Below are 57,671 nucleotides of genomic sequence, written 5' to 3'. Positions count from 1 at the left end.
TACCCAACCTTACCGAATCCGCAAAAACGCGATCTGCATGAAGGGTTGTTGCGAGAGCAGAACTTCTCATGCTGCTATTGCGGCGGAGAGATAGATCTTTGTAGCAGCCATATAGAGCATTTCAGGCCGCAGAAACACTACCTGCCACTTGCACTTGAATACAGCAATCTCCATGCGTCCTGTCTGCGTGACAAAAAAGCAGGCGGTGTGTTGCATTGCGGCCACTACAAGGGCAACTGGTTCGATGAAGACCTGCACATCTCTCCGACAGAGGACGATTGCGAACAGCGCTTCCGTTACTTGCTGACAGGGAAAATCCAGAGCACATCCCACACCGACCTTCCCGCCACGACGATGATCGAAAAGCTCGCACTCGATATCGCGTATCTGAGCAAAAGACGTCAGGAGGCCATCACGGGTGTGTTCGATGAGCAATTCATCTCCAGCGCAAGCGATGCGGAACTCGCTAACCTTGTAGACAGCCTGCGCTCGGGCACCGCTAATACCTCTATTGCTTTCGGCCATGTCGTTGCGCGCTATGCGGAGCAATTGCTGACGCAAGGGTAGGCCGCGCCAGCACCTTTCTCCCATTAGCGATGCACGACCCAAACAAGAAATTTATTTTCATATATTTGTTTATATTTCATTTTCGTGTAATTTATTTTCATCACGAAAACAGAGATAAAAATAATGAATACCTGTGATCGCCCTGAAACGCCCCTGCTCCACCTTATTGCGTCATCCCTGCCGAGTACCCCCGAGTCGCCTTCAGGCTGACGGCTTCAGCCGTTGGTGTTGCGCCCTCGCCTACCCACTTTGCAAGGAACCGTCGCCATGTCGCCGTCACCCGGTATTTCGCTATTGGTCTACGCCGCTGTCGCCATCATCGCCTTGATCGTGCTGATCGCGCGTTACCGCCTCAATCCGTTTATCGTCATCACGCTTGTTTCGGTCGGTCTGGCACTGGTTGCGGGAATGCCGGCCAGTGGCGTGGTCGCCTCTTATGAAGCGGGGGTTGGCAAAACGCTGGGGCATATCGCGCTGGTCGTGGCGCTGGGCACCATGCTTGGCAAAATGATGGCCGAGTCCGGTGGTGCCGAGCAGGTGGCGCGCACTTTGATTGACCGCTTTGGCGAGCGTAATGCGCACTGGGCCATGGTCTGCATTGCGTTTCTGGTGGGCTTGCCGCTGTTTTTCGAAGTGGGTTTCGTTCTGCTGGTGCCGATTGCCTTTACTGTGGCCCGGCGTGTCGGAGTGTCGATTCTTATGGTCGGCCTGCCGATGGTCGCTGGTCTGTCGGTGGTGCACGCGCTGGTGCCGCCGCACCCTGCGGCGATGCTCGCGGTGCAGGCGTATCAGGCGTCGGTAGGGCAAACCCTGTTCTACGCCATCCTGATCGGCATCCCTACGGCGATCATTGCCGGTCCGGTATATGCCAAATTCATCGTGCCGCGTATCCATCTACCGGCTGAAAACCCGTTGGCCAAGCAGTTTCTCGACCGCGAACCAAGAGCAAAACTGCCCAGTTTCGGCCTGACCATGGCGACCATTCTATTGCCGGTGGTGCTGATGCTGCTGGGTGGCTGGGCCAACCTGATCAGCACACCGGGCAGTGCGTTCAATGGCTTTTTGCTGTTCATCGGCAACTCGGTAATTGCGCTGCTGCTGGCCACCCTGCTGAGTTTCTGGACGCTGGGCATCGCTCAGGGTTTCAATCGCGACTCGATCCTGAAATTCACCAATGAGTGCCTGGCACCGACCGCCAGCATCACGTTGCTGGTCGGTGCCGGTGGCGGTTTGAACCGTATTCTGGTCGACAGCGGTGTCACCAACCAGATCGTTGGTCTGGCGCAGGACTTTCATCTCTCGCCCTTGCTGATGGGCTGGCTGTTCGCTGCACTGATGCGTGTGGCGACAGGCTCGGCGACGGTAGCAATGACCACGGCATCAGGGATCGTTGCACCAGTGGCGATGGGTCTGGGTTATCCGCACCCCGAGTTGCTGGTGCTGGCGACAGGCGCAGGCTCGGTGATCTTTTCCCACGTCAACGACGGCGGTTTCTGGCTTATCAAGGAATATTTCAACATGACCGTAGCGCAAACCTTCAAGACCTGGACGGTACTGGAGACGCTGATCTCCATCGTCGCCTTTGCTTTGACGCTGGGTCTGGCGCAGGTGCTCTAATTGGACATTCTGTACCAGATACGTGCCCGTCAGGATTCACTCAGCGCGGGAGAAGGCCGGATCGCCAGGCTGGTGCTCAGCGATATCGCCTTCGCCGCAAGTGCCAGTCTGGACGAGCTGGCCAGCCGCGCCGAGGTCAGCAGCGCGACGTTGTCACGCTTCGCCCGCAGTATTGGTTGCCGGGACCTGCGCGACTTGCGTCTGCAACTGGCCCAGGCGAGCGGCGTGGGCAGCCGATTTCTCAACCCTGAACCGGCCCCGGAGCAGTCGGCCTTTTTCACCCGGATTGTCGGCGACATAGAAGCCACTCTGCATCAGCACCTGGCCGGGTTTGATGAGTCGCGCTTTGCCGCAGCCGTAGCGTGCCTCAGCGATGCACGCATGATTCATGCGTTCGGCATGGGCGGTTGCTCCAGTCTGTGCAGCGAGGAGCTGCAAACCCGATTGGTACGTTTGGGCTACCCGGTGGCGGCCTGCCGCGACCCGGTGATGATGCGCATGATTGCGGCCACGCTTGGTCCGCAACACAGCCTTATTGTCTGCTCGCTCAGCGGGCGCACGCCGGAACTGCTCGACGCAGCAACTCTGGCGCGTAGCTATGGTGCGCGCGTGCTGGCCATTACCTTGCCCGACTCCCCTCTGGCGCAAGTGGCCGAGGTGGTGTTGCCGTTGCAAATTGCTGAGACCAATTTCATTTATAAACCCACCGCCGCGCGCTACGGCATGCTGCTGACCATTGATGTGCTGGCCACTGAACTGGCGCTGCTGAGCCCTGAAGACAATCAGGAACGGCTGCGTCGAATCAAGCTTGCACTGGATGAATACCGTGGCGGCGAAGACGGCCTGCCGCTGGGAGACTGAAGCATGATTTACGACCTGATCATTCGCGACGCGCTGGTCATCGATGGCAGCGATACGCCGGGAGTACGCGCCGATGTAGCGATTAGCGCCGGACGCATACAGCGTATCGGTAACCTGATCGATGCCACTACGCAGGAAGAGGTCAACGCTGCCGGTCGCGTGCTGGCCCCAGGTTTTATCGACGTCCACACCCATGACGACACGGTAGTGATTCGCAAGCCTGACATGCTGCCCAAGATCAGCCAGGGCGTGACCACGGTTATCGTCGGCAATTGCGGGATCAGCGCGTCACCGGTCTCGCTGCGCGCCAATCCGCCAGACCCCATGAACCTGCTGGGCGACGCGGCAGCGTTTGTCTATCCGCGCTTCGCCGACTATCGAGCAGCCGTGGATAACGCCCGGCCCGCCGTGAATGTGGCTGCTTTGATTGGTCATACGGCCCTGCGCAGCAACCACATGGATGACTTGTTTCGCAGCGCCAGCCCGGAAGAGATCGCCGCGATGCGCGAGCAGTTGCGCGACAGCCTCGAAGCCGGCGCGCTGGGTTTGTCGACCGGCCTTGCTTACGCTTCGGCCTTCTCGGCCGAGACCAGCGAAGTCAAGAATCTGGCTGAAGAGCTCAGCGCGTTCGGCGCGATTTACACCACCCACTTGCGCAGCGAATTCGAGCCGGTGCTGGAGGCGATGGCGGAGGCCTTCGACATAGGCCGCCATGCGCGCTCGCCGGTGGTGATTTCCCACATGAAATGCGCTGGCGCAGGTAACTGGGGCCGCAGCCCGCAACTGCTGACGGCCCTGGAAAAAGCTGCGCAGGACCATCCGGTCGGTTGCGATTGTTACCCTTATGCAGCCAGCTCTTCGACGCTGGACCTGAAACAGGTCACCGACGCATTCCGTATCACCATCACCTGGTCAACGCCGTACCCGGATCAGGGCGGCCGGGATCTACAGGACATTGCCGCCGACTGGGGGTTGTCATTGCAGGATACCGCACGCAAGTTGCAACCCGCGGGCGCGGTGTATTACGGCATGGATGAGGGCGACGTCGAACGAATCATGTCTCACCCGCTGTCGATGATCGGTTCCGATGGCCTTCCGGAAGATCCGTTTCCGCATCCGCGCTTATGGGGAGCATTCCCCAGAGTGCTCGGCCATTTCAGCCGCGACAAAGGGTTGTTTGCGTTGCACACCGCGGTACACAAAATGACAGGGCTCTCGGCAGCGCGCTTTGCCTTGCACGAGCGCGGCTTTATTCGCGAGGGCTATTGGGCGGATCTGGTGCTGTTCAACCCGCAAACCGTGCGTGATGTGGCGGATTTCAAAGACCCTCAGCGAGCGGCACAGGGCATTGACGGCGTCTGGGTAAACGGCCGATTGAGCTATGCCGAAGGCAAGCCGCAAGGCGAGCGACAGGGCAGGTTCCTGCCGCGCAGCGGTTCGCTGCTGGAGGGATTTGCAGGCAGGAAAGCGCCGACGTAATCGTCGGCGCTGAAAAGAGCCGATGCGCCCTGATGTATCGACGCACCGTCAGCCGGACAATTACTGGTGATACTGCGCCGACAACTCGTGTACTGCGTTGATGAACGCACCAGCATTGGCCGGGTCGACTTCAGGGGTGATGCCGTGTCCGAGGTTGAAGACGTGACCGGTGCCGCTGCCGTAGCTGGCAAGGATGCGTGCGACTTCCTGGCGGATGGCTTCCGGGCGGGCGTAAAGCACGGTCGGGTCCATGTTGCCCTGCAGCGAAACTTTGCTGCCGACACGCTGACGCGCTTCGCCGATGTCGCAGGTCCAATCCAGGCCCAGGGTGTCGGCGCCGATGTCGGCGATGCTTTCCAGCCACAGCCCGCCGCCTTTGGTGAACACGATAACCGGCACCTTGCGCCCATCGTGCTCACGAATCAGGCCGTTGACGATCTTGCGCATGTAAGCCAGCGAGAATTCCTGATAAGCCGCCGAAGACAGGCTACCGCCCCAGCTGTCGAAGATTTGCACGGCTTGGGCACCGGCCAAAATCTGACCATTTAGATACGACGTTACCGACTGCGCCAGCTTGTCGAGCAACAGGTGCATGGCTTGCGGGTTGTCATAGAGCATGGCCTTGGATTTGCGGAAGTCCTTCGAAGAGCCGCCTTCGACCATGTAGGTCGCCAGGGTCCAAGGGCTGCCGGCAAAACCGATCAGCGGCACACGGCCGTTGAGTTCGCGACGGATGGTGCTGACCGCGTCCATCACATAGCCCAGGTCTTTCTGTGCATCCGGGATGGGCAGTGCTTCGATGTCAGCCAGCGTGCTGACGGTTTTCTTGAAGCGCGGGCCTTCGCCGGTTTCGAAGTACAGGCCCAGGCCCATCGCGTCGGGAATGGTCAGGATGTCGGAGAACAAAATCGCCGCATCCAGCGGGTAGCGATCCAGCGGCTGCAGCGTGACTTCACAGGCGAACTGCGGGTTCTTGCACAAGCTCATGAAGTCCCCTGCACTGGCGCGGCTGGCGCGGTATTCAGGCAGGTAACGGCCTGCCTGGCGCATCATCCATACCGGCGTGACGTCTACGGGTTGCTTGAGCAAAGCGCGAAGGAAACGGTCGTTCTTCAGGGCAGTCATGTCGGCATCCGCAATAAAAGTGCCGGCATTTTCTCAGAGCGCGACGCAAAAGGCACGGCAAGAGCCGTGCCTTTTGTCTATAGGGGCGATTTGTTACGCAAATGCGCTATCAACGGCAGATCAGCATGATTTATTGAAGACCTTGTCAGCGGTCCTTTTTGTGAGGATTCCTGATGCTGTGGACTTTCAAAATCCCGTCTTTGGGCGGCTCGAACATCAGGCGCCAGGGACCAAGCCCTTTACCTCCACCCACACCGATAAGGTCCAGCGAATAAAGCCCGGCTTCCGATGGATGCAGTCTGCCCTTGCCTTCCAGCAGATATCTTTCAACGCTTTTCTTGACGGCAACAACAAGGTCACCCTGAATGATTTTGTCAGCCTTCTTGAAGGCGTTGCTCTCGAAGAATCCAGCAATATCCACCTTGAACCGTGTTTTTCTGCCGCTATTGATTGGCGATTCCGCGTCACTCCCCGAGTCATTGCCCGACGGTTTGACCTTGGAGTGCTTCTTGCCTCCACGTAACCCCACCGAGGCATGCACCCAGACACCTTGCTTATCAAGCTGGATCGGCAATTGATAATGCGCATCTGGACGCCGGGGATCGATCACCCTCCATGCTGCGGAGTCGGCATCGTATCTGACGGCATAGGTTTTACCTTTCTGCACTGCATAAAAGCGGCTTGGCGAACCTTCCTGAGTCTTTTCGTAAACACCTCTGTAAAATCCGTCGTCGCGAAATTTCAACCCGCCGGGCGTTTTTGCCACTGCCGTTTTCGGATCAAGGACAGAACGGCCGATGGATGTTGCCGACGATGTCTTGACCCTTCGTGCTCTGGGCAGCGTCAAGCCATCGACCAGCAACAACGCCGCCTGGACAAAATACAGCGGAGCACTCCCCTCTTCACCGACAGCCTTTGCGACGCCCTGCCAGATAGCATAAAAGCTGCGTAATGCGGCAATCGGCAGTCTGACCTTGAAAGGCGCGAAGGTGAGCACGATGTCACCAACGACTTTGGTGATTTCCCAAGCACTTTCCCAATAGGTTTCCCAGTTTGTATTGGTCTGTTCATCGACAGCAGAAATCACCCGCCCGACTTCAGCGTCATAGACCGCTTCCAGGAAACTCCCGATGCATGGCTGCAATTCAATGAACAGCGTCTCACGGGCAGCGGTCAATACATGCCTGACATCGGTTTGAGACGCCAGAGGCGCCCTGCTCACCAGATAGTCCAGCAGTCCTGGTTTGAGCAGTACCTGCCGCTGAAACTCCTCCGGGTCGCTCATTTCCCTGAAGCATATTCCGTCAGGAGCCTGCGGGGTAAAAGCCACCAGGGTGGCGACGCTGGAGCGCGACTCTGCGCCGATCATCAGTACACCGCTCAATGACACGTCATTGATGGATAACTGGCTGACCTGAATGCGATGCCCCTCCACCATTGCGCGGTCATCACTGTCAGTTGGGTGATCGAGCACGGCGGCAACCCATTTGTAGCCCCTGTTCGCCAGCTCGGGAGGAAGTCCTCCATCGCCCAGAAAGTCGCCCGCCATCTTCGCTTCGATCGCATCGAGGCGCATTTGTGCGCACATGACGCGTGCATAACGTTCACGGTGCCATTGTCCTGCAGCCGACGTGGACAGGACTGTGTTTAGATATTTTGAGTAATTTTCACCAATGTTCAAATCACTAATCAGGCCGAACAGATAACCGGCGTTGAGGAAACTGACCAGTTGCCCCTGCTCGTCAAACGCGCGACCAGTGAGTAGAAAGTTGATATTGGTGAGTGCGATGTTTTCCAGCGACAGATCTGTAAGGCTGCGCTCTTGCGTTTCGTAGTGCGGCTCCAGCTCAGAAGGGCCGACATATTCGTAATCCGGATCAATGAAGCCCGGATCAATCTCGATGCTGACGGTTTGGACGCTGATATGGTCGGGATCCACTGCAACACCGTGGTCGAGCAAGATCCGTTCTTGCAGCTTCTGACGCGCATATTTGCGTAATTGGTCGGGCTGTCCATAACCGGAAGGATTCAGCAGGTCAGGCGCCTGTGCTTCAAGCAAGGCCTGACTGTAGTCCTGCACCGCCACTTTCCAGCTTTGCTTTTCGACATCGGTCGCGTTCGCGAACCAATCAGGCAGAAACCCGATTTCGATTTCAGTCGGTTTATCGGGGTCGAACCAGCCACGATTTTCCTCGATCGCGCGCCGGGTCAGAACATCGCGCAAGCCCTGTACGTCCTGCTCGAATTGCATACCCAACGATGACCGCTCGTCAGCGTTCAATTGCGAGCTGATTGCCAGATAGAAGCTGTCAGTGCCCTGTTTGAATGAAGTTATCCCCCGTTGCCGGTGTCCTTTGCGCTGTAATTTCCGTAGTTGTCATGCAGCAGAACAATAGGGTTATCGCCAGTATCTGCCGGAGCGTAATTGCTGGCGTCGGCGTCGATGATCAGCACGTCTCGGCCCGATTCGGCCGCCAGCAATTTCCGAACGATACTGCGGGCCAGCTCATCCGTGTACGAATTGAAGCTTCGTGTTCGCGACAGGCCGTCGATAGCCAGACTGTTGCTCCACTCATCCAGCGAAATGTTCATTGCCTCGCCAAAGGCGTCCGGCATAACAAGATGGTTCAGGAAATCAGCCTCTTCCTGCTCTGTCAGTGGCATCTGCTCCAACAACTCTTCGAGACGTCCTGCCGGAACCTCGGGGCATAAGGCGCACAGCACGCTCAGGGCCGGAGAAAGCTGCGTCTGCTGACGAACCCACAGAGGCAGGAAAGGATTATGTGTACGGGTATCCGGCTGGCCCTTTGAGGTGCCTTCATCAGCCGCCACCAGCGCATCGAATAACAGCGGCCTTTGGTCATTTGCCAGCCCCGCTATTTGCCCGCGCAAGGTGACGATTCGTCCGCCATCACTATGACTGCCGGGAAAGTTGCCTCCCATTCCGACACTGGAACCTGCTGGCAACTGACTGAACACCCAGCGCAGCAACGGCTCGTCATCGGCGACCTGGACATTGTCCGGGACGATGTAAGCGTCGCCATTTTGCGTCAGGACAATGCTGTCTTGAACGACGCTTTCATCGCTACCTTTCGAAAAAACCGCGAGCACTTCATCGTTTTCGTTGTGAATTCTGATCGACAGGTCTGCTGGCCAGTCTGGCAACTGAACCAGCAAGGAGAACAGCGCGTCTTCACCGTCTTCAGGAAAAAAGTCCTTTTCTGTAAAGCGATCGACAAACTGGTCGATTATCCGGTCCGCGCGTTCTCGGGTCCGGTGTTCGCGTACGGCAACCGTGCTGGGCGTGAACCTGCCCGGCCCGAGAAGTTTCTGTTCAGTGAGTCGAGCAAGTTTGCCCATGGGTGCTGCTTTCAACATGGCTATTTCCTTATAGCAACATGGATGGAGGGAGTGCTTGTGCGGCAGTTGAACTCACGATGAAAGCGCAACAACGTGACGCTTTCCGGAAGCATTAACCGGAGGCTTGCTCAAGTGCATAAGCAAAACTGAGTAATTTGGCTTCGTCCCAGGCCGTGGAAAGGAAGTAAAACCCTCTGGGCAAGCCTTGGTCATCCAGCCCGACAGGCAGGTTTATTCCCGGATAACCCGCGATAGCGCCCGCAGATCCAAAAGCATTTGCTGACCAGTCAATGAGCGCGTCCAGTGCATTTCGTTGCAAGAGCCCATCAATCAATTGCCGATGAGATCCGCGCAACTCGGTTGCCTCGGCGAAGTAAGCCGCCTGGCTCGCAGGCTCGCCCGTGGCATCGATCAGGGTCTGCTGGTTATAGCCTTGCGGGGCAGGATTTTTGACGTTAAACGCAATCATATCCTCAAGTGTCTGTACGCTCAGACCCGTACGCGTTTGCAAGTACGCAGCAAGCTCACGCTTGAAGTCATACTGGAGCATTTCCCGCTCTGTGTAGCGATAAACAGTTGGAACGTCGACCGGAATCAATATCGCTCCGGCAGCCCGCAGATCACGCTTTATCTTCACGAATGCCGGATCATCGTCCATGAATCGACCATCTGGCATCTTGCTGGGATAACCCAGGCGTTTGCCCTGTAACGCGTTCTTTCTGAGATACCCAAGGTAGTCCACAGGATTACCGGGGACCTGGTAAGTGGCTCTATCGCGAGCGTCAGTGCCGCTCATCGCAGTCAGCATTATGGCCGCGTCGGTAACTGTTCGCGTCATTGGACCGGCCGTGTCCTGACGACTGGAGATCGGAATCACGCCAGCACGGCTGAGCAAGCCCAACGTGGGCCGCAGCCCTACGACTCCATTTGCGCTGGCAGGTTGAATGATCGAACCGTTGGTTTCTGTGCCTACTGCCAGAGGCGAAAAGCCGACGGCAACACCCACTGCTGAACCTGAACTGGAGCCACTCGTATCAGCACTCAAGTCATAAGGATTGCGCGTCTGCCCGCCCCGGCCACTCCAGCCGTTCGGTATGCCGCGCCCGCGAAAATTGGCCCACTCGCTGAGATTGGCCTTCCCGATGATGATCGCTCCGGCCTCCCGAAGCCGCTGCACCACAAAAGCATCGTACTGCGCCGGTTGCCCGACCAAAGCGGGGGAGCCGGCAGTCGTCTGCATCTTGTCGGCCGTATCGATATTGTCCTTCAGCAACACCGGGATGCCATGCAACGGCCCTCGGTGTTTTCCGTCAGAACGCTCCTGATCCAGTTGAGCGGCTATCTGCAGAGCATCGGGATTGACCTCGATGACAGCGTTAAGCTCTGGCCCCTTATTGTTCAGCGCTTCAATCCGCTGTAGAAAATCCTTCACCAGCCCGGCAGAGGTCAGGCTACCTGTGCTAAGGCGCTTCTGAAGCTGCACGCTGGATTCGAAATATACCGCCTTGTTTTCGATGATCGAAGCAAACCCCGGCCCATCGAAGAGAGCGTCTGGCTGATCGACCGCAAACGCGCTTGAAGCACTCAAGAGCGCAAGAAACAGGCAAAACCGAATGTTCATCACTTCCTTCCCTGGTAGAAACGCTCTTCCTGAGCGAGTTACACCGAGTCTAGGGAAGAAGTGGCAGGCGGGATGTCAGAGATATTGGCACAGTGCATACGAAGGGTAGACACTTGTTGTCGGGGTGTGCGTCAGCAACGACACCCCGGCAACACAGGGCTCAGACGCCCAGGTAATCCAGAATCCCTTCAGCCGCATTACGGCCTTCGAAGATAGCGGTCACCACCAGATCAGAGCCGCGCACCATGTCGCCACCGGCGAAGATCTTCGGGTTGCTGGTCTGGTGCTTGTACTGTGCTTGTTCCGGGGCCACGACACGGCCCTGGCTGTCAGTACTGATCGTGAACTGTTCGAACCAGGGCGCCGGGCTTGGGCGGAAGCCGAAGGCGATGACCACGGCTTCTGCCGGGATGATCTCTTCGGAACCCGGAATCGGCTCCGGGCTGCGACGGCCACGAGCATCAGGCTCGCCGAGACGCGTCTCGACCACCTTCACGCCTTCGACCTTGCCATCGCCCACGATGGCGATAGGCTGACGGTTGTAGAGAAACCTCACGCCTTCTTCCTTGGCGTTCTTCACTTCCTTGCGCGAGCCAGGCATGTTTTCTTCGTCGCGACGATAAGCGCACGTCACCGACTTGGCACCCTGACGGATCGAGGTGCGGTTGCAGTCCATCGCCGTGTCGCCACCGCCCAGAACCACGACACGCTTGCCTTTCATGTCGACAAAATCTTCCGGGGCCTTTTCAAAGCCCAGATTGCGGTTGACGTTGGCAATCAGGAAGTCGAGCGCATCGTGCACGCCTGGCAGGTCTTCACCGGCAAAACCGCCTTTCATGTAGGTATAGGTGCCCATGCCCATGAACACGGCATCGTATTCTTCGAGCAGTTGATCGATGGTGACGTCCTTGCCGACTTCGGTGTTGAGCCGGAACTCGATGCCCATGCCGGTGAACACTTCGCGACGATGGCTGAGCACGGATTTTTCCAGCTTGAACTCGGGGATGCCGAAGGTCAGCAGACCGCCGATTTCCGGGTTCTTGTCGAACACCACCGGCGTCACGCCGCCACGCACCAGCACGTCGGCACAGCCCAGGCCCGCAGGCCCTGCACCAATGATGGCGACGCGCTTGCCGGTCGGCACGACTCTGGACATGTCCGGACGCCAGCCCATGGCAAACGCGGTGTCGGTGATGTACTTCTCGACCGAGCCGATGGTGACCGCGCCGAAACCGTCGTTCAGCGTGCAGGCACCTTCACACAGGCGATCCTGCGGGCACACGCGGCCGCAGACTTCCGGCAGAGTGTTGGTCTGGTGAGACAACTCCGCCGCCGCGAGGATATTGCCCTCGGCGACCAGCTTGAGCCAGTTGGGAATGAAGTTGTGCACCGGGCACTTCCACTCGCAATACGGGTTGCCGCAACCCAGGCAGCGATGCGCCTGATCGGCGGACTGCTGGGGCTTGAACGGTTCGTAGATTTCCACGAACTCCTTCTTGCGTTGACGCAGCAGTTTCTTCTTCGGGTCTTTACGTCCGACGTCGATGAACTGGAAGTCGTTACTGAGACGTTCAGCCATTCTCTGGAGCCTCTTTACGGCAGCTTCAGGTTACAAGCCTGAAGCTGCAAAAATCGTGATCGCAGGCAATTCGCGCACTGCCGTTGGCTTGCGGTTTGAAGCTCACCGCTAGCAGCTGCTTTTACTGTGGATTCGCCCGAGTGCTGGAGAGCAGCGATTTCAGGTTGGCAGCCTTGGGCTTGACCAGCCAGAAACGACGCAGGTAGTCGTCCAGGTTTTCCGCAAGATTGCGGCCCCATTCGCTGTCGGTTTCAGCCACGTACTCGTTGAGAACGCTCTGCAAGTGAGTGCGATAGGCTTCCATCGACTCGCCGCTGATGCGCTGGATCTCGACCAGCTCATGGTTGACGAGGTCAACGAAGGTGTTGTCCTGGTCGAGCACGTAGGCGAAACCGCCAGTCATACCGGAACCGAAGTTGTAGCCGGTCTTGCCCAGTACGCAGACGAAACCACCGGTCATGTATTCGCAGCAGTGATCACCAGTGCCTTCCACAACGGTGTGGGCACCCGAGTTACGCACCGCGAAACGTTCGCCCGCCGTACCCGCCGCAAACAGCTTGCCGCCGGTTGCGCCGTACAGGCAGGTGTTGCCGATGATGGCGCTCTCGTTGGTCTTGAACGGGCTGCCCTTGGGCGGCACGATCACCAGCTTGCCAGCGGTCATACCCTTGCCGACGTAGTCGTTGGCATCGCCTTCCAGATACATGTTCAGGCCACCAGCGTTCCACACCCCGAAGCTCTGACCTGCAGTGCCCTTGAAGCGGAAAGTGACGGGGGCCTTGTTCATGCCCTGGTTACCGTGCAATCGGGCGATTTCACCGGAAATCCGTGCGCCAATGGAACGGTCGCAGTTGCAGATGTCCAGTTCATACTCGCCACCGCTGAGGGATTCGATGGCCGGCTTGGCCATCTCCACCATCTGCTCGGCCAGCAGGCCCTTGTCGAACGGCGGGTTGCGATCCACCAGGCTGAACTGAGGCTTGTCAGCCGGAATATGGTCGCTGCCCAGCAACGGTGTCAGGTCCAGATGCTGCTGCTTCTCGGTTTCGCCCGGCAGGATATCCAGCAGGTCGGTACGACCGATCAGCTCTTCCAGCGTGCGAACGCCCAGCTTGGCCAGCCACTCACGGGTTTCTTCTGCCACGTAGGTGAAGAAGTTGATCACCATGTCGACGGTGCCGATGTAGTGGTCCTTGCGCAGCTTTTCGTTCTGGGTCGCAACGCCGGTAGCGCAGTTGTTCAGGTGGCAGATACGCAGGTATTTGCAGCCCAGCGCGATCATCGGCGCGGTGCCGAAACCGAAGCTTTCAGCACCGAGAATGGCCGCCTTGATCACGTCCAGCCCGGTTTTCAGGCCACCGTCGGTCTGCACCCGGACCTTGCCGCGCAGGTCGTTGCCGCGCAGGGTCTGGTGAGTTTCGGCCAGCCCCAGTTCCCACGGCGCGCCAGCGTACTTGATCGAGGTCAGCGGCGATGCACCGGTGCCACCGTCATAACCGGAAATGGTGATCAGGTCGGCATAGGCCTTGGCCACGCCAGCGGCAATGGTGCCAACGCCCGCTTCTGCCACCAGCTTGACCGAAACCAGCGCCGCCGGGTTGACCTGTTTCAAGTCAAAAATCAGCTGCGACAAGTCTTCGATGGAATAGATGTCGTGGTGCGGCGGCGGCGAAATCAGCGTCACGCCCGGCACGGCATAGCGCAGCTTGGCGATCAGGCCATTGACCTTGCCGCCCGGCAGTTGCCCGCCCTCGCCCGGCTTGGCACCCTGTGCAACCTTGATCTGCAGCACATCGGCGTTGACCAGGTACTCTGGCGTTACACCAAAGCGACCCGTGGCGATCTGCTTGATCTTGGAGCTGCGGATGGTGCCGTAACGCGCCGGATCTTCGCCGCCTTCACCGGAGTTGGAGCGCGCGCCCAGACGGTTCATCGCCTCGGCCAGCGCTTCATGAGCCTCCGGCGACAAGGCACCCAGAGAAATACCGGCCGAATCGAAGCGCTTGAGGATTTCGCTCAGCGGCTCGATTTCGTCGATGTTCAGCGGCTGCTCAAGCGTCTTGACCTGCAGCAGGTCGCGAATCATCGACACCGGACGCTGGTCTACCAGCGAGGTGTATTCCTTGAACTTGCTGTAGTCGCCCTGCTGCACGGCGGCTTGCAGAGTGCTGACCACGTCCGGGTTGTAGGCATGGTATTCGCCACCAAACACGAACTTGAGCAGGCCGCCTTGCTGGATCGGCTTGCGCGTGCTCCAGGCTTCGACTGCCAGCGCTTTCTGTTCGGCTTCGATATCGACGAAACGCGCGCCTTTCAGGCGGCTTGGCACACCGCGGAAACTGGTGTCGCAAACTTCCTCGGACAGACCGATGGCTTCAAACAACTGCGCGCCACGGTAGGACGCAACGGTCGAGATACCCATCTTCGAGAGGATTTTGAGCAGACCCTTGGTGATGCCTTTGCGGTAGTTCTTGAAGACTTCGTACAGATCGCCCAGCACTTCGCCGGTACGGATCAGGTCGCCCAGCACTTCATAGGCCAGGAACGGATAGACCGCCGACGCGCCGAAGCCGATCAACACAGCGAAATGGTGCGGGTCACGCGCGGTTGCGGTTTCGACCAGGATGTTGCTGTCGCAACGCAGGCCTTGCTCGGTCAGACGGTGGTGAACCGCGCCGACTGCCAACGAAGCATGCACCGGCAGTTTGCCCGGTGCGATGTGTCGGTCGCTCAGCACGATCAGGGTACGGCCGGCACGCACGGCCTCTTCGGCCTGATCGGCAACGCTGCGCACGGCTGCTTCAAGACCCAGGCTTTCATCGTAGTTCAGGTCAATGATATGGCGCTCGAAGCCCGGACGCTCCAGGTTCATCAGCGAACGCCATTTGGCTGGCGAAATGACCGGCGAACTGAGGATTACGCGCGAGGCGTGCTCTGGCGATTCCTGGAAGATATTGCGCTCGGCCCCGAGGCAGATTTCCAGCGACATGACAATGGCTTCACGCAGCGGGTCGATCGGCGGGTTGGTGACCTGCGCGAACTGCTGGCGGAAGTAATCGTAAGGCGAACGCACACGACGCGACAGCACGGCCATCGGCGTGTCGTCACCCATCGAACCCACAGCTTCCTGACCCTGTTCACCTAGCGGGCGCAGCACCTGATCGCGTTCTTCGAACGTGACCTGATACATCTTCATGTATTGCTTGAGCTGCTCGCTGTCGTAAAAAGCCGAGCCGTGGTCGTTGTCTTCCATGGTGGCCTGAATGCGCAGGGCATTCTTGCGCAGCCATTGCTTGTACGGATGACGCGACTTGAGACGGTTGTCGATGGCGTCGGTGTCGAGGATCTGACCGGTTTCAGTGTCCACGGCAAAGATCTGCCCAGGACCGACGCGGCCCTTGGCGATAACGTCTTCAGGCTTGTAGTCCCACACGCCGATTTCCGACGCCAGGGTGATGTAGCCGTTCTTGGTCGTGACCCAGCGCGCCGGGCGCAGGCCATTGCGGTCGAGCAGGCAGACTGCATGACGACCTTCGGTCATCACGATGCCGGCTGGGCCGTCCCACGGTTCCATGTGCATGGAGTTGTATTCATAAAAGGCGCGTAGATCAGGGTCCATGGTCTCGACGTTCTGCCACGCAGGCGGAATGATCATGCGCACGCCACGGAACAGATCGATGCCGCCGGTCACCATCAGCTCAAGCATGTTGTCCATGCTCGATGAGTCCGAACCCACGCGGTTGACCAGCGGACCCAGCTCATCCAGATCCATCAGATCGTTGGTGAACTTGGTACGGCGCGCCTGTGCCCAGTTGCGGTTGCCGGTGATGGTGTTGATCTCACCGTTATGGGCAAGAAACCGGAACGGTTGCGCCAGCGGCCATTTAGGCAGGGTATTGGTGGAAAAGCGCTGGTGGAACACGCAAATGGCTGTCTGCAGACGCTCGTCGCTCAGGTCCGGGAAGAAGGCCGTAAGATCGGCCGGCATCATCAGGCCTTTATAAATGATGGTCTTGTGCGAAAAGCTGCAGATGTAATGATCGGTATCTGCGGCGTTGGACACTGACGAACGGCGGCGCGCGCTGAACAGCTTGATGGCGAATTCCTGATCGCTCAGGCCTTCGCCGCCAATGTACACCTGCTCGATTTTCGGCAGGCGCTCCAGTGCCAGACGGCCCAGGACACTGGTATCGATCGGCACCTGACGCCAGCCGACCAGTTCCAGGCCCTCGGCGAGGATCTCGCGGTTCATGTTTTCGCGTGCGGCGTCAGCCTTGGCGTCGTCCTGATTGAGGAACACCATGCCCACAGCATATTGGCGGGGCAGATCGGCACCGAAGTGCTCTTTGGCCATCGCACGCAAGAAGCCATCGGGCTTCTGAATCAACAGACCGCAACCGTCACCGGTCTTGCCGTCGGCGTTGATACCGCCACGGTGGGTCATGCAGGTCAGGGCCTGAACGGCCGTCTGCAACAGGTGATGACTGGGCTCGCCCTGCATATGAGCGATCAGGCCGAAGCCGCAGTTATCCTTGAATTCATCTGGTTGGTACAGACCTGCTTTCATAGACACTTTCTCACCAGGCTGCCTCTATGCGAGGCAAATTTCCTTTTAATTCAACCAATTACCTGTCACGCCGAACGTACGCCGGCTTCGGACAGGCAAAACGGAGGTCATTGTACACAGCGACACAAGGGCTAACAAATTTAACGACGACTGGTTGATAATCAATGTCGCAATTATGAAAGTTTTAAAACGGGTCGCTGTGCTAGTCAAAGCATTTCTTCAAGTATCTGACTGACGCGACGGGAGACTGTAAAGCGCTTGTAACGCAGACGCCGCAAGGCGCGCACCAATCAGGTGGCACGCTTTGCGGGTTAAGTCAGGCTGGCTGGGTGAAGCGGCCCGGATAAGGCCGCTGCGACTTCAGCGACTGGCACCAAGCTCTTGTTGGACGCTGGCGACAGTACGGGGCCAAGGTTTACCAGCCTGAACCTTGGCTGGCAATACCTTGATGGCTGCCAGGGCGGCAGCACGGTCAGGAAAGTTGCCGTACGTGATGACGTACAACGGCTTGCCCTGCAGGGTTTTCTTGAAATAACGGTACTCGCCACCTTGCTCTGCGATGTAGGCCTGAGCGGTCGCTTCGGAGCTGGTGCCCAGAATCTGTACCACATAATGGCCTGGCGCCTGACTGCTGTACCAATTGCTACCGGCAGCCGGTTTGGCAGCCGCTGGCGCAGGTTTTTCCGCAGGCTTGGCGGCCGGGGCCGGAGCGGGCTTGGCTGTGGCGACCTGAGCAGGCGCAGGCGCAGGTGCAGGCGTCGGTTTGGCAGCTGGGGCAGGAATAGACGAGCGTGGCGTCTGGGCGGCAGCCTGACCGGCAGGCACGCCCGCAGGCGGCGCAGTGGTGGTCACGGTCGGCGGCTGGGCAGGCGAACCTGTCGGCACCGCGTCTTCGTCGGAATCACTCGACCCGGCTGCTTCAGCCAGCGGGCCGCGCATCACCGGTTGCGAATTGCCATTCATCGGCAGCGGCATCGGCTGGGAATTGCCCGCGAACTCGATGGCCGGGCTACCGTTGTTCGATTGCTGAGCAGTTGGCTTGCCCTCGCCCAGCGGCAATTGCGCCTGAGCAGAAGCAGGGGCATTGGCAGGCGTACCCGTCTTGTCACCGCGACCCGGGATCAGCACTGCTGCTGCCACGGCCACTATGACGACGGCACCCAAGGCCAATACGTGTTTTTTCGGCATGTTGAACCCCACACTTGGACGCTTGACCGCGGAACGACTCGCGATCATCGCCTCGATCATTGAATCGCGGGCTACCTGGTTGATTGCCCCAGGCCAGCCATCGGACTGTTCATGAATATCGGTGATCTGGTCGGCAGTGAACAACGCGATTCCTTGCCCTGCACCCTCCAGACGCTGAGCCAGATACTCCCGGGTTTCCTCTTCCGTATAGGGTTGCAGCTCGATGACGTGAAAGCGTTCGCCTTCGACATCGCCCTGCAGGTCGGCACACATCTGATCGAGACGATCGAGCAGCGATGGCTCTCCGAACAGGAATACATGCGGACGCCCTTCAGGCGTTCCTGCAGCAAGACCCAGCAACGCTTCGAGCGCCGAATCGCCCAGTTGTTCCGCATCGTCAACCAGCAAGTAGACTTCCTGGCCGGTCAGCCCGAGCTGCACGACCTGCGAAAGGATCGCCTGCATTTCAGCCTGGGCAACGCTCAGCGCCTGAGCAACCTGCTGCAGCACACCCGCTGCATCGCCGGCACCGCGTGCAGAAACCACAACGCTTTGCACCGACTGCTTGTTGGTGCTTGCTACCAGCGCCTGACGCAGCAGGGTCTTGCCGCTGCCCTGCGGCCCGGTCACTGCAAGCAACAACTGGCTGTAACGCGCCAGATGATGAAGCTGACCCAGCACAGGCTTGCGCTGGGCAGGAAAGAATTTGAAGCCAGGTACCCGCGCCGCAAAGGGGTCATGACTCAACTGATAATGGCCGAGGAAGGCCTCGTCGGCATGCAAACTAGTCATGGGTTTTCCGTTAACCTCTAAGCTGATCCACCAGGGCGCGATAGTCCGCAACCAGGGTGGCCTGTAATACTTCTTTTGGATAATCGTCCGTGATAACCGCTTCACCCATCTGGCGCAACAGCACCAGACGCAAGCGACCGTCGATGACTTTCTTGTCGATCGCCATGTGTTCGAGGAAATTGTCTTCCGTCATGTCCTGTGGTGGCACCACCGGCAGCCCGGCGCGCTGAAACAGGCGGATACCGCGATCCCGTTCCTGCGTGCTGATCCAGCCCAGACGCGAGGACATTTCCAGCGCCATGACCGTACCGGCAGCTACCGCCTCGCCATGCAGCCAGACACCATAGCCCATATGCGTCTCGATGGCGTGACCGAATGTGTGACCCAGGTTCAATGTGGCGCGAACACCGGACTCACGCTCGTCGGCGCAGACCACCAGCGCCTTGGCCGCACAGGAGCGTTCGATGGCCACGGTCAGCGCCGCCTGATCCAGCCCGCGCAGCGCGTCGACGTGCTCTTCAAGCCAGGTCAGAAACGGCTCGTCGCAGATAAGGCCGTACTTGATGACCTCTGCCAGCCCGGCGGACAGTTCACGCTCGGGCAGGGTGTTGAGCGAAGTGGTATCGATCAGCACGACGCTTGGCTGATAGAAGGCCCCCACCATGTTCTTGCCCAGCGGGTGATTGATGCCGGTCTTGCCGCCCACCGAAGAGTCCACCTGGGACAGCAGCGTGGTCGGGATCTGGATGAAATTCACGCCGCGCTGATAACAGGCGGCAGCAAACCCGGCCATGTCACCAATCACACCGCCACCCAGGGCGATGACCGTGGTGCGACGATCATGACGAGCGGTCAGCAGGCCATCGAAAATGGTCTGCAGGGTTTCCCAGTTCTTGAACGCCTCACCATCGGGCAGAACAATCGGAAGAACGTTGTAACCGGCCAGGGTCTGCGTCAGACGCTCCAGATACAGCGGTGCCACTGTCGTGTTGGAAACGATAGCCACCTGACGCCCGACAATATGCGGGGTCAGGAGCTCTGGCTGATCCAGAAGGCCTTCGCCAATATGGATCGGGTAGCTACGCTCACCAAGCTCGACCTTAAGTGTCTGCATGTGTCCCCACATTGATTACCGGTTGGACGGTTTGTGCTTCAGCAGGTCATGACGCAAAGCCATGCACCGTCGCTGTTTTGCTGGTCGACGAGAATAGCGCATTTTCGCCTGCGCTTTAACGGGGAGGAAGCTCTGCAAGACGCGCCAATATCTCGAGAACCACCATTCGGGGTGGCCGCTCATCGGTTTCAATCACCAAGTCGGCGATTTCCCGATACAGCGGGTCGCGGATAGCCAGCAATTCGCTCAGCACCCGGGCCGGATCGGCGGTACGCAACAAAGGACGATTTCTGTCACGCGCGGTGCGCCCGACCTGCTGTTCTATGGAGGCATGCAGATACACCACGCGCCCACCGGCACGCAGCGCCTGACGGTTTTCACTGCGCATGACGGCACCGCCACCGGTGGCCAGAACCAGGCCATCGGCTTCGCACAGCTCGGCAATCATGGCCTGCTCGCGCTCACGGAAACCCGGCTCGCCTTCCTTGTCGAAGATCCACGGGATATTGGCGCCCGTGCGCAACTCGATTTCCTTGTCGGAATCCTTGAACGGCAGTCGCAACTCTTTGGCAAGCAAACGGCCGATGGTGCTTTTGCCAGCACCCATCGGCCCCACAAGTATTAAATTTCGCACAAAATCAACGACTCACAGAAATCGCCTGGTTGTTCATGATACGCGGAGTCAAAAATACCAACAGCTCGGATTTGGACTCGGATACCACATCGCGCCTGAAAAGCCGGCCAAGATACGGTACATCGCCAAGAAATGGCACTTTATCGACAACTTTACTTTGCGTATTTGAGAACACACCACCGATGACGATGGTTTCGCCATCGGAAATCAGCACTTTGGCGTTGACCTCGTTTTTCTTGATCGGTGGTACACCAAGCACCGCATTCAGGTAGTCCGGCTCATCCTTGGTGACCTTGACCTCCATGATGATGCGGTTATCCGGCGTGATCTGCGGCGTTACCTCAAGCGACAGCGAGGCTTCCTTGAAGCTCACCGTGGTTGCACCGCTGGAGCTGGACTCCTGATACGGAATCTCGGTGCCCTTGAGGATCTTGGCGGTTTCCTTGTCGGAAGTGACTACCTTGGGCTGGGAGACGATTTCACCGTTGCCGGTCTTCTCCATCGCGCTCAGCTCAAGGTCCAGCAACGTATTGTTGGTGACGAAGCCCAGGCCAATGCCGGAGGTTGCGCCAGATGCGCCCATATCGACAAACGGCACGTTGGAGGTCACGCTGCTGCCAGTGTTACCTGCCTCATCGCCATTATTGTCAAGGCCATAGGTTGTCCATTTTCCATTGCCACTGGTGTTGGTCGAGCCGCCCCAGCGCACACCCAGTTGCTTGTTGTAATCGACGTTGGCCTCGACGATGCGCGCCTCGATCATCACCTGACGCACCGGAATGTCCAGTTGCGACACGATGCGACGCAGTTCGTCGAGCCGGTCCTGGGTCTGATAGGCAATGATGTTGTTGGTCCGGTCGTCCACAGTGATCGAGCCACGCTCGTCGGTCTTGGACTCGGCGCTGGTCACCGACTGGAACAGCTTGGCGATATCCGCAGCCTTGGCGTAATTGACCTGCAGCAGTTCGCGACGCAGGGGCGCCAGCTCGGCGATCTGCTTGAGCGATTCAAGCTCCTGACGCTCGCGGGCAGCAATTTCATCGGCGGGCGCGACCAGCAGGACGCTGCCGACCTTGCGCTTGTCCAGGCCTTTGGTTTTCAGCACCAGGTCCAGCGCCTGATCCCATGGCACGTTTTGCAGACGCAGGGTAATACCGCCCTGAACCGTGTCGCTGGCTACCAGATTGAGGTTGGTGAAGTCGGCAATCAGTTGCAGCACCGAGCGTACGTCGATGTCCTGGAAGTTCAGCGACAGCTTTTCACCGGTGTACACCGGTTTGTCAGCGGCGCGACGGTCCAGATCCTCATTGGTCAACGGCCGCACACTAATGGTCAGCTTGTTTTCGGTCTGAAACGCCGAGTAGTCGAAGGCACCCGACGGCTCTATCAGAATACTGGCCTTGTCGCCCGTAGCCGACGCACTGACAAACTGCACCGGCGTGGCGAAGTCCTTGACGTCCAGCCGGACGCGCAGCGGTTCGGGCAGTTGGGTCTTGGCGAAGTCGACGCGGATCTTGCCACCCTGTTCCTGAATATCCGGGGCAATACTGGGGTTGCTAAGGTCTATGATCACATTGCCTTCACCCAGCTCGCCACGCTGGAAATCGACATTCCTGATGGCCTTGACACCCGCAGGGATAAACGGCTTGGCAGATGCCGGAGTGGGTGGCGGCACCACTACCCGTTGCGCGCCCATCGCGGTGGTTGGCTGAGAAGCCTGCGCAGCAGCTGCGCCCTGACCGATGACCACGTACAGGTTGTTGCCGTCGACGCGGGAGCTGTAGGGCGAAAGCGTGGTCAGGTTGATGATCACCCGCGTGCGGTCCTGGGCCTGTACCACGACCACGCTGCGTGCATTACCGTTACCCAGTTCGCGGCTTTTGGTCGCCAGCTGACTGGTCACGCCCGGCAGGTCCAGCGCAATACGCGCAGGTTGCGCAGTGGTGTAGCCGCGCGGCGCAGGCACCGGCGAGTCGAATGCCAGCTTGAGCTCGATGCGATCACCCGGCAGGGCGGCGACATCCAGGGTCTTGAGGTTGGCAGCCTGGAGAACCGGCGAAAGCATCGCGATGCATAACGACACGCCGATAATCGAGAAAATCCGGGTCATGATCAATTTCCGTTGAGCGCTACTGTGCATACTTGGCCTTGCCCACTTCATGAGCGTTCTTTGAGGGCGATAGTGCGCGGCCTTTCCAGCCAGGCCCCCTCTCCATCAGGAACAATTTCAATGACATCTACCTGCGCATCACCGATTGACACTACCCGGCCGTTGTTACGGCCCAGGTAATCTCCCACCTTGACGCGATGAACGCCTCCCGCACCGCGCAGCAGGGCGAATATCCCTGACTCGTTGCCAATCGTGCCGACCATCTCGAACGACTCGATATTGAACCCTTCCAGGAATTGCCTGACCCGGTGCTCGTCCGGTGCTACCAGCCGCGAGCCCTTCTGGCGGTTGAGCAGGTCAATCTTGACCGGCGGCTGAAAAGGACTGCGCAGCGTAGAGGCGTTGTAGGTGAACGCTTCATACGGACGAAACTTGGGCAGGGCCTCGATAGTACCGCTCGGGCGCGCTCTGGCCTGATCCATGAACGCCGACAGGTCGGCAAAATCATTGTCATTACCGCAACCGGCCAACCCTGTCATAACCACACTGACGCACAGCAATCGCGCCGCCCTCATTTCTTCAGCCCTTCATCGTTGTAGCGGTAGGTCTTGGCCAGAATGCTCATGCGCAACTTGGTCGGCACCTTCGGGTCGACCGGCTTGATCTCGAAATCGTGCAGTGTGACGATGCGCGGCAGGCTGGCGACACCGCTGACGAAGGTCGCCAGGTCGTGATAACCACCGACTACCGTGATCTGTATCGGCAGCTCGATGTAGAACTGCTGGACCGCCTCGGGCAGCAGTTTGATTTCCTCGAACTCAAGACCGCTTCCCAGTCCGGTCCGGGTTATATCCTCAAGCAAGCCAGGCACTTCGGTGTCGCTGGGCAATTGCCGCAGCAGGGCACCGAAGGTGTTTTCCATTTCTTCCATCTGCTTCTTGTAAGGCTCAAGGTTGGCAGCCTGGAAGGCCTTGTTGGAAAACTGCTCCTTAAGCGTCACCTCACTGTTCTGTGCGCTTTCCAGCTGGGTTTCCAGGTCCTGGATAAAGAAGAAATAGCCCAGTGCGAAAATCAGTACCGCGACCAGCACGCCGGCAATGGCCTTGACCGCTGCCGGCCAGGAACCCAGGTTGTTCAGGTCCAGCTCGCTCAGGTCAACCTTGCGAAGCCCTTCCAGCCATTCGGACATATTCATGGCTTGGCTCCTGAAGCGGGCGTGGTTGCAACGGGTACAGCCGCGGCAACCGGCGGCTGGGTCTGACGCACCGTCAACTGAAACACGTTGGCCTGATCCACGGCCCCCGCCGTCGTGGCCTTCACTTCGGTCAGGCTCGGCGCTTCCAGCCAGTCAGAGGCTTCAAGGTTGCGCATCAGGTCGGAAACCCGGTTGTTCGATTCGGCAGCGCCACTGATGGCAATCAGCTTGTCGGTCATTTTGACCTGCGAGAAATAAACGCCATCTGGAAGAGTGCGCGCCAGTTGATCGAATACACGCCCCGTTATCGGGCGGTTGCCTTGCAGGTCCTGAATGATCTTCATGCGCTCAAGCAACTGCTTGCGACGCGCCTTCAGGTCGCTGATCTCCTTGATGCGTATATCGAGCTGAGCGATCTGCGTCTGCACAAACGCGTTGCGCGCCATCTGATGTTCTATGGCGTTGCTGACGTAACGATCAATCAGAAACAGAATACCGACTGACACCACCAACACGCCGACCAGTGCGGTCAGGAAGCGTTTTTTACGTTCTTCGCGAAGCTCTTCGCGCCACGGTAATAAGTTGATCCGCGCCATCAGTCGAAGCTCCTCAACGCCAGACCGCACGCGATCATCAATGCGGGAGCGTCACTGGCCAGCGCACCGGCATTGACCTTGGAGCTCAGGGCCATGTCGGCAAACGGGTTGGCGACCATCGTCGGGGTGCCAATGCGTCGCTGAATCAAATGCTCCAGCCCTGAAATCGAAGCCGTGCCGCCTGCCAGCATGATGTGATCCACGGAGTTGTATTGACCGGCCGCAAAGAAGAACTGCAAAGAACGGGAGACCTGCTGCACCAACGCATCCTTGAAGGGGTCCAGCACCTCGCTGACATAGTCGTCGGGCAACCCTCCCTGCTTCTTGGCAAGCCCGGCCTCCTCCATTGAAAGCCCGTAGCGACGCTGGATTTCGTCAGTCAGTTGGCGGCCACCGAACAGTTGCTCGCGGGTATAGATAATCCGGCCATGATGCAGCACGCTGAGGGTGGTCATGGTGGCGCCGATATCGACCACCGCCACGGTAAGCTCGTCATGACCGTTACCCAGTTGCGCAGCCAGCAGCCCGAACGAGCGTTCAAGGGCGTAGGCTTCGACGTCCACCACGCGCGCGGTCAGCCCGGCCAACGCCAGTGCCGCCTCGCGCACTTCGACGTTCTCTTTGCGGCAGGCAGCCAGCAATACTTCGACGCGTTCGGGATTGCGCACCGAGTAGCCCTGCACTTCGAAATCGATGGCGACTTCTTCCAGCGGATAAGGGATGTACTGGTCAGCCTCAAGCTTGAGCTGGTTTTCCATATCGTCGTCGGAAAGACCGGCGTCCATTTCAATCGTCTTGGTGATCACGGCGGAACCGGCTACGGCGACCGCCACAATCTTGACGCTGGTCTTGGCCTTGGCGAGCACGCGAGACAGCGCCTGGCCAACCCCTTCGAGCTCGGCAATATTCTTTTCGACGACAGCGTTGGCCGGCAACGGCTCGACTGCGTAAGACTCGACCTTGTAACGAGTGCCGGAACGACTCAATTCCAGGAGTTTTACCGAGGTGGAGCTAATATCGATCCCTAGAAGGGTGTTGGCCTTCTTACTGAAGAGTTCGAACACAACCTGATTCCTATGAGTTTCCGCCACTTACGGAGTTATTTCGGGTCAACGTCACTGTCGACAGCCTTGACAGTAGCGCAAATCACGCTCGTGGACGAAAAATGCTTATAATGCCCAGCGATTTTTTCATTTAAGAAAGCTTCAAGGCGTGTTCATTTGTAAATGCCTGCGCTTAACCCATTATTTTTTCTGGAAATCCAAAAGCCTTGATACGCCTGCTGAAGTTTTTCTGGTGGTCCCTCGTCGCGGTATTCTGCTCGCTGTTGCTTGGCCTGAGTGGCGCGTTTCTCTACCTGAGCCCGACCCTGCCATCGGTTGAAGCGCTGCGAAGCATTCAACTGCAAATCCCCCTGCGCGTATTCAGCAGCGACGGCAAGCTGATTGCCGAGTTTGGCGAGATGCGCCGCACGCCGATTCGCTTCGCGGAAATTCCACCCAATTTCATCAACGCCCTGCTATCGGCCGAAGACGATAACTTCGCCAATCACTACGGCGTCGACCCGAGCAGCCTGATGCGCGCCGCCACACAACTGGTAAAAAGCGGCCATATTCAGTCAGGCGGCAGCACCATCACCATGCAGGTCGCGAAAAACTTCTTCCTGACCAGCGAAAGAAGCTTTTCACGCAAAACCACCGAGATTCTTTTGGCCTTGCAAATCGAGCGCCAACTTACCAAAGACGAGATTCTCGAGCTGTACGTCAACAAGATTTATCTGGGCAACCGCGCCTACGGAATCGAAGCGGCGGCGCAAGTCTACTATGGCAAATCGATTCGCGATGTAAGCCTTGCGCAAATGGCCATGATTGCCGGTCTGCCCAAGGCGCCGTCACGCTTCAACCCACTGGCCAACCCGACCCGCGCCAAGGAACGCCGCGACTGGATCCTCGGCCGCATGTACCGCTTGGGCAAGATTGACCAGACCGCTTACCAGACAGCCTTGAACGAACCGCTCAACGCCAGTTATCACGTGCCGACGCCGGAAGTGAATGCGCCGTACATTGCTGAAATGGCGCGCGCCGAAATGGTCGGCCGTTACGGCAGCGAGGCCTATACAGAGGGCTTCCGCGTCACTACCACGGTGCCGAGCGACCTTCAGGAACACGCCAACAAGTCCATCCAGCAGGGCCTGATCGATTACGACCAACGCCACGGCTACCGTGGCCCGGAAAGCCGCTTCCCGGGCATGACCCGCGCCAACTGGGTACAGGAACTGACCAAACAACGCATGATCAACGGCCTCGAGCCCGGCATCGTGACCCAGGTCGACAAGACCGGCTTGCGCGTTCTGACCCGCAACGGCGAGAAAGAAGAAACTGTCGACTGGGCCACCATGAAGTGGGCGCGGCCTTACCTGAATACCAACAGTCTGGGGGCGAATCCGAAGCAGCCAGGCGATGTTGCGAAGGTGGGCGACCTTGTTCGTCTGTTGCGCCAGGACGACGGTTCGCTGAAATTCAGTCAAATTCCCGTCGCGCAGAGCGCTCTGGTCTCGCTTGACCCGCAAAACGGTGCCATTCGTGCGCTGGTCGGCGGCTTCGCTTTCGAGCAGAGCAACTACAACCGGGCCATGCAGGCCAAGCGTCAGCCGGGCTCCAGCTTCAAACCGTTCATCTACAGCGCTGCGCTGGATAACGGTTACACCGCTTCCAGCCTGGTGAACGACGCACCTATCGTGTTCGTCGACGAGTACCTGGACAAGGTATGGCGTCCGAAAAATGACACCAACACCTTCCTTGGCCCGATCCGCCTGCGCGAGGCGCTGTACAAGTCTCGCAACCTGGTATCGATCCGCCTGCTCCAGGCCCTCGGCATTGACAGCACCATCGACTACATCACCCGCTTCGGCTTCTCCAAGCAGGACTTGCCGCGCAACCTGTCGCTGGCACTGGGTACGGCTACGTTGACCCCGATGGAAATCGCCACCGGCTGGGCCACATTTGCCAACGGCGGTTACAAGGTCAGTCCTTATCTGATCCAGACCATCGAGAACCGTGACGGCCAGACCCTGTTTGTCGCCAACCCGCCAAGCGTGCCGGCCAATGACGTCAATACTGCGCCGAATACGTCGACCTTTGCCGTGCATGACAGCCCGAGCGTGGTCGCAGGCCCACCAGGAACACCGGCCCAACCGCAAGCGCCCGCCGTTGCAGAGCGCATTGTGGATGGCCGCACGACCTACATTCTGAACAGCATGCTGCAGGACGTAATCAAGCGCGGCACCGGGCGTCGCGCCCTGTCGATGAACAGGCCGGATATCGCTGGCAAGACCGGTACGACCAACGACTCCAAGGATGCGTGGTTCTCCGGTTACAACGCGGACTACGTGACAACGGTCTGGAGCGGCTTCGATCAGCCTGAAAGCCTTGGCCGCCATGAATTTGGCGGTACGGTTTCCCTGCCGATCTGGATGGATTACATGAGCGCTGCGCTCAAGGACAAGCCTCCGCATCAGCAGGCCGAACCGCCAGGCATTCTCAGCCTGCGTGTAGACCCACTGAGCGGCCGCGCTGCCACGCCTAGCACGCCGAACGCGTTCTTCGAACTGTTCAAAAGCGAAGACACACCGCCAAGCGTCAACGAACTGGGCGGCAGCAGCGCACCGGGCAGCCCGTTGCCAGCGGATGAGTCAGCACCAATCGATTTGTTCTGATAGCACTGCGCAGGTAGGTGACGCAGCGCGTCACATGGACGTGAGGAACGATCATTTCAACTATCGTGCGACGCTTCGCGTCGCATGCCGCTCTGGACGCCCCGTGTCAGCTCTTGATTCAGCGGCGCAGATTTGTGACGCAGAGCGTCACCCAAGGCATTCCCACGCTGGAGCGTGAGGAACGATGATTCCAACTATCCTGTTAATCCCAACTATCGTGCGACGCTCTGCGTCGCATGCCGTTCTGGACGCTCCGCGTCCTCTTTTGACTCAGCGGTGCCGCGCAGATTTGTGACGCAGAGCGTCACCCAAGGCATTCCCACGCTGGAGCGTGAGGAACGATAATCCCAACTATCCTGTTAATCCCAACTATCGTGCGACGCTCTGCGTCGCATGCCGTTCTGGACGCTCCGCGTCCTCTTTTGATTCAGCGGCGCTGCGCAGATTTGTGACGCAGAGCGTCACCCAAGGCATGCCCACGCTGGAGTGAGGAACGATAATCCCAACTATCCCGTTAATCCCAACTATCGTGCGACGCTCCGCGTCGCATGCCGTTCTGGACGCTCCGCGTCCTCTTTTGACTCAGCGGTGCCGCGCAGACTTGTGACGCAGAGCGTCACCCAAGGCATTCCCACGCTGGAGCGTGAGGAACGATGATCCCAACTATCCTGTTAATCCCAACTATCGTGCGACGCTCTGCGTCGCATGCCGTTCTGGACGCTCCGCGTCCTCTTTTGACTCAGCGGTGCCGCGCAGATTTGTGACGCGGAGCGTCAGCCAAGGCATTCACACGCTGGAGCGTGAGGAACGATAATCTCAATTCCAGGCATAAAAAAACCCCTGCATCGCTGCAGGGGTTTTTTATTGCGTCAGGGATCAGCCCTTGAACACATCATCCACGCTGGTCAGCGGGTAGTGCTTCGGATACGGCAGGGTGGCAACACCGCTCTCGATGGCCGCCTTGGCAACTGCGTCGGCGATCAGGCCCAGCAGGCGGGTGTCCATTGGTTTCGGGATGATGTACTCACGACCGAATTCCAGTTTGATACCGCCGTAGGCATCGCTGACTTCCTGAGGAACAGGCAGTTTGGCCAGTTCGCGCAGGGCGTTGGCTGCAGCGATCTTCATTTCTTCGTTGATACGCTTGGCGCGAACGTCCAGAGCACCACGGAAGATGAACGGGAAGCCCAGAACGTTGTTGACCTGGTTCGGGTAGTCCGAACGGCCGGTCGCCATGATCACATCGCTACGGGTGGCGTGAGCCAGCTCCGGGGAGATTTCCGGGTCCGGGTTCGAGCAGGCGAACACGATCGGGTCCTTGGCCATCAGTTTGAGGTTTTCAGCGCTCAGCAGGTTAGGACCTGACAGGCCCACGAATACGTCAGCGCCATCCAGCGCGTCGGTCAGCGAGCGCTTCTCGGTCGCGTGAGCGAACACCGCCTTGTACTGGTTCAGATCGGTACGGCCGGAGTGAATAACGCCGGTACGGTCGACCATGAAGATGTTTTCGATCTTCGCGCCCATGCTCACCAGCAGCTTCATGCAGGAGATGGCTGCAGCGCCAGCGCCCAGGCAGACGATCTTCGCGGAATCGAGGGTTTTGCCGACAATTTCCAGTGCGTTGATCATACCGGCAGCAGTCACGATAGCGGTGCCGTGCTGGTCATCGTGGAAAACCGGGATGTCGCACTGTTCGATCAGCGCTTTCTCGATTTCAAAGCACTCAGGTGCCTTGATGTCTTCCAGATTGATGCCACCGAAGGTGATGGAGATACGTTTTACGGTGTCGATGAACGCCTGCGGGCTTTCGGAATCGACTTCGATATCGAAAACGTCGATACCGGCGAAACGCTTGAACAGAACCCCTTTACCTTCCATGACCGGCTTGGAGGCCAATGGGCCCAGATCGCCGAGGCCGAGAATCGCGGTGCCATCGGAAATAACTGCTACCAGGTTGCCTTTGCCGGTGTACTTGTAAGCCAGCTCGGGGTCACGGGCAATTTCACGCACGGGTTCAGCAACGCCAGGGCTGTAGGCCAGAGCCAGGTCACGAGCGGTTGCAGTCGGCTTGGTGAGTTCGACGCTCAGCTTCCCCGGACGAGGATTGGCATGGTATTCGAGCGCGGCAGTTTTCAAATCTGACATGTATTGGATTCCGCTTTTTTTACTGTGGGACAGACGGACCGCCGAGGATACGCAAGATGCATAGTCCTAACAAGACTGACCAGTCACTGCTGTCAATAGGCACAGGATTAGACTTTACGCTTAGATACCTGAAACGTGAACACCCGGTCACCCATCGCCAGACAACTGGCCGGAAGGCAGTTTCTATCGACCTGAAGGGCTCAGCATAGCGGGGTGGGTCAGTGGCAGCAGCCAGCGTGCCTGCCCTGATTTCAGAGCACCGCGCCGGGACCGATCGACCACCCAGCCGCGCGCCTCGACTTGCTGGCCCTTGAGGCGTTCCAGCATAGCCGTGTCGAATGAATTCACGTTAGCCGGGGCAACGCGCAGGACCAGAGAGCCTGGCAACTCGATCCAGATACCGCCCCGATTGCGCTGCACGCTCTTGACCTGACCGGACACAATCGCAAAGCCGCTATTGCTCAGCCTGGTCGAGTCCTGAACCGGCGAGTCGCGCCACACACCCAATTGCGCCTGCCGCGCCGCACGTTCGGCAACTTGCTGGCAACCGACCAGCGCAACGTTGGGCGCAACGGCCACCAGATACCCAAGCCCTTCGCTGAGCAACTGCGCCTCAAGGTTTGCACCCTTGCGATCATAAACGTTGGCCAAGGTCCGACCGTAATGGTCCTTGCCCTGCTGGCCGACACGCAAACCGACCTGACCGCCGCTTTCATCCACCAGCGCCTGCAAGCGTCTTCTCGCAGCCTCGGCAAACGGCTCGGCAGACTGGCCTTTCTTGCCGGTCTCAGGCGTGTTAAGCCCGATCATCCGCACGCTGCGGCCATCGCTCAGGCGCAGCGTGTCGCCATCGACCACACGCTGCACCTGCGCAACCGGCAACGATGCAGGTGCCGGGCAGAAGGCCTGCGCGCCGGACACCCAAATCGCAGGCATAAAAAAGACGCCCACAAGGAGCGCCTTTTCAAGCAGCCTGGAGATGCCCATGGGGCAGCCAGTCTTACTTCGCTTTGGTAGCGCCGAACGCACCGAAACGGGATTTGAACTTGTCGACACGGCCGCCAACGTCAAGCGTCTTCTGCTTGCCGGTGTAGAACGGGTGGCACTCGTTGCACACGTCCAGGCTCAGCGGAGCGGCCAGGGTGGAACGGGTCTTGATGACATTGCCGCAGCTGCAGGTCGCGTCAATGGCTTCGTAAACTGGATGGATATCAGCTTTCATCGGTACTTCCTCGGTCTAACGCGCCGCCATCCAACACTATTGTTGAATACCGCACGGAAATAGGCTGCGGATAGTACCAGACAATTGCAACGACGCAAGCGAACCTTCACACCGGTCGTCTGCTAAGATCGCGCCTCCGTCATCACTCATCATCACAGGGAAACACCGCGTGCCCGACGCCATCCTGCGCCTTGCCCTGCCCTCGCCGCTTCGCCGCCTGTTCGACTACCGCGCTCCTGCGGGCGTGTCGCGCAGCGCCTTGCAGCCTGGCATGCGTCTGCGGGTGCCGTTCGGGCGACGGGAAATGATCGGCATTCTGGTGGAAGTGGTCGATCACAGCGAAGTGCCTGCCGACAAGCTCAAACCGGCCATCGCCCTGCTCGACAGCGAAGCACCCTTGCCGCCCGCGCTGTTCAAGCTGTGCCTGTGGACCTCACAGTATTATCAGCACAGCCTGGGCGATACGCTGAGCTGGGCGCTGCCGGTGCTGTTGCGTCAGGGCGAACTGGCCGAAAGCCGCCAGGAACGCTTCTGGCACGTTGCACCGGGCGCCAGCGTCGATGACCCGCGCATCGCGCGAGCGCCCAAGCAACGCGAAGCGCTGACCACCCTCGCCCAGCATCCGCATGGCGTGGCGCATCAGTTGCTGAGCAAGCTGATGCTTAATAAAGACAGCCTCAACCTGCTGCTGGCCAAGGAGCTGGTGTATGTCGAGGTTCGCAGTCACGCGCCCAGCGCACGCCATGAACACTGGCTGGCCCAACCTGAATTGCCGCTCAACACCGAGCAACGCGCTGCTTACGAAGCGATCCGTGCCGGGTTCGACAGTTTTCATGCGTTTTTGCTGGCTGGCGTCACCGGCAGCGGCAAGACTGAAGTCTATCTGCAACTGATCCGCGAAACGCTTGAGGCCGGCAAACAGGCGCTGGTACTGATTCCGGAAATCAACTTGGGACCACAAACCCTGGCGCGTTTCGAACAGCGCTTCAATGCCCGCATCGCGCTGCTGCATTCGGCAGTCAACGACCGCGAACGACTGGATGCCTGGCTGGCAGCTCGCGATGGCGAAGCAGACATTATTATCGGCACGCGCTCGGCACTGTTCACGCCGATGAAGAACCCCGGCCTGATCATCATCGACGAAGAACACGACGGCTCCTATAAACAGCAGGAAGGTCTGCGCTATCACGCCCGCGATCTGGCCCTGGTGCGGGCGCGTCAGGAAAACATTCCGATTGTCCTGGGCTCGGCCACGCCGTCCCTGGAAAGCCTGCACAACGCCTACACTGGCCGCTACGGCCTGCTGCGCCTGAATCAACGCGCGGGCGGCGCACAGCAGCCGCGTTTCATGCGCCTGGACGTCAAGAGCCGACCGCTGGACAGCGGCATCTCCGGGCCCATGCAGCAGGCCATCGGTCAGACGCTCGCGGCAGGCCAGCAGGTATTGGTATTCCTCAACCGTCGCGGCTTCGCACCCACCTTGCTGTGCCACGACTGCGGCTGGATGTCTGGCTGCCAGCGCTGTGATGCGCGCATGACCGTGCACCAGCGCTCGGGCGAGCTGCGCTGCCATCATTGCGGGTATGTCGAACGTGTACCGCGCCAGTGCCCGTCGTGCGGCAAAGTGGATTTGCGCCCGGTAGGCGCAGGCACCGAACGTGCCGAAGAGCGCCTGGCGATTCTGTTTCCGGACTTTCCCGTGCTGCGCGTGGATCGCGACAGCACCTCGCGCAAGGACGCCATGAATCAGTTATTCGCGACCATCCAGCGCGGCCAGCCGTGCATTCTGGTTGGCACGCAAATGCTCGCCAAAGGTCATCACTTCCCACGGGTAACGCTGGTGTCGATTCTGGATGCCGACGGCGGGCTGTTTTCCGGTGACTTCCGGGCCAGCGAGCGCATGGCGCAGTTGATCGTGCAGGTTGCAGGCCGTGCCGGCCGCGCGGAAGAGCCGGGCAAGGTGATCATCCAGACTCATCTGGCCGAACACCCGCTGCTGATCCAACTGACCGAGCAGGGTTATTTCGCCTTTGCCGAGCAGGCCTTGAGCGAGCGCCGTTCGGCTGGCTTGCCACCGTTTTCTCACCTCGCCCTGCTGCGCGCCGAAGCACACAAGCCGGGGCAGGCGGAAGCCTTTCTCGATCAAGCCTGCAATGACGCCGAGCAACTGGTTGCGCAAATGGGCCTGGGCGGCATTGAGCTGCTGGGCCCGGTTCCGGCACCGATGGAACGCCGCGCCGGGCGTTATCGTGCGCAACTGCTGGTGCAGTCCAGCGCCCGCGCGCCATTGCACAAATTGCTTGCCACCTGGCTGCTCGCGCTGGAGCAAATGCCCAGCGGACGACAGGTCAGATGGTCGCTGGATGTGGACCCGGTGGATCTTTATTAAGTCACGCCGTTGGCAAGCAGGCTTGAGCAACGGATAATGCGGAGTTTTTCCACCCGCGCATCGAAGCGCCACCGCGCTTGCGGTCGAAGAGAGCACAATGAAAGACACCATTCGCCAGCTGATTCAACAAGCCCTGACCCGTCTCGTCACCGAGGGCGTCTTGCCAGAAGGGCTGACGCCGGCGATCCAGGTGGAAAACGCCCGTGACAAGACTCACGGCGATTTCGCCAGCAATATCGCGATGATGCTCGCCAAGCCTGCCGGGATGAAGCCGCGCGACCTGGCTGAAAAGCTGATCGCCGCCCTGCCTGCCGACGAGCAGGTCAGCAAGGTCGAAATTGCCGGTCCCGGCTTCCTGAACTTCTTCCAGAACACTGCCGCACTGGCTTCGCGCCTCGACGCAGCCCTGGCCGACCCGGAAAAACTGTCGGTCCGCAAGGCAGGCATGGCGCAGCGTGTGGTGGTCGACCTTTCGGCACCCAACCTGGCCAAGGAAATGCACGTTGGCCATTTGCGCTCGACCATTATTGGCGACGGCGTGGCGAACGTTCTGACGTTTTTGGGCGACACGGTCATTCGCCAGAACCATGTGGGCGACTGGGGCACCCAGTTCGGCATGCTGCTGGCCTATTTGCAGGAAAAACCGGCGACCAGCGACGAGCTGTCAGACCTGGAAAACTTCTACCGCGCCGCCAAGCAGCGCTTCGACGAATCCGAAGAGTTCGCCGAACGGGCGCGTGGCCTGGTGGTCAAGTTGCAGGCAGGCGATGCCGAGTGTCTGGCCCTGTGGACACGCTTCAAGGACATCTCGCTGTCGCACTGCCAGGAAACCTACGAACGCCTCAACGTCAAGCTGACCCCGGCAGACGTGATGGGCGAAAGCGCCTATAACGATGACTTGGCCAATGTGGTCAACGACCTGAAAGCAACAGGTCTACTGGTCGAGAGCAATGGCGCACAATGCGTGTTCCTCGAAGAATTCCGCACCGCCGATGACACGCCGTTGCCGGTCATCGTGCAGAAGGCCGGTGGCGGTTATCTCTACGCCACCACCGACCTGGCAGCGATCCGCTATCGCAGCAAGGTGCTCAAGGCCGACCGCGTACTGTATTTCGTCGATCAGCGTCAGGCCCTGCACTTCCAGCAGGTATTCGAAGTCGCTCGCCGCGCAGGTTTTGTCCACGACGGCATGCAGCTGGAACACATGGGCTTCGGCACCATGAACGGCGCCGATGGCCGCCCGTTCAAGACCCGCGACGGCGGCACGGTCAAACTCATCGACCTGCTCGATGAAGCCGAAGAACGTGCCTACACACTGGTGAAGGAAAAGAACCCGGAGGTCGCCGAGGCCGAGCTGCGCAGCATCGCCAAAGCCGTGGGCATCAGCGCGGTGAAATACGCTGACCTGTCCAAGCACCGCGCCAGCGATTACAGCTTCAACTTCGATCAGATGCTGAGCTTCGAAGGCAATACCGCGCCTTATCTGCTCTACGCCTACACCCGTGTGGCCGGTGTATTCCGCAAGCTGGGCACGCCGTTCGACGCCAGCAAAGGGCAGATTGTCCTGGCAGCGCCGCAAGAGCAGGAACTGGCGGCACGTCTGGCGCAGTTCACTGAAACATTGAATAACGTCGCAGAAAAAGGCACACCGCACGTACTTTGTGCTTACCTGTATGACCTTGCGGGTCTGTTTTCGAGCTTTTATGAAAACTGCCCGATCCTTGGTGCGGAAAATCCCGATCAGCAGCAAAGCCGTCTGCGTCTGGCTGCCCTGACCGGCCGCACCCTCAAGCAAGGCCTGGACCTGTTGGGTCTGGAAACTCTGGAGCGTATGTAAGTTGGCAGTTGCGAAGAAGAAACCGGCACCCAAGCGGGGCGCCAGCCGTTATCAGGCACCCGCGAAGAAGCCGATTCCAGGATGGTTGTGGCTGGCGATTGGCTTGACCGTCGGCGCATTCGTGGTCTTTCTGATGAAGCTTGAACCGGGCGGCGAAGACGTCAAGCGGGTCAAGGCGGACGCCAAGGCCGCGAAGATCGCCGAGGCGAACAAGACACCACCGAGCCCGACGGCTCCGGTCAAGCCGAAGTACGACTTCTACACGCTGTTGCCGGAATCGGAAGTAATCGTGCCGAACGAAGCCGTGCCGGAGAAGACGCCGCCGCCTGTGGCACCGACAGCACCGGTCTCGCCGGAACAGGCTGCCAAGATCGACACGGCACGCGCCCAGGCAGCCCTCAGCGGCCTGACGCCTCCGCCAGCGCCACCGGTTGCGACCACCAAGCCAGCAGCGGTGACGACGTTCTTCCTGCAGGCGGGCTCGTTCCGCAAACAGGCTGACGCCGAGAAAGTCCGCGCGCAAATCATCCTGCTGGGCCAGACGTCTACCGTCGAGTCAGGCACTGTGAAGGATGAAACCTGGTACCGCGTACTGGTCGGCCCGTTCAGCAACCGCGAGCAACTGACCACGGCCCAGAAACAGCTGGCAAGCGGTGGATTTAGTAACCTGTTGTTGCAACAGCGCCAGAGCCGCTAGCCAAAGCGCCGCTGTTTCCGTGCTCATCGCGTGTTTTCGATGAGTACGGAGAACGGAGCTTCTGCCCGAAGGTCGTAGGAGCGGACTTGTCCGCGATCTGCCGGGAACCGGCAGCAAAACCAGCCGCATCGGTGTATCAGATTCAGCCGAGGCAGCCTGTTTGGGGGCCGCTTCGCAGCCCATCGCAGACAAGTCCGCTCCTACGCCCGTTGGGCAGAATAAAAACGGCCTTCTGTCCGCTACAAAAACCGGGAGATCGCGGACCAACGAAGCGTCGCCCGGTCCGCTTACAGGGTTGGGACAAGAATCATACGGTCATTCCCCTCGATTCATCCCCAAGGTTGAAATACTCACCCACACCCCCATATGAGTTTGCATCAGGGCATTTTCGCCCCGCAGTGTGGAGACTCTCCCTTGACCACCATCGTTTCAGTGCGCCGCCACGGTAAAGTCGTCATGGCTGGCGACGGCCAGGTTTCTCTGGGCAACACCGTCATGAAAGGCAACGCCAAGAAGGTGCGCCGTCTTTATCACGGTGAAGTAATCGCCGGGTTCGCTGGCGCAACCGCCGATGCATTCACGCTGTTCGAACGCTTTGAAGCCCAGCTGGAAAAACACCAGGGGCATCTGGTTCGTGCAGCTGTCGAACTGGCCAAGGACTGGCGTACCGATCGCTCGCTGAGCCGTCTTGAAGCAATGCTGGCCGTCGCCAACAAGGATGCCTCGCTGATCATCACCGGCAACGGCGATGTGGTCGAGCCCGAGGACGGCCTGATCGCCATGGGCTCCGGCGGCGCATTTGCTCAGGCCGCCGCACGCGCCCTGCTGCTCAAGACCGACCTGTCGGCACGCGAAATCGCCGAGACTTCGTTGCATATCGCTGGCGACATTTGCGTGTTCACCAACCACAACATCACCATTGAGGAGCAGGACCTCGTCGGCTAAGTCCTTGCCGGGCCGCACAGTCTGCGGCCCCTTCGGCTTGACCGTACCAGAGGACCGTGAATTACCATGTCCATGACTCCCCGCGAAATCGTCCACGAACTTAACCGCCATATCATCGGCCAGGACGATGCCAAGCGCGCCGTCGCCATTGCCCTGCGCAATCGCTGGCGCCGCATGCAGCTGCCTGAAGAGCTGCGCGTTGAAGTGACGCCCAAGAACATTCTGATGATCGGCCCGACCGGTGTCGGCAAGACCGAAATCGCCCGTCGCCTGGCCAAGCTTGCCAATGCACCGTTCATCAAGGTTGAAGCGACCAAGTTCACCGAAGTGGGCTACGTAGGCCGCGATGTAGAGTCGATCATTCGCGATCTGGCCGATGCGGCGATCAAGCTTCTGCGCGAACAGGAGATCATCAAGGTCCGTCATCGCGCCGAAGACGCGGCCGAAGACCGTATTCTCGATGCCCTGCTGCCGCCTGCCCGTGTCGGTTTCAACGAAGACCCGGCGCAGAGCAACGATTCCAACACCCGTCAGCTGTTCCGCAAGCGTTTGCGCGAAGGCCAGCTGGACGACAAGGAAATCGAGATCGAGATCAACGAAGCCGTCGGTGTCGATATCTCCGCGCCGCCCGGCATGGAAGAAATGACAAATCAGTTGCAGAGCCTGTTTGCCAACATGGGCAAAGGCAAGACCAAGAGCCGCAAACTCAAGGTCAAGGACGCGCTCAAGCTGGTACGCGAAGAAGAAGCGGGCCGCCTGGTCAATGACGAAGAGTTGAAGGCCAAGGCGCTGGAAGCGGTCGAGCAACACGGCATCGTGTTCATCGACGAGATCGACAAGGTTGCCAAGCGCGGTAATTCGGGCGGTGTCGATGTGTCCCGCGAAGGCGTACAGCGCGACCTGCTGCCGCTGATCGAAGGCTGCACCGTGAATACCAAACTGGGCATGGTCAAGACTGACCACATCCTGTTCATTGCATCTGGCGCTTTCCATTTGAGCAAGCCGAGTGATCTGGTGCCAGAGCTGCAAGGCCGTCTGCCGATCCGTGTTGAACTCAAAGCGCTGTCGCCGCAGGACTTCGAACGCATTCTCAGCGAGCCACATGCGTCGTTGACCGAACAGTACCGTGAACTGCTCAAGACCGAAGGTCTGAAGATCGAGTTCAAGCCTGAAGGCATCAAGCGTCTTGCCGAGATTGCCTGGCAGGTCAACGAGAAAACCGAGAACATCGGTGCGCGTCGCCTGCACACGCTGCTTGAGCGCCTGCTTGAAGAAGTCTCGTTCAGCGCTGGCGACCTGGCCATTAGCCCTGACGCAGCGCCGATTGAAATCGATGCAGAATACGTCAACAGCCACTTGGGCGATCTGGCCGAAAACGAAGACCTCTCGCGGTATATCCTTTAAAGCTGCAAGCGGTTAGCTACAAGCTGCAAGAGGTTCTCCACTCTTGCAGCTTTTTTGCTTCTGCCTGTAGCTTGTAGCTGCTCTTCCTTGAGGCTGCTTTCAATGCTCCCCACCGCCATCCAGCTGCACAAAGCTTCCAAAACCCTGACGCTGAAGTACGCGCCGGATGAGGAATATCATTTGCCCGCCGAATTTCTGCGGGTGCATTCCCCTTCTGCCGAGGTTCAGGGCCATGGCAGGCCGATCCTGCAATTCGGCAAACTGGGCGTCGGTCTGAGCAAAGTCGAGCCGGCTGGGCAATATGCACTGAAATTGACCTTTGATGATGGCCACGACTCAGGACTGTTCACCTGGGAGTACCTGTATGAACTGGCAAGACGCCAGGAGTCCCTGTGGGAGGACTATCTGCAAGAGCTGAAAAAAGCCGGCAAATCCCGCGATCCCTCCGAGCAAGTCATCAAGCTGATGCTCTGACCCCTCCCGCCCGCGCGACCTTCGCAGAACGTTCAGACCAGTGCAGCCTCACCGCTCGCCGTTTTAGGACGCGCTTTCTAATCATTTTTGTTTCAATGTTCCGCGCAGCGGCCAATGAGTGGCTGACGCTGCTTGCGATTTTTTGAAATCTCGCGTAACCAATAACCTTGGCAAGTTCCGTGCATCGAAGTCGGTGCGAGAAACAGCCTGCAAGGCATGAGTTACACGAGCAGTAGTGCTGGCTAACCGCCTGTGTCACTGGCTCACAGGCAAGGAATGTCAGTGTTCCCATCAGGACAATGGAGCGTCGTAGATGAGTAACGCGAAAGACGATGACCTGCAGCGCCAGGCTTCCGAGCACACCCTGGGCCTCAACCCGGTCGTTGGCCTGCGGCGCAAGGATTTACTGAGCACCGCGCGGATGGTTTTGCGTCAGGCTTTCAAGCAACCGATCCACAGCATCAAGCACGTCGCACACCTGAGCGTCGAACTCGGCAACGTGATCTTCGGCAAATCTGCCTTGCAGCCGACACCGGAAGACCGTCGCTTCGCTGATCCGGCCTGGAGCCAGAACCCGCTGTATCGCCGTTACCTGCAGACTTACCTCGCCTGGCGCAAGGAACTGCATGACTGGATCGGTGGCAGTGATCTCACCCCGCAAGACATCAGTCGTGCGCACTTTGTGATCAACCTCATGACCGAGGCCATGTCACCGACCAACTCTGCCGCCAACCCGGCCGCCGTGAAGCGCTTCTTTGAAACCGGCGGTAAAAGCCTGCTTGATGGCCTGTCGCATCTGGCCAAGGACCTGGTGAACAACGGCGGGATGCCGAGCCAGGTCAACATGGACGCGTTCGAGGTTGGCAAGAACCTGGGCACCTCCGAGGGCGCCGTGGTGTTTCGCAATGACGTACTGGAACTGATCCAGTACAAGCCGATTACCGAGCAGGTTCACGAGCGACCGCTGCTGGTGATCCCGCCGCAGATCAACAAATTCTACGTCTTCGACCTGAGCCCGGAAAAAAGTCTGGCGCGCTTCTGCCTGCGCAGTAACGTGCAGACCTTCATCATCAGTTGGCGCAACCCGACCAAGGCGCAACGCGAATGGGGGCTGTCGACCTACATCGAGGCGCTCAAGGAAGCGGTCGATGTGGTGCTGGCGATCACCGGCAGCAAAGACCTCAACATGCTGGGTGCCTGTTCCGGTGGCATTACCTGCACAGCGCTGCTGGGCCACTACGCAGCCCTGGGCGAAAAGAAAGTCAACGCCATGACCCTGCTGGTCAGCGTTCTGGATACCACGCTGGATACCGAGGTCGCGCTGTTCGTCGACGAGCAGACCCTGGAAACTGCCAAGCGTCATTCCTATCAGGCGGGCGTGCTGGAAGGCCGTGACATGGCCAAGGTGTTTGCCTGGATGCGCCCTAACGACCTGATCTGGAATTACTGGGTCAACAATTACCTGCTGGGCAACGAGCCGCCAGTCTTCGACATTCTGTTCTGGAACAACGACACCACACGCCTGCCCGCCGCCTTTCACGGCGACCTGATCGAAATGTTCAAGAACAACCCGCTGACCCGCGCCAACGCGCTGGAAGTCTGCGGCACGCCGATCGACCTCAAGCAGGTAACGGCCGACGTGTTCTGCCTGGCTGGCACCAATGACCACATCACGCCATGGGCCTCCTGCTACAAATCAGCACGGCTGTTTGGTGGCAAGACCGAGTTTGTACTGTCCAGCAGCGGCCATATCCAGAGCATCCTCAACCCGCCGGGCAACCCCAAGTCGCGTTACATGACTCACGACGAGTTGCCAGCAGACCCGGCGGCCTGGCAGGAAAACGCGACCAAGCACACCGATTCCTGGTGGCTACACTGGCAAGAGTGGCTGGCCACGCGCTCGGGCAAGTTGAAAAAGGCGCCTGCCGGGCTTGGTAACAAAGCCTGTCCGGCAGCCGAGGCAGCGCCAGGAACCTATGTTCACGAGCGTTAGCCCCGTCAGTCTTGAAAAAACCCGGGGTGCGTTCCCGGCGGCTAAATCAACAGGGCTTAGCGCATGCCGCAACCGTTTGTTTTTCGCTCCATCGACCTGAACGGACACACTATTCGTACGGCCGTGCGCCCAGGCAAGAGCCATCTGACACCGCTGCTGATATTCAACGGCATCGGTGCCAACCTGGAACTGGTGTTCCCGTTTGTTGAAGCACTGGACCCGGACCTGGAAGTCATCGCGTTCGATGTGCCGGGGGTCGGTGGCTCGTCGACACCCAATCGCCCTTATCGCTTTCCGGGGCTGGCCAAGCTCGCAGCGCGCATGCTCGATTACCTCGACTACGGGCAGGTCAATGCGATCGGTGTTTCGTGGGGCGGGGCACTGGCTCAGCAGTTCGCTCATGACTACCCGGAGCGCTGCAAGAAACTGGTACTGGCCGCCACGTCGGCAGGTATGGCGATGGTGCCGGGCAAGCCTCGCGTGCTGTGGTTGATGGCCAGCCCGCGCCGCTACATTCAGCCGTCGCATGTGATCCGTATTGCACCGGAGATCTACGGCGGCGCGTTTCGACGTGATCCCAATCTGGCGGCTAACCATGCTGCCAAGGTGCGCTCGTCCGGCAAGCTGGGCTATTACTGGCAATTGTTCGCGGGCATGGGCTGGACCAGCATTCACTGGCTGCACAAGGTTCACCAGCCGACTCTGGTTCTGGCCGGTGATGACGACCCGCTGATTCCGCTGGTGAATATGCGCCTTTTGGCCTGGCGAATACCCAATGCCCAGCTACACATAATCGATGACGGGCATTTGTTCCTGATCACGCGTGCCGAAGCCGTGGCACCGATCATCATGGGTTTTCTGCAACAGGAACGGCAGCGCGCAGTCATGCACCCGCAGCCAACGCCGCCCAGAACGCGCGCATAGCGCCAGCACGCCCGGTAATGTGAACAGCCCGAGAGAAACAGCGTCACCTACTGCGCAATACACTGGAGTTTCAACCGCGCAGAACGACGCCAGCCCCTTCGCAAGCGGACTGGCGCCAACCCATGAGTTGCCTGACGAAGGAGTGTTGCCCTCATGCAAGAAAAATCGGCGAAGGTTGCCACCGCTGCCCCCACAAACTTCATCAACGCGCAGAGCGCCATCACCGGCCTGCGCGGGCGAGACCTGTTTTCTACCTTGCGTAACGTCGCAGCCCAGGGTTTGCGGCACCCGGTTCGTAGCGCTCGCCATGGTCTGGCGCTGGGCAAGCAGTTGGGGCGGGTGGTGGTGCTGGGCGAAACACCCTATCCGCACGATCCCAAAGACCCCCGCTTCGCCGACCCGACCTGGAGCCTCAACCCGCTTTATCGCCGCGGCCTGCAGGTGTATCTCAGTTGCCAGCATCAGGTCAGACAGTGGATCGATGACAGCGATCTGTCCACAGAAGACCGGGCGCGGACGCACTTTCTGTTCACACTGATCAACGATGCGCTGGCCCCTTCCAATACGCTGCTCAACCCGCAGGCCGTCAAAGAGCTGTTCAACTCGGGCGGTACCAGCCTGATCAAGGGCCTGAGCCACATGGCCGATGATCTGTTGCACAACAGCGGGCTGCCCAGCCAGACCACCAAGGACGCTTTTGAGGTAGGCCGAACCGTAGCGACCACGCCCGGTGCGGTGGTGTTTCGCAACGAAATGTTCGAGCTGATCCAGTATCGGCCGATGAGCGAAAAACAGTTCAGCCGACCGGTCCTGATCGTGCCGCCGCAGATCAACAAGTTCTACATCTTCGACCTCAGCCCAACCAACAGCTTTGTGCAATATGCCCTCAAGAACGGCCTGCAGACCTTCGTCATCAGTTGGCGCAACCCGGATGTCCGTCATCGGGAGTGGGGGCTGTCCAGTTATGTTGAAGCGACCGAGCAGGCGATGAATATCTGCCGGGCGATTAGCGCAGCACGCGAGGTCAATCTGGTCGGCGCTTGCGCGGGAGGTCTGACCGTTGCCGCATTGCTGGGTCACTTGCAGGTCAAGCGCCAAACCCGCCGCGTGGCCAGCGCAACCTATATGGTCAGCCTGCTGGACAGCCAGATCGAAAGCCCCGCCACGCTGTTTATCGACGAGCAAACCCTCGAAGCTGCAAAGCGCCGCTCCTATCAGCGCGGCGTGCTGGAAGGCAGCGAGATGAACCGGGTGTTTTCCTGGATGCGCCCCAATGACCTGATCTGGACTTACTGGATCAACAATTACCTGCTGGGCAAATCGCCACCGCCGTTCGACATTCTTTACTGGAACAACGACACCACACGCCTATCCGCTGCGTTGCACGGTGATCTGCTGGACTTCTTCAAGCACAACCCGCTCAGCCATGCGGGCGGCCTGGAGGTCTGCGGAACACCCATCGACCTGCAGAAAGTCACGGTGGACAGTTTCAGCATCGCTGGCATCAACGACCACATCACGCCATGGGACGCGGTGTACCGTTCTACGCTGCTATTGGGCGGTGAGCGGCGCTTCGTGCTGTCCAACAGCGGCCATGTGCAGAGCATTCTCAACCCGCCGGGCAACCCGAAAGCCAACTATGTCGAGAACAGCAAGCTGAGCAGCGACCCGCGCGCCTGGTACTACGACGCGCAGCACCATGACGGCAGCTGGTGGCCGAACTGGCTGAAGTGGGTTCAGGAGCATTCCGGGGCCAGGCACGACACCAGGATGGAGTTGGGCAACGCTACTTATCCACCAATGGAGGCCGCGCCCGGGACCTATGTGCATGTGCGCTGAAACGCTGGATTGCGCCCTGCCCGATCAGGCAAAGCCGACCCTTTGACTCTTGAACAAGAAGACTGGATGAAAACCCGCGACCGTATCCTTGAATGTGCCTTGACGCTGTTCAACCAGCAGGGCGAGCCGAATGTTTCCACGCTGGAAATCGCCAATGAAATGGGTATCAGCCCCGGCAATCTGTATTACCACTTTCATGGCAAGGAGCCGTTGATTCTAAGTCTTTTCGAGCGGTTCCAGGCAGAGCTGGCACCGCTGCTCGATCCACCTTCGGATGCCAGGCTTGAGGCAGAAGACTACTGGATGTTTCTGCACCTGATTGTCGAGCAGTTGTCGCACTACCGCTTCCTGTTTCAAGACCTGTCCAACCTCGCCGGACGGCTGCCAAAGCTGGCCCGCGGCATTCGCAACCTGCTCAACTCGATCAAGAAAACCCTCGCGTCGCTGCTGGCCCGTCTGAAATCCCGAGGGTAACTGGTCAGCGAAACCCAGGCACTCGGGCAACTGGTGGAACAGATCACCATGAACCTGCTGTTTTCACTGGATTACCAACGCATTCTGGGTCGCGAGGGAAATATGCGGGTGGTGGTCTACCAGATCATGATGCTCGTCACCCCACACCTGCTGCCCACCTCAAGGCAGGCAGCCGAACAGCTGGCAATGGAGTATCTGGGCAGGTAAACACGGGCACGATAAGAAAGTTGACGTTATCGTTCATCACGCTCCAGCGTGGGAATGCCCTGGGTGACGCTCTGCTTGTTCGCGAAAGGACCGGCATATTCCCCGAAGATGCGTCGCCTGAACCACCATCTTCGCGAACAGGTTCGCTCCCACGGCCTTCGGCCAGAAGCATTGGCAGGAGAGGTGTTCGGGTATATGAAAAAGCCCGGGCTGCTTGGCAGGCCGGGCTTCGATGTTGCAGCTGTCTGTCAGGACTGGCTGGCAGGTGTTGCCGGTGCAGTGGTCGGGGCTGATGCAGCGGGAGCCGAACCGGTTGCCGGAGCCGCTGATGCAGCGGGCTTGGCGGCAGGCTTGGCAGCCGGTTTTCTGGCTGCTGGTTTCTTCGCCGCGGCCGGTTTGGCAACTGCCTTCGCCTTGCTGGCGGTGGCAGCAGCGGCCTTGCTGGCTGCATCGACCGGTTTGGCCGCAGCTTTCTTGACTGCTGGCTTGGCCGCTGCGGCTTTCTGAGCCGTTTTATCCGCTGTTTTGGCGACGTTTTTAGCCGCGGCCTTGACCAGCGGTTTTGCCGCAGTTTTCGGCGCAGGTTTGGCCGCAGCAGTACGCGAAGCGACCGGTTTGGCCTTCTCACCCGTCAATAGCTCGATCTGCCGGGTCAACTGGTCGACCTTACTGTGCAGTGCCTGAACTTCATTGCGGCTGGGCACGCCCAGACGCGAAATGGCACTATTCAGGCGCTTGTCGAAGGCTCCTTCCAGCTCATTCCATTTACCCACCGCGAGGTCTTTTACATCACCGACCCGCGACTTGGCGGTCTTGGCGGTGTCCTTGACCTCATCCAGCTGCTTCTGCGCCTCGACCTTGGTCTGCTTCTCGGCTTTCTCGCCGTCTTTGACCAGTGTCTCGAAAAGCTTGCTGCCGTCATTGCTTATCTTGGAATAAGCGCCCAGGCCCGCCAGCCAGATCTGGCGAGAGTATTTCTCGACCTCACCAACCCATGAGCTGCCGTCTTTGTCGGTTTTTTTCTTGCCAGCCATCCTGCTCTCCTTATTGTCCAGACTCTGAACGTTCGAATCGTTTCGACCCGGAGCGTTCAAGCTTTTTAGGCACGACACGTTCAAGCAATGCCGTCAGCTCGTCGAGCTTGACAGAGAGCGTGTCAACATCATGTTTAGACGGGATTGCGATGCGGTTCAAGGCTTTTGCTACACGACGGTCGAAAGCACTCTCGATTCTGCCGAGTTGCGCCTCGGCACGACCTTTGGCGTAAGACACTTCGACCTTGATCGAGTCGATTTCGCTGTTGGCCGCCAGACGCTTTTCATCGACCGTTTTGACGACTTCCTTTTCGGCCTGTTCGCCAGCCCTGATCAGGTCCCTGACGTACTGTGTGCCTTCTTCGTTGACCCTGGAATAGGCCCCCAGACCGGCCAGCCAGATCTTGCGGGCATACAGCCTGACGTCGGAAAGCGTGGAGGATTGCTGGTCTTCGATGTTTTTCTTCGTGTTCGCTCTGGCCATGGTGCACCTCATGCTCGAAAGTTGAAGGAACCGCCCAGCTATGGGCATAAGCACAACGTTACGGAGAAAAATTAGAATGCTCACCCTAGGGCGAAGACTCAGGCGGCCAGTGCTTTATCCAGGACGCGCTCGACTTCAGTCTTGATGGAGCCACTCATGGCCGACAGGATGAAGTTCAGCTCGATGTTGATACGGATCAACGCTTCTTCGACTTGGACCTTGCCCTTGGCCCCCTTGCCTTCCAGCTTTACGGTATCGCCTGCCCATTCGTGGGCCAGCCCGTATTTGTCGGAAAGCTTCTCGACCAGTTGCTCGGCCCTCTCGCGAGCCTTTTCCCGGCCCAGTGCGTGCGGGCGTTCAACGGTTATCTTGGCCATGGAGGCTTCCTTGATGATCAGATGAAATGCGGCGCAACTATATAGACCCGCCTGCATCCAAGAAAGCGTTGCCGGTGAGCCTTGTCAAGACAAAGCCGGCCCTGGCGATTAGAATGGCCCGCACTCTATTCCGGTGAAGCGATATGAACGATCAGCGCAAAGGCAGCGATGCCGAACCTACGACTCACTTCGGTTACAAAAATGTACCGGAAAGCCAGAAGGCAGAAAAAGTCGCTGAGGTTTTCCATTCGGTTGCGGCCAAATACGACCTGATGAACGACCTGCTGTCCGGTGGCATGCACCGTCTGTGGAAGCGCTTTGCAATCGAGCTTTCGGGCGTTCGTACCGGCAACCGCGTGCTCGACATTGCTGGCGGCACGGGTGATCTGACCCGCAAGTTCTCCAACCTGGTCGGCCCGACCGGGCAAGTGGTTCTGGCCGATATCAACGCCTCCATGCTCAAGGTCGGCCGTGACCGCCTGCTGGACCTGGGTGTGTCGGGCAACGTCGAGTTCGTCCAGGCAGACGCCGAGAAGCTGCCCTTCCCGGACAACCATTTCGACTGCGTGACCATCGCCTTCGGCCTGCGCAACGTGACGCACAAGGAAGACGCTCTGCGTTCCATGCTGCGCGTGCTCAAGCCCGGTGGACGCCTGCTGGTGCTGGAGTTTTCCAAGCCGACCAACAAGCTCATGTCCAAGGCCTATGACGCCTACTCGTTCGCGTTCATGCCGTTGATGGGCAAACTGGTCACCAATGACTCGGAAAGCTACCGCTATCTGGCTGAATCGATCCGCATGCACCCTAACCAGGAAACCCTCAAGTCGATGATGGTCGAAGCCGGTTTTGACCGTGTGACCTACCACAACATGACGGCGGGTGTCGTGGCCTTGCATCGCGGTATCAAACCCTGATGTTGCTTCGGGGGCTGCTCGCCAGTATCGAGCACGGCATCAATCGCGTGTTGCGCCTGGACAGCACCGCGCTACCGCGTATGGCGCGCCTGTCCGGGCATGTCATTGCCGTGGACTGTCGCGATCCGTCCCTGAAAATCTTCATCCTGCCCAGTGACGAAGGTCTGCTGCTGGCCGCAGACTGGGCTGCCGACGCCGACTGCACCTTGCGTGCGCCAGCCTCCAGCCTGCTGCGTCTGGCCCTGAGCAAGGACAAGACCGCCGTGCTGCATGGCCCCGACGTCGAGCTGGACGGTGACAGTGGCGTACTGCTGGAACTGGTCGGCATTCTTCAGGACCTGGAGCTGGACTGGGAACACGAACTGTCCAACTGGGTCGGCCCGGTGGCCAGTCAGTTGTTCAGCAGCCGACTGCGTAGCAGTGGACGCTGGACACATGAAAGTTTCACCAGCCTCAGCCAGAACGTTGCCGACTACCTCAGCGAAGAATCGCGTACGCTGGTGGGTAAGCACGAAGCCGAAGCACGATTCGCCGAACTCGATCAGATCAAACTCGATCTGGACCGTCTCGAGGCGCGCTTTGCCCGCCTCGCCCACTCCCTCAATACCAGCGATAACGCATGAAGCTGCTTGCCGTCCGCCGTCTGTTTCGCATTCAACGTGTCGTTATCCGCTATCGCCTTGATGACCTGTTGTTCGCCCTGCCCCTGCCCTGGTGGATGCTCGCGGTGCGTTTCGTGCTGCCCTGGCGCTGGCTGCCAAGGCGTAAATCCGAGCTGAGCCGTGGCGTACGCTTTCGTCTTGCATTGCAGGACCTGGGGCCGATTTTCATCAAGTTCGGGCAACTGCTGTCTACCCGGCGCGACTTGCTGCCCGAAGACATTGCCGACGAACTGATGCTGCTGCAGGACCGCGTGCCGCCGTTCGACCAGCAGGTGGCCATCAACCTCATCGAAGAACAGCTGGGCGCACGAATCTGCGACGTCTTCAGCCGCTTTGACGAAACCCCGCTGGCGTCTGCTTCGGTTGCCCAGGTGCATGCCGCCTGTTTGAAGACCGGCGAAGAAGTCGTGGTGAAAGTGGTACGCCCGGGCCTCAAGCCGGTCATTGGCCAGGACCTCGCGTGGCTGTTCATCCTTGCCCGCATGGCCGAGCGCGTGTCAGCCGATGCACGCCTGCTGCACCCGGTGCAGGTGGTGATGGATTACGAAAAAACCATCTACGACGAGCTGGACCTGCTGCGTGAAGCCGCCAACTCCAGCCAGTTGCGTCGCAACTTCGAAGGCTCGGATCTGCTCTACGTGCCACAAGTCTACTGGGACTGGTGCCGCCCCAAAGTGCTGGTCATGGAGCGTATCTACGGCCTGCAGGTCACCGACATGGCCGGGCTGGCCGACCAGCGCACCGACATGAAACTGCTGGCCGAGCGCGGCGTGGAAATCTTCTTCACCCAGATATTTCGCGACAGTTTCTTCCACGCCGACATGCACCCCGGAAACATTTTCGTCAGCACGGTCAACCCGTGGAGCCCGAAATACATTGCCATCGACTGCGGCATCGTCGGCAGCCTGACTCCGGAAGATCAGGATTATCTGGCCCGTAACCTGTTTGCCTTCTTTAAGCGTGATTATCGTCGGGTTGCGCAGCTGCACATTGATTCGGGCTGGGTGCCGGCAGAGACCAAGCTCAATGAATTCGAAGCTGCAATCCGCACGGTCTGCGAGCCGATTTTCGAGAAGCCGCTCAAGGATATTTCCTTTGGTCAGGTGCTGATGCGCCTGTTTCAGACGGCGCGCCGCTTCAATATGGAAGTACAGCCGCAATTGGTTCTGCTGCAAAAGACCCTGCTCAATATCGAGGGGCTGGGTCGTCAGTTGTACCCTGATCTGGACCTGTGGAGCACCGCGCAGCCTTATCTGGAGCGCTGGATGCGTGAGCGGGTCAGCCCGAAAACCCTGCTGGGCAATCTGCAATCACAGGTCGAGCAACTGCCGCATATCGCGGGCATGACCCGCGATCTGCTGGAGCGCATGTCTCGCCCGCATGCTTCGGATCCACCACGTCCCTGGCAGGAGCGCAAGGACGAGCCGGTCCTGCGGCTTATCGGTGCAGCGTTGTTGGTAGGTGGCGCGATACAGGGTTGGGTGATGAGCGAGGCAGCTACGCAACTGCTGACGCTCACCGCCTGGCCAGCGGCGATCATGCTGATTGCCGGGCTGTATCTGATCGTCCGCCGATAGCCAGCAGCGTATGGCGCTGGCACACTGTTCAATCCGCCGGGCATGAAAGCCGGCTGCCGGAGTAGATATGAAAGACTGGCTGGACGAGATTCACTGGAACAGCGACGGTCTGGTGCCTGCAATCGCTCAGGATCACAAGACCGGTCGAGTATTGATGATGGCCTGGATGAACCGCGAAGCCCTGAGCCTGACGGCGTCGGAGAATCGTGCCATCTATTGGTCGCGTTCGCGTGGCAAACTCTGGCGTAAAGGTGAAGAATCGGGTCATGTGCAAAAGCTCCATGAACTGCGCCTGGACTGTGATGCCGATGTCATTATCCTGATGGTCGAGCAGATCGGCGGCATCGCATGCCACACCGGCCGCGAAAGTTGCTTTTATCGAGTGTACGAAAACTCAGGCTGGAAGACCGTAGACCCGGTTTTGAAAGATCCTGACGCTATTTACTCAGCAGGCCACTGAACATGACTGATACGTTATCCCGCCTGGCTGAGGTGCTGGAATCACGCAAGGACGCCGCTGCCGACAGTTCCTACGTCGCCAGCCTGTATCACAAGGGCCTGAACAAGATTCTGGAAAAGCTCGGCGAAGAATCAATCGAGACCATCATCGCTGCCAAGGACGCTGCAGTCAGCGGTGATTGCAGTGACGTAATCTATGAAACCGCTGACCTGTGGTTTCATAGCATGGTGATGCTCGCCGCGCTGGGTCAGCACCCGCAGGCCGTGCTCGATGAACTGGACCGCCGATTCGGCTTGTCCGGCCACGCGGAAAAAGCCGCTCGCACGGCAGAGTAACGCTCTCCCCTTTCAAGCTTGAAATCTTTTACGAGGACTGTTTCATGGGTATTTTTGACTGGAAACACTGGATCGTCATCCTGATCGTCGTTGTACTGGTTTTCGGGACCAAGAAACTCAAGGGCCTGGGCAGCGACGTCGGCGAATCGATCAAGGGCTTTCGCAAGGCCATGAATGACGACGACAAGCCAGCCGAACAGCCTGCACCTCAACCCCAGCAGGCCCAGCCAGCGCCACAGGGCTCGCCGCTGAATCAGCCGCACACCATCGACGCGCAGGCACACAAAGTCGACGAGCCGATCCGCAAAGACCAGGTTTAAGCCCATGTTCGGTATCAGCTTCTCTGAACTGCTGCTTGTCGGCCTGGTTGCCTTGCTGGTACTGGGTCCCGAGCGCCTGCCGGGTGCGGCACGCACCGCAGGCTTATGGATCGGCCGGTTGAAGCGCAGCTTCAATGCGATCAAACAGGAAGTTGAACGTGAAATCGGGGCCGACGAAATTCGTCGGCAGCTGCACAACGAGCACATTATTTCGCTGGAAGACGAAGCGCGCAAAATGTTCGCGCAGAATCAGCACCCCGAAACCACTTACGAGCCGGTAAGCCCGCAGCCCGCCTCCGTGCAGGCCGACGCCGCCAACACCGGTCACAACACGCTCGGCCCAGCGGAACCTGCGGTTCCGAAAACCGCACTGTCGCTGGAGAAAACCGCGAAGCCTGTCGATGTCGGCACGCCGGTCCCGACGCCTCCCGCCCACGATTCGTCATTGCCACCGCGAGCCCCATGAGCGCTGATATCCCGGAAAACGATCAGCAAATGCCGCTGATCTCGCACCTCACCGAGCTGCGTACACGTCTGTTGCGTTGTGTCGCGGCAGTGTTCCTGATTTTTGCCGGTCTGTTTTACTTCACGCAGAAAATCTACACGCTGGTGTCGGCCCCGCTGCGCGTTTACCTGCCTGAAGGCGCGACGATGATCGCCACCGACGTGGCCTCGCCGTTCATCACGCCGTTCAAGCTGACCATGATGGTCGCGCTGTTCCTGTCCATGCCGGTCATCCTGCACCAGATATGGGGCTTCATCGCGCCGGGCCTGTACAAGCATGAGAAGCGCGTTGCGGTGCCGTTGCTGGTGTCGAGCATCATCCTGTTCTACGCAGGCATGGCTTTCGCCTACTTTCTGGTCTTTCCGCTGATTTTCCACTTTTTCGCCAGCGTGACCCCGGAAGGCGTTTCGATGATGACCGACATCGCCAGCTATCTGGACTTTGTGATGACGCTGTTCTTCGCCTTTGGCGTGGCCTTCGAAATCCCGGTGGCCGTGGTGTTGCTGGTCTGGATCGGTATCGTCGACGTCAAATACCTGAAGAAGATCCGCCCTTACGTGATCATCGGCTGCTTCGTGGTCGGCATGATCCTGACTCCGCCGGACATCTTCTCGCAGACACTGCTGGCGGTACCGATGTGGCTGCTGTTCGAGCTGGGCGTATTGTGCAGTTCGATGATCAAGAAGCGTGGCGAGCATCCGGACGATCAGGCCGAGGACGCTGACAAGCAGGATCAGCCGCCCGCGACTACACCGTGAACCTGCTGCTGCTCGAGGAAGCCGATTTCATTGCGGCTGACCGGGTGGTCCTGCGTGACCGCCGCCTGAAGCACATGCAGGAGGTGCATCGCGCAGAGGTCGGCGACAGTGTGCGGGTGGGCCGCGTCAACGGCCTGCTGGGCAGTGCCGAACTGCTGCGTCTTGAACCTCATGAAGCAGAGCTGCGCGTGTCTCTGGATAGCGCGCCGCCGGCAAAACTGCCTCTGACCCTGTTGCTGGCGCTGCCACGCCCCAAGATGTTACGCCGGGTGTTTCAGACCGTTGCGACCATGGGCGTACCGAAAGTCATTCTGCTGAACAGCTACAGGGTCGAAAAAAGCTTCTGGCAAACACCGTTTCTCGAAGCCGAAGCCATCCGCGAGCAACTGATTCTGGGCCTGGAGCAGGCGCGCGATTCGGTGCTGCCTGAAATCGTGATCGAAAAGCGCTTCAAGCCGTTCGTTGAAGATCGCTTGCCGCAGATCGCCCTCGACACACTGGCCCTGGTTGGCCATCCCGGTGATTTCCCGGCTTGCCCACGTGCGGTCACCCAACCGGTCACGCTGGCCATCGGCCCTGAAGGTGGCTGGATACCCTACGAAATCGATCTGTTGCGCCAGTCAGGTTTGCAGCCCGTGCAACTGGGCGAACGCATCCTGCGCGTCGAAACCGCTGTAACGGCCCTTCTCGCTCGCTTGTTCTAAGCTGTCAGTGTCGACTCAATCGCTTCAGTTAACCGATAACTGGCCGATGCAGTCGGATACTTAGGACAAAAGACGTCAAGGAGTGATCATGTCTCGTGGGTTATCCAAAAGCCTCGCCAATGCGAGTGTCAGCCTCAAATTGGCGATCGGATTTGGCCTGGTGCTGCTGATGACGCTGATGATTTCGGCCACCGGCTGGTTCAGCAATCAGGCGCTGATCGATCGTGGGGACCGTGTCACTGCGATTGCGCAGGTCAATGAGCTGACCCTGCAGTTGCGCATCAACCGTATGAGCTACGAGGCGCTGTACAACGCAGAGACCGCAGCGCAAGTCAGAAGTACGCTCGATCAGCTCGACGCCGCACTGCAAACCGCCAGAAACCTGCTGCGATCCCCCGAGAATCTGCAGTTGCTGGATGTCCAGATTCAGGCCACTCGCGACTATCGCCAGTCGTTCGAAGACATGAGCAAGGCGATCGATACCCGCGAAGCCAGCCGCAGCCAGATGGGCGAAAACGCCGACAAGGCGGTGGATCAGGCCGACCGGATCGAAGCCGAGCTGCTCAAGGAAGACAACATCCTCGCCTTCAATGGCATCGTCGGCGTCAGTAAGCTGATTCAACAGGCGCGTTTTCAGGTACGTGGTTACACCTACAGCGGCCGTCCAGACTTCGAAAAAGATGCCAATAAGGCCATCGATGACGCGGTGACCGGTATCAATACGCTGGCCGGCGACATTTCCTCCACTTATTCGCCCATGCTGCAGCAGGCCATCGCCGGGCTGAATGGCTACCGCGCGGCAGTGGGCCGATACCGCGATGCCCAGGCCGCCTCCAAGGCCGCACTGGAAAAAATGACCACGCTGGGCGTCAGCATGCTCGCCACCAGCAACGACCTGATTGCCAGACAGAACAAGAGTCGCGACGCAGACAGCGCCAAGTCGGTCCAGATGATCATCGCCGCGACTGCGCTGGCAATGGTGCTTGGCATCCTCGCGGCCTGGGTCATCACTCGCCAGATCACCACCCCGCTACAGGAGACACTCGAAGTAGTGGAGCGGGTCGCCTCGGGTGACCTGAGTCGCAACCTCAACGTTGATCGCAAGGACGAGCTGGGCAAGCTGCAGGCCACGATTCAGCGCATGACGGTCAGTCTGCGCGAACTGGTGGGCGGGATTCGTGATGGCGTGACCCAGATCGCCAGCGCAGCGGAAGAGCTGTCGGCAGTGACAGAACAAACCAGTGCCGGGGTCAACAGCCAGAAGGTCGAGACCGATCAGGTCGCCACGGCCATGCATGAAATGACTGCGACCGTTCAGGAAGTCGCACGCAACGCCGAGGAAGCCTCTGAAGCCGCGGTGGCCGCTGACCAGCAAGCCCGTGACGGTGAGCGAGTGGTCAACGAAGCCATCGCGCAAATCGAGCGCCTGGCGTCTGCGGTGGGCAATTCCAGCGAAGCGATGGGTGCTCTGAAACAGGAAAGTGACAAGATCGGCAGTGTGCTGGACGTCATCAAGTCGGTCGCGGAACAGACCAACCTGCTCGCGCTGAACGCCGCCATCGAGGCCGCCCGCGCCGGGGAAGCGGGTCGGGGCTTTGCCGTGGTCGCCGATGAAGTGCGCAGCCTGGCGCAGCGCACACAAAAGTCTACCGAAGAGATCGAAGCACTGATCGCCCGCCTGCAAAGCGGTACACAGCAGGCCGCAACCGTCATGGACAGCAGCCGGGAACTGAGCACCAGCAGCGTGGAGCTGACGCGTCGGGCCGGTGGCTCATTGGAGAACATCACCAAAACCGTCTCGGCGATCCAGGCGATGAACCAGCAGATTGCAGCTGCCGCCGAGGAACAGAGCGCAACCGCTGAAGAGATCAACCGCAGCATCATCAATGTCCGCGATGTCTCTGAACAGACATCTGCGGCCAGCGAAGAGACCGCGGCGTCCAGTGTCGAACTGGCCAGACTGGGCAACCATCTCCAGTTGCTGGTGAGTCGCTTTACTGTCTGACCTTGCAGTATCCAGCCCGCGCCAACACTGAGCGCGGGCTTCTTTTCCCGCAAAAACGTGACACCTTTCACCTCTCTTTCGTGCTCGGAAATATCCTACGACCTTCTCAGGTCACGCGATGAATCACCACGCCGATGCGCTCACAACGCATGTTCTGACTCGCCCGGAACATGCTTTTGTTCGCTCATTGCAGGAGATTCCAATGTTCCGACTGATCAATCACGCGCTCGGTAACATGAACGTCAGATTCAAACTGTCACTGGGTTTCGGCCTGGTGCTGTTATTGACGCTGATCATCACACTGACCGGCTGGCATGGTCTGTACACCATGATCGACCGCTCCGAGTCGCTCTCGGACATCGCCCAGCTCAATAGCCTCACCAAAGACCTGCGCGCCGAACGCATCACTGACCGCGTGGAAAGGACGCCAGAAAGCACGGCATTGGTGACAGACAAACTCAACGAAATGAAAGCCCAGCTCACAGCGCTGCACCGACAGAGCCTGGAGGCGGAAACCATTACGCTGCTCAACGGACAGTTTGAGACGTTAAACAGAATCGAGAAAACCTTCGCCGACATCCGGGCCAACCGTCAGACCCGTAACCAGCTACGCACGCGCCTGGAGCAGACGTCAGAGCAGGCCTTGCAGGCCATCGCATACGTTGAGACCGAGGTGCTCAAGAGCGTAAGCAAGGAACAGGACAGCACTGAGCGGATGGAGGAATTCACCAACATTTCCCAGCTCAGACAGCAGGTCCAGATCGCTCGCTATCAGGTACAGGCCTACACCTTCACCACTAGGGAAGCCGATGAAGCCGCAGCCATTGTCGCCATCGACGAAGCACTCAAGGAAATCGGGCAGATCGGGAAGGATGAGGGCAATGAAAGCCTTCAGGGCCTGGCAGCCGCCACTACAGCCCTTCAGGGCTATCGGGAAAGGCTCAACGAGTTCAAACAGATACAGGCCAAAGCCGAGGCGGATCAGGAACTTATGGAAAGTCTCGGCGAGCAGTTGCTGGACTCGGTCGCCGCGCTGAACCGTCTGCAAACCGCTCAGCGCGACAGCGAAGCAGTCAATTCCAGCACCACCCTGAGCAGTGTTGCGGGCCTGGCGCTGCTGATCGGGTTGCTGGCCGCCTGGGTCATGACCCGGCAGATCACCGTACCGTTACAACAGACGCTGCTTGCCGCAGCACGTATCGCTCAGGGTGATCTGAGCAGGGACATGTCGGTAACACGTCGTGACGAAATGGGTCAGTTGCAAGGCAGTATGCAGACAATGACGGTCAGCCTGCGCGAGCTGATCGGCGGTATCAGCGAGGGCGTAACGCAAATCGCCAGCGCGGCCGAGCAGTTGTCAGCGGTGACCAAGCAGACCTGCATCGGGGTCACCAGTCAGAAAGACGAAACCGACCAGGTGGCCACGGCCATGAATGAAATGGCCGCGACGGTGCAGGAAGTCGCCCGTAATGCTCAGGAGGCTTCCGAGGCCGCGGCTCAGGCGGATCAACAGGCCCGTAGCGGTGACGAGGTTGTAGGGCGGGCAATCAGTCAGATCGAGCAACTGGCTCGCGAGGTAATGAACTCTACCCAGTCGATGAGCGAACTCAAGCTGGAAAGCAACAAAATCGTCGGCGTTCTTGACGTAATCAAATCTGTTTCGCAGCAAACCAACCTCCTGGCCCTGAATGCGGCCATTGAAGCAGCTCGCGCCGGTGAAGCCGGGCGTGGTTTTGCAGTGGTCGCCGATGAAGTACGCGGCCTGGCGCAACGCACGCAAAAGTCCACAGAGGAGATCGAGGAATTGATCGCCGCACTGCAAACCGGTACCCAGCAGGTCGCAACCACGCTGGACAACAGCCGCACCCTGACTGACAACACCGTTGAACTGAGCCGTCGCGCGGGAAGCGCGCTGGAGCAGATCACCCGCACGGTGGCGACCATCCAGCACATGAACGAACAGATCGCCACCGCCAGCGAAGAACAGAGCGTGGTTGCCGAACAAATCAACCGTAACGTCATCAGCGTACGCGACATCTCCGAACAGACCGCCGCTGCCAGCGAGCAAACCGCAGCCTCCAGCGTCGAACTCGCGAGGCTGGGAACTCACTTGCAGACACTGGTGGGGAAATTCAGGGTGGGTTGATAGATCTGCGACGCAAGGATTCCGACGCTGGAGCGCTTGGAGTTATACACCAGCCTGCTTTTGATTCTGCCCAACGGGCGTAGGAGCGGACTTGTCCGCGAAGGGGCCGTTAAGCTTTCCGACAATGCATCGCCTGAGCGACCGTCTTCGCGAACAAGTTCGCTCCTACTCCGCAAGCAGAAGGCCGTTTTTGATTCTGCCCAATGGGCGTAGGAGCGGACTTGTCCGCGAAGGGGCTGGAGCGCTTGGCGTTATACACCAGCCTGCTTTTGATTCTGCCCAACGGGCGTAGGAGCGGACTTGTCCGCGAAGGGGCTGGAGCGCTTGGCGTTATACACCAGCCTGCTTTTGATTCTGCCCAACGGGCGTAGGAGCGGACTTGTCCGCGAAGGGGCCGCCAAGCTTTCCGACAATGCATCGCCTGAGCGACCGTCTTCGCGAACAAGTTCGCTCCTACTCCTCGGGCAGAAGGCCGTTTTTGATTCTGCCAACGGGCGTAGGAGCGGACTTGTCCGCGAAGGGGCCGTTAAGCTTTCCGAACATGCATCGCTTGAGCGACCGTCTTCGCGAACAAGTTCGCTCCTACTCCGCGGGCAGAAGGCCGTTTTTGATTCTGCCCAATGGGCGTAGGAGCGGACTTGTCCGCGAAGGGGCCGCCAAGCTTTCCGAACATGCATCGCCTGAGCGACCGTCTTCGCGAACAAGTTCGTTCCTACTCCT

At 59.1% G+C, this 57,671-nt stretch carries 43 protein-coding genes and 2 pseudogenes (1 of these 45 running past the window's edge); 26 read left to right on the top strand and 19 right to left on the bottom strand.

Features of this window, described 5'->3' with window-relative positions; genetic code table 11:
• The 4 genes from RGM3321_RS03820 to RGM3321_RS03805 form a co-directional block, all read left to right on the top strand.
• Window positions 1-567: the 3' portion of a retron system putative HNH endonuclease gene (locus tag RGM3321_RS03820; protein WP_244391669.1), read on the top strand. Its footprint begins 81 nt before the window's first position; only the last 567 of its 648 coding nucleotides appear in the window; its start codon lies off the left edge, out of view; its stop codon occupies window positions 565-567.
• A gap of 267 nt (window positions 568-834) precedes the next feature.
• Window positions 835-2,184: a GntP family permease gene (locus RGM3321_RS03815; protein WP_017700267.1), complete on the top strand. Its 1,350-nt coding sequence runs from the start codon at window positions 835-837 to the stop codon at window positions 2,182-2,184.
• Complete coding sequence (locus RGM3321_RS03810) at window positions 2,185-3,045, top strand: MurR/RpiR family transcriptional regulator (RefSeq protein ID WP_244391668.1); 861 nt, start codon at window positions 2,185-2,187, stop codon at window positions 3,043-3,045. It begins immediately after the preceding gene.
• A 3-nt stretch (window positions 3,046-3,048) separates the two neighbouring features.
• Window positions 3,049-4,524, top strand: coding sequence for a D-aminoacylase (locus RGM3321_RS03805; protein ID WP_244391667.1), 1,476 nt, complete (start codon window positions 3,049-3,051; stop codon window positions 4,522-4,524).
• A 60-nt stretch (window positions 4,525-4,584) separates the two neighbouring features.
• Here RGM3321_RS03805 and hemE read toward each other — a convergent pair whose 3' ends face one another.
• From hemE to RGM3321_RS03740, 13 genes and pseudogenes are all read right to left on the bottom strand, one after another.
• Complete coding sequence (hemE, locus tag RGM3321_RS03800; RefSeq protein WP_005731000.1) at window positions 4,585-5,649, bottom strand: uroporphyrinogen decarboxylase; 1,065 nt, start codon at window positions 5,647-5,649, stop codon at window positions 4,585-4,587.
• A 145-nt stretch (window positions 5,650-5,794) separates the two neighbouring features.
• Window positions 5,795-9,027 (bottom strand): annotated as a pseudogene (locus tag RGM3321_RS03795) (DUF6543 domain-containing protein).
• Window positions 9,028-9,121: 94 nt separating this feature from the next.
• Window positions 9,122-10,630 carry an amidase family protein gene (locus tag RGM3321_RS03790; protein ID WP_244391666.1) on the bottom strand — a complete coding sequence of 503 codons (1,509 nt, stop codon included), beginning with the start codon at window positions 10,628-10,630 and terminating at the stop codon, window positions 9,122-9,124.
• 160 nt (window positions 10,631-10,790) lie between these two features.
• Complete coding sequence (locus RGM3321_RS03785) at window positions 10,791-12,209, bottom strand: FAD-dependent oxidoreductase (RefSeq protein WP_244391665.1); 1,419 nt, start codon at window positions 12,207-12,209, stop codon at window positions 10,791-10,793.
• Between the two features lie 121 nt (window positions 12,210-12,330).
• Window positions 12,331-16,776, bottom strand: coding sequence for a glutamate synthase large subunit (gene gltB, locus RGM3321_RS03780; protein WP_244391664.1), 4,446 nt, complete (start codon window positions 16,774-16,776; stop codon window positions 12,331-12,333).
• A 360-nt stretch (window positions 16,777-17,136) separates the two neighbouring features.
• Window positions 17,137-18,756, bottom strand: coding sequence for an AAA family ATPase (locus RGM3321_RS03775; RefSeq protein ID WP_244391663.1), 1,620 nt, complete (start codon window positions 18,754-18,756; stop codon window positions 17,137-17,139).
• A 10-nt stretch (window positions 18,757-18,766) separates the two neighbouring features.
• Window positions 18,767-19,870: a 3-dehydroquinate synthase gene (aroB, locus tag RGM3321_RS03770; protein WP_244391662.1), complete on the bottom strand. Its 1,104-nt coding sequence runs from the start codon at window positions 19,868-19,870 to the stop codon at window positions 18,767-18,769.
• A 115-nt stretch (window positions 19,871-19,985) separates the two neighbouring features.
• Window positions 19,986-20,504, bottom strand: coding sequence for a shikimate kinase AroK (gene aroK / locus RGM3321_RS03765; RefSeq protein WP_244391661.1), 519 nt, complete (start codon window positions 20,502-20,504; stop codon window positions 19,986-19,988).
• A 4-nt stretch (window positions 20,505-20,508) separates the two neighbouring features.
• A complete protein-coding gene (gene pilQ / locus RGM3321_RS03760) occupies window positions 20,509-22,614 on the bottom strand; it encodes a type IV pilus secretin PilQ (protein WP_244391660.1) in 2,106 nt (701 codons plus the stop codon).
• 47 nt (window positions 22,615-22,661) lie between these two features.
• The gene (locus RGM3321_RS03755; protein WP_005752535.1) at window positions 22,662-23,189 is read right to left on the bottom strand and encodes a pilus assembly protein PilP; all 528 of its coding nucleotides are present in this window, start codon (window positions 23,187-23,189) and stop codon (window positions 22,662-22,664) included.
• Window positions 23,186-23,809, bottom strand: coding sequence for a type 4a pilus biogenesis protein PilO (gene pilO / locus RGM3321_RS03750; protein WP_002551654.1), 624 nt, complete (start codon window positions 23,807-23,809; stop codon window positions 23,186-23,188). Before pilO ends, RGM3321_RS03755 begins: the two co-directional genes overlap by 4 nt.
• A complete protein-coding gene (locus RGM3321_RS03745) occupies window positions 23,806-24,405 on the bottom strand; it encodes a PilN domain-containing protein (RefSeq protein ID WP_244391659.1) in 600 nt (199 codons plus the stop codon). The genes pilO and RGM3321_RS03745 overlap by 4 nt, the downstream gene beginning before the upstream one ends.
• Window positions 24,405-25,469, bottom strand: coding sequence for a pilus assembly protein PilM (locus tag RGM3321_RS03740; RefSeq protein ID WP_002551652.1), 1,065 nt, complete (start codon window positions 25,467-25,469; stop codon window positions 24,405-24,407). Before RGM3321_RS03740 ends, RGM3321_RS03745 begins: the two co-directional genes overlap by 1 nt.
• Window positions 25,470-25,675: 206 nt before the next feature.
• On the opposite strand from RGM3321_RS03740, the gene RGM3321_RS03735 reads away from it, so the two are divergent.
• Window positions 25,676-28,120 carry a penicillin-binding protein 1A gene (locus RGM3321_RS03735; protein WP_058408269.1) on the top strand — a complete coding sequence of 815 codons (2,445 nt, stop codon included), beginning with the start codon at window positions 25,676-25,678 and terminating at the stop codon, window positions 28,118-28,120.
• Between the two features lie 876 nt (window positions 28,121-28,996).
• Here RGM3321_RS03735 and RGM3321_RS03730 read toward each other — a convergent pair.
• The 3 genes from RGM3321_RS03730 to rpmE all read right to left on the bottom strand — a co-directional run bounded on the left by RGM3321_RS03730 (window position 28,997) and on the right by rpmE (window position 31,487).
• On the bottom strand, window positions 28,997-30,265 hold the full coding sequence (locus tag RGM3321_RS03730; RefSeq protein WP_002551650.1) for a malic enzyme-like NAD(P)-binding protein: 1,269 nt from the start codon (window positions 30,263-30,265) through the stop codon (window positions 28,997-28,999).
• A gap of 183 nt (window positions 30,266-30,448) precedes the next feature.
• Window positions 30,449-31,252: a thermonuclease family protein gene (locus RGM3321_RS03725; protein WP_244391658.1), complete on the bottom strand. Its 804-nt coding sequence runs from the start codon at window positions 31,250-31,252 to the stop codon at window positions 30,449-30,451.
• 13 nt (window positions 31,253-31,265) lie between these two features.
• On the bottom strand, window positions 31,266-31,487 hold the full coding sequence (gene rpmE, locus RGM3321_RS03720) for a 50S ribosomal protein L31 (protein WP_002551648.1): 222 nt from the start codon (window positions 31,485-31,487) through the stop codon (window positions 31,266-31,268).
• 169 nt (window positions 31,488-31,656) lie between these two features.
• Here rpmE and RGM3321_RS03715 point away from each other — a divergent pair, with 169 nt between their 5' ends.
• From RGM3321_RS03715 to RGM3321_RS03670, 10 genes and pseudogenes are all read left to right on the top strand, one after another.
• Window positions 31,657-33,876, top strand: coding sequence for a primosomal protein N' (locus tag RGM3321_RS03715; protein ID WP_244391657.1), 2,220 nt, complete (start codon window positions 31,657-31,659; stop codon window positions 33,874-33,876).
• A gap of 97 nt (window positions 33,877-33,973) precedes the next feature.
• A complete protein-coding gene (gene argS / locus RGM3321_RS03710; RefSeq protein WP_244391656.1) occupies window positions 33,974-35,713 on the top strand; it encodes an arginine--tRNA ligase in 1,740 nt (579 codons plus the stop codon).
• Between the two features lies 1 nt (window position 35,714).
• The gene (locus tag RGM3321_RS03705) at window positions 35,715-36,410 is read left to right on the top strand and encodes an SPOR domain-containing protein (RefSeq protein ID WP_002551645.1); all 696 of its coding nucleotides are present in this window, start codon (window positions 35,715-35,717) and stop codon (window positions 36,408-36,410) included.
• A 414-nt stretch (window positions 36,411-36,824) separates the two neighbouring features.
• Entirely contained in the window at window positions 36,825-37,355 is a 531-nt protein-coding gene (hslV, locus tag RGM3321_RS03700) for an ATP-dependent protease subunit HslV (protein WP_002551644.1), read from the top strand.
• A 66-nt stretch (window positions 37,356-37,421) separates the two neighbouring features.
• Window positions 37,422-38,759: an ATP-dependent protease ATPase subunit HslU gene (gene hslU, locus RGM3321_RS03695; protein ID WP_002551643.1), complete on the top strand. Its 1,338-nt coding sequence runs from the start codon at window positions 37,422-37,424 to the stop codon at window positions 38,757-38,759.
• Between the two features lie 102 nt (window positions 38,760-38,861).
• Window positions 38,862-39,233 (top strand): DUF971 domain-containing protein, encoded by a 372-nt coding sequence (locus RGM3321_RS03690; protein ID WP_002551642.1) that lies wholly within the window; start codon window positions 38,862-38,864, stop codon window positions 39,231-39,233.
• Window positions 39,234-39,546: 313 nt separating this feature from the next.
• Window positions 39,547-41,226 (top strand): class II poly(R)-hydroxyalkanoic acid synthase, encoded by a 1,680-nt coding sequence (gene phaC / locus RGM3321_RS03685; RefSeq protein WP_244391655.1) that lies wholly within the window; start codon window positions 39,547-39,549, stop codon window positions 41,224-41,226.
• Window positions 41,227-41,289: 63 nt separating this feature from the next.
• A complete protein-coding gene (gene phaZ, locus RGM3321_RS03680) occupies window positions 41,290-42,150 on the top strand; it encodes a poly(3-hydroxyalkanoate) depolymerase (RefSeq protein WP_244391654.1) in 861 nt (286 codons plus the stop codon).
• Window positions 42,151-42,303: 153 nt separating this feature from the next.
• Window positions 42,304-43,989, top strand: coding sequence for a class II poly(R)-hydroxyalkanoic acid synthase (gene phaC, locus RGM3321_RS03675; protein ID WP_244391653.1), 1,686 nt, complete (start codon window positions 42,304-42,306; stop codon window positions 43,987-43,989).
• A 66-nt stretch (window positions 43,990-44,055) separates the two neighbouring features.
• Window positions 44,056-44,670, top strand: a pseudogene (locus RGM3321_RS03670) (TetR/AcrR family transcriptional regulator).
• Window positions 44,671-44,918: 248 nt separating this feature from the next.
• Here RGM3321_RS03670 and RGM3321_RS03665 read toward each other — a convergent pair.
• The 3 genes from RGM3321_RS03665 to RGM3321_RS03655 form a co-directional block, all read right to left on the bottom strand.
• Window positions 44,919-45,704, bottom strand: a complete 786-nt coding sequence (locus RGM3321_RS03665; protein ID WP_244391652.1) for a phasin family protein — start codon at window positions 45,702-45,704, stop codon at window positions 44,919-44,921.
• 10 nt (window positions 45,705-45,714) lie between these two features.
• Window positions 45,715-46,188: a phasin family protein gene (locus RGM3321_RS03660; RefSeq protein ID WP_244391651.1), complete on the bottom strand. Its 474-nt coding sequence runs from the start codon at window positions 46,186-46,188 to the stop codon at window positions 45,715-45,717.
• Window positions 46,189-46,286: 98 nt separating this feature from the next.
• A complete protein-coding gene (locus RGM3321_RS03655) occupies window positions 46,287-46,565 on the bottom strand; it encodes a polyhydroxyalkanoic acid system family protein (protein WP_244391650.1) in 279 nt (92 codons plus the stop codon).
• A 143-nt stretch (window positions 46,566-46,708) separates the two neighbouring features.
• Between RGM3321_RS03655 and ubiE the strand changes: the two genes are divergently transcribed.
• From ubiE to RGM3321_RS03600, 11 genes are all read left to right on the top strand, one after another.
• Window positions 46,709-47,479, top strand: coding sequence for a bifunctional demethylmenaquinone methyltransferase/2-methoxy-6-polyprenyl-1,4-benzoquinol methylase UbiE (gene ubiE / locus RGM3321_RS03650; RefSeq protein ID WP_002551635.1), 771 nt, complete (start codon window positions 46,709-46,711; stop codon window positions 47,477-47,479).
• Window positions 47,479-48,102 carry an SCP2 sterol-binding domain-containing protein gene (locus RGM3321_RS03645; protein WP_244391649.1) on the top strand — a complete coding sequence of 208 codons (624 nt, stop codon included), beginning with the start codon at window positions 47,479-47,481 and terminating at the stop codon, window positions 48,100-48,102. Before ubiE ends, RGM3321_RS03645 begins: the two co-directional genes overlap by 1 nt.
• The gene (gene ubiB, locus RGM3321_RS03640; RefSeq protein WP_057401435.1) at window positions 48,099-49,718 is read left to right on the top strand and encodes a ubiquinone biosynthesis regulatory protein kinase UbiB; all 1,620 of its coding nucleotides are present in this window, start codon (window positions 48,099-48,101) and stop codon (window positions 49,716-49,718) included. The genes RGM3321_RS03645 and ubiB overlap by 4 nt, the downstream gene beginning before the upstream one ends.
• A 67-nt stretch (window positions 49,719-49,785) precedes the next feature.
• On the top strand, window positions 49,786-50,178 hold the full coding sequence (hisI, locus tag RGM3321_RS03635; RefSeq protein WP_002551632.1) for a phosphoribosyl-AMP cyclohydrolase: 393 nt from the start codon (window positions 49,786-49,788) through the stop codon (window positions 50,176-50,178).
• A 2-nt stretch (window positions 50,179-50,180) separates the two neighbouring features.
• Window positions 50,181-50,513, top strand: a complete 333-nt coding sequence (locus RGM3321_RS03630) for a phosphoribosyl-ATP diphosphatase (protein ID WP_002551631.1) — start codon at window positions 50,181-50,183, stop codon at window positions 50,511-50,513.
• Between the two features lie 44 nt (window positions 50,514-50,557).
• Window positions 50,558-50,833 carry a twin-arginine translocase TatA/TatE family subunit gene (locus tag RGM3321_RS03625; RefSeq protein ID WP_003316632.1) on the top strand — a complete coding sequence of 92 codons (276 nt, stop codon included), beginning with the start codon at window positions 50,558-50,560 and terminating at the stop codon, window positions 50,831-50,833.
• 4 nt (window positions 50,834-50,837) lie between these two features.
• Window positions 50,838-51,299: a Sec-independent protein translocase protein TatB gene (tatB, locus tag RGM3321_RS03620; protein WP_244391648.1), complete on the top strand. Its 462-nt coding sequence runs from the start codon at window positions 50,838-50,840 to the stop codon at window positions 51,297-51,299.
• A complete protein-coding gene (gene tatC, locus RGM3321_RS03615; protein WP_005743129.1) occupies window positions 51,296-52,096 on the top strand; it encodes a twin-arginine translocase subunit TatC in 801 nt (266 codons plus the stop codon). Before tatB ends, tatC begins: the two co-directional genes overlap by 4 nt.
• Window positions 52,093-52,800 (top strand): 16S rRNA (uracil(1498)-N(3))-methyltransferase, encoded by a 708-nt coding sequence (locus RGM3321_RS03610; RefSeq protein ID WP_244391647.1) that lies wholly within the window; start codon window positions 52,093-52,095, stop codon window positions 52,798-52,800. The genes tatC and RGM3321_RS03610 overlap by 4 nt, the downstream gene beginning before the upstream one ends.
• An 88-nt stretch (window positions 52,801-52,888) precedes the next feature.
• Window positions 52,889-54,805, top strand: coding sequence for a methyl-accepting chemotaxis protein (locus RGM3321_RS03605; RefSeq protein ID WP_244391646.1), 1,917 nt, complete (start codon window positions 52,889-52,891; stop codon window positions 54,803-54,805).
• Between the two features lie 202 nt (window positions 54,806-55,007).
• On the top strand, window positions 55,008-56,951 hold the full coding sequence (locus RGM3321_RS03600; RefSeq protein WP_244391645.1) for a methyl-accepting chemotaxis protein: 1,944 nt from the start codon (window positions 55,008-55,010) through the stop codon (window positions 56,949-56,951).
• Window positions 56,952-57,671: the final 720 nt, after the last annotated feature.

Origin of the sequence: Pseudomonas sp. RGM 3321, assembly GCF_022836805.1 — a bacterium.
Classification (GTDB): domain Bacteria; phylum Pseudomonadota; class Gammaproteobacteria; order Pseudomonadales; family Pseudomonadaceae; genus Aquipseudomonas.
Note: the sequence above shows the minus strand (reverse complement) of the source record. Positions and strands in the feature narration are given on the sequence as shown.

Bases quoted from the DNA above. Each gene is read 5' to 3' on its own strand.
- ubiE (WP_002551635.1), top strand. From the start codon at position 46,709: ATGAACGATCAGCGCAAAGGCAGCGATGCCGAACCTACGACTCACTTC.
- hslU (WP_002551643.1), top strand. From the start codon at position 37,422: ATGTCCATGACTCCCCGCGAAATCGTCCACGAACTTAACCGCCATATC.
- ubiB (WP_057401435.1), top strand. From the start codon at position 48,099: ATGAAGCTGCTTGCCGTCCGCCGTCTGTTTCGCATTCAACGTGTCGTT.
- hisI (WP_002551632.1), top strand. From the start codon at position 49,786: ATGAAAGACTGGCTGGACGAGATTCACTGGAACAGCGACGGTCTGGTG.
- RGM3321_RS03785 (WP_244391665.1), bottom strand. From the start codon at position 12,209: ATGGCTGAACGTCTCAGTAACGACTTCCAGTTCATCGACGTCGGACGT.
- RGM3321_RS03755 (WP_005752535.1), bottom strand. From the start codon at position 23,189: ATGAGGGCGGCGCGATTGCTGTGCGTCAGTGTGGTTATGACAGGGTTG.
- phaC (WP_244391653.1), top strand. From the start codon at position 42,304: ATGCAAGAAAAATCGGCGAAGGTTGCCACCGCTGCCCCCACAAACTTC.
- RGM3321_RS03665 (WP_244391652.1), bottom strand. From the start codon at position 45,704: ATGGCTGGCAAGAAAAAAACCGACAAAGACGGCAGCTCATGGGTTGGT.
- RGM3321_RS03655 (WP_244391650.1), bottom strand. From the start codon at position 46,565: ATGGCCAAGATAACCGTTGAACGCCCGCACGCACTGGGCCGGGAAAAG.
- RGM3321_RS03775 (WP_244391663.1), bottom strand. From the start codon at position 18,756: ATGACTAGTTTGCATGCCGACGAGGCCTTCCTCGGCCATTATCAGTTG.
- aroB (WP_244391662.1), bottom strand. From the start codon at position 19,870: ATGCAGACACTTAAGGTCGAGCTTGGTGAGCGTAGCTACCCGATCCAT.
- RGM3321_RS03690 (WP_002551642.1), top strand. From the start codon at position 38,862: ATGCTCCCCACCGCCATCCAGCTGCACAAAGCTTCCAAAACCCTGACG.
- RGM3321_RS03730 (WP_002551650.1), bottom strand. From the start codon at position 30,265: ATGTCAGATTTGAAAACTGCCGCGCTCGAATACCATGCCAATCCTCGT.
- RGM3321_RS03600 (WP_244391645.1), top strand. From the start codon at position 55,008: ATGTTCCGACTGATCAATCACGCGCTCGGTAACATGAACGTCAGATTC.
- hemE (WP_005731000.1), bottom strand. From the start codon at position 5,649: ATGACTGCCCTGAAGAACGACCGTTTCCTTCGCGCTTTGCTCAAGCAA.
- tatB (WP_244391648.1), top strand. From the start codon at position 50,838: ATGTTCGGTATCAGCTTCTCTGAACTGCTGCTTGTCGGCCTGGTTGCC.
- phaZ (WP_244391654.1), top strand. From the start codon at position 41,290: ATGCCGCAACCGTTTGTTTTTCGCTCCATCGACCTGAACGGACACACT.
- RGM3321_RS03630 (WP_002551631.1), top strand. From the start codon at position 50,181: ATGACTGATACGTTATCCCGCCTGGCTGAGGTGCTGGAATCACGCAAG.
- phaC (WP_244391655.1), top strand. From the start codon at position 39,547: ATGAGTAACGCGAAAGACGATGACCTGCAGCGCCAGGCTTCCGAGCAC.
- tatC (WP_005743129.1), top strand. From the start codon at position 51,296: ATGAGCGCTGATATCCCGGAAAACGATCAGCAAATGCCGCTGATCTCG.
- RGM3321_RS03815 (WP_017700267.1), top strand. From the start codon at position 835: ATGTCGCCGTCACCCGGTATTTCGCTATTGGTCTACGCCGCTGTCGCC.
- RGM3321_RS03645 (WP_244391649.1), top strand. From the start codon at position 47,479: ATGTTGCTTCGGGGGCTGCTCGCCAGTATCGAGCACGGCATCAATCGC.
- argS (WP_244391656.1), top strand. From the start codon at position 33,974: ATGAAAGACACCATTCGCCAGCTGATTCAACAAGCCCTGACCCGTCTC.
- RGM3321_RS03625 (WP_003316632.1), top strand. From the start codon at position 50,558: ATGGGTATTTTTGACTGGAAACACTGGATCGTCATCCTGATCGTCGTT.
- pilO (WP_002551654.1), bottom strand. From the start codon at position 23,809: ATGAATATGTCCGAATGGCTGGAAGGGCTTCGCAAGGTTGACCTGAGC.
- RGM3321_RS03805 (WP_244391667.1), top strand. From the start codon at position 3,049: ATGATTTACGACCTGATCATTCGCGACGCGCTGGTCATCGATGGCAGC.
- RGM3321_RS03605 (WP_244391646.1), top strand. From the start codon at position 52,889: ATGTCTCGTGGGTTATCCAAAAGCCTCGCCAATGCGAGTGTCAGCCTC.
- gltB (WP_244391664.1), bottom strand. From the start codon at position 16,776: ATGAAAGCAGGTCTGTACCAACCAGATGAATTCAAGGATAACTGCGGC.
- RGM3321_RS03745 (WP_244391659.1), bottom strand. From the start codon at position 24,405: ATGGCGCGGATCAACTTATTACCGTGGCGCGAAGAGCTTCGCGAAGAA.
- RGM3321_RS03660 (WP_244391651.1), bottom strand. From the start codon at position 46,188: ATGGCCAGAGCGAACACGAAGAAAAACATCGAAGACCAGCAATCCTCC.
- RGM3321_RS03725 (WP_244391658.1), bottom strand. From the start codon at position 31,252: ATGGGCATCTCCAGGCTGCTTGAAAAGGCGCTCCTTGTGGGCGTCTTT.
- RGM3321_RS03790 (WP_244391666.1), bottom strand. From the start codon at position 10,630: ATGAACATTCGGTTTTGCCTGTTTCTTGCGCTCTTGAGTGCTTCAAGC.
- pilQ (WP_244391660.1), bottom strand. From the start codon at position 22,614: ATGACCCGGATTTTCTCGATTATCGGCGTGTCGTTATGCATCGCGATG.
- rpmE (WP_002551648.1), bottom strand. From the start codon at position 31,487: ATGAAAGCTGATATCCATCCAGTTTACGAAGCCATTGACGCGACCTGC.